Source organism: Dyadobacter chenwenxiniae, assembly GCF_022869785.1.
Lineage (GTDB): Bacteria > Bacteroidota > Bacteroidia > Cytophagales > Spirosomataceae > Dyadobacter > Dyadobacter chenwenxiniae.
Genome location: NZ_CP094997.1, coordinates 5246144 through 5303814, shown reverse-complemented (window position 1 = coordinate 5303814; position 57671 = coordinate 5246144). Strand labels below are relative to the sequence as shown.

The following is a 57671-nucleotide window of genomic DNA, read 5'->3' as shown; positions in this document are numbered from 1 at the left end:
AAGCCGCATTATGTGGTGGACGACACCGGAAACCGACAGGCATACATCCGCGTTGACGACAAATCGATACAGGCCAGCAGGGAAATGAAGGAAATCATGCGCAGGGGAAGAGGCGAGCGCGATATTCGTTTTCAGTATGGCGATAAGGAGCAGAAACTGATGAAGCTTCTGGATGAAAAGGAATCTGTTACCGTTGATCTTTTTGCAACATTCGCGGGCATTCCCCGGAAAATAGCCTCCAATACGCTGGTAGTCATGGTGTTAGCGCGCATTCTTGAAGTGCATCCGCAGGAAATGATCGACAAGTTTACGATGTCGATGGCTTACCAATCCAATTAGAATCCGAATCAATAAAAATTCCCGGCTTGGCGTGTTTTTTTTGCAAAACAAAATCCGTCAAGCCGGGAATTATAATGTTAATTAAAAAGGAAGATCGTCTGACTCGTCCTCGCTGAATGTTGTAACGGGTGGCAATGGCTGGCCTCCGGAGTTAGAACCTGAATTATTGCCGGCTCCTGCTTTGTCCACTTTCCACGCTTTCACTTCAGTATACCAGCGGGAGTTGTATTCGCGGCTTTCCACGTCGATGGAAGCAGTCACCTGATCATTTATTTGCAAATTTGTCTGATCAATTTTGTCTCCCCAAAGCGCAATACAAACCTTTTTTGGATACTGAGAAGGGATTTCAAGAATGAATTCCTGCTTACGCCAAGCTCCGTTCTTTCCCTGGCCTGTTACTTCGGGAAGCAAAGCGATGACCGTTCCTGTTAATTCCATTACAATTATATTTTAGTGCCTGAAAAAAATGTGATGCCAAAAGTAAGGTTTTTGAACTTTGATTGCAAAGCAAACAGAAACCTATCCAATGGCCTGTTGAAGATCTGCAATAAGGTCTTGCACATCCTCAATTCCTACGCTAAGGCGTATTAATGTGTCTTTCAAGCCCGTTTTGAGCCTTTCTTCTTTTGGAATGCTTGCGTGCGTCATGCTTGCGGGATGTGTGCAAAGCGATTCCACACCGCCTAATGATTCGCCCAGAGAAAAAACTTCCAGATTTTCCATGAGGCGCACGGCTTCTTCATAAACATCACCCTTTAATTCAAATGACAACATGCCGCCGTAACCGCGCATTTGTTTGCCTGCCAGTTCGTAAGAAGGGTGAGAAGGCAGTCCAGGATAATAAACCTTGCCAACTTTTGGGTGAGCTTCGAGCCATTCGGCTACTTCCAAAGCATTCTCACAATGTCGTTGCATGCGGATATGCAATGTTTTGATTCCTCTTAAAACCAAAAAGCAATCCTGAGGACCCGGAACCGCGCCGCTTGCATTTTGAATGAATGCTAATTGTTTTGCCAACTCGTCATCATTTGTAACGAGCGCTCCCATAACTGTGTCCGAATGTCCGCCCAGATATTTCGTCACCGAATGCATCACAACATCTGCATCCATATCCAGCGGATTTTGCAAATAAGGCGACGCAAATGTGTTATCAACAATGCTATGAATGCCCTTTTCCTTGCAAATGCTTGTAATGGCCCTGATATCAACAATTTTCAGCAGCGGATTTGTTGGTGTTTCCATCCAGACCATTTTCGTTTTCTCTGTAATAGCCGCCTCTACATTACCCACATCACTCATATCGACAAACTTGAAAACCATTCCGAATGGCTCGTAAATCCGCTTCATAATGCGATATGTGCCTCCGTAAATGTCGTTGGTCGCAATGATTTCGTCACCTGGCCGGTAAAGTTTCAGAACGGCGTCGGTGGCGGCTAATCCAGATGCGTAGCAAATGCCGTATTTGCCGTTTTCCAGTGCGGCCAGTGCATTTTGCAGGGCGGTTCGCGTGGGATTATGGGTGCGGGAATATTCGTAGCCTTTGTGCTTGCCCGGGCTTTCCTGCACGTAGGTGGACGTCTGGTAAATGGGCGTCATGATGGCGCCGGTGGTCGGGTCCGGCTCCACGCCGGCGTGTATGGCTTTTGTTGCGAATTTCATGTTTGGGATTTTATGTAATGCCACGGATGCACCCATGTTCACTAATAGCAATACTATTCGTGAACATTTACGGTCCGCCGCGCGGTGCATCCGTGGCAAGAAGAACAAGGCATAAAGTCAAGATTAGGAAAAACCTTTTAACCAAACAAGTGGTTATCACCATACGCGGAACGAAGCAAAAATTTAAACAGAAAATCATTGGAGACTTCCTCCCCCAAAAAATTATCATTACCCGTTGTCGTAAGCATTTTACTGACTGTGGTTCCGCTTGTTACAACCTCCATTATCACAGCCTGGGCAGTCGGTCACGAAAGCCAGTTACGGAGCTGGCCTTTTGAATGGTGGGTTGTTGTCACGCTGGTATTGACATTGGCATCCTCAGTGGCACTCACACCGCCCACCTTCCTGGCATTGGTTTACGGGTATTTCTTGGGATGGACCGCACTACCATTGCTTTTTGGGTTGAATCTGGGCGCGATCGCTATCATTTACGGTTTGGCCAATTTCCTGCATGCATCTTCCATCCGTAGCTACTTGATCCAGGTTTATCCGCAGGTGAACGTACTGCTGCGCAGATTTTATCAAAATGAGTTAAGACTGATATTTTTCGCCAAACTTTCGCCCGTCCTGCCCTTTGCCATTACCAACTTATTTTTCGCAATGGCGGGTGCACGATTCAAGCAAGTGCTGGCTGGCGGCACTTTGGGAATGATCCCGCGGACGGTTCTGGCCGTTTGGGCGGGACGGGAAGCACGCGACATTCGTTATCTTTTGGAACATCCTAATGAGGGTTTGGCGACTAAAATCGTCTTGATCCTGCTCATCGTCATCTCCACCATCGGCATCGGCTATTTCTTCAAAGACAAGAAGGTAGTAGAATAATCCCATTATCATTTTGTTATCAGACGTCGTTTGATAATATCGTACAATAAAAGGATATGAAACCATATAAATGCAGGGTTTTGATCCTGTTCCTTTGTGGTAAAGTTATAATTGTCCGAAAAGTCTAATGAAATCCTTACCCTTCATCGATCTGGTTATTGTTATTGCCTATCTGGTTGGGATGGTTGGTGTGGGCATTTATTTTTCGAGAAATAACACCAACGCGGATCAGTTTACAAAAGCTTCGGGCAAAATTCCGGGCTGGGCGATCGGGATCTCCATTTACGCCACCTTTTTGAGCAGTAATACATTTCTGGGCGTTCCCGGAAAGGCTTACGGAAGCAATTGGAATTCGTTTGTTTTTAGTTTATCGATGCCATTTGCGGCCTGGGTCGCAACCAAGTTTTTCATTCCCTTTTATAGAAATACCGGAGCCGTTTCTGCTTATACACATTTGGAAGAGCGATTCGGTCCCTGGGCACGGACATATGCGGTTGTTTGCTTTCTGCTTACACAACTGGCCAGAATGGGTTCTATTTTTTTTGGGATTGCATTGAGTCTGCAGGCGCTTACGGGTTACCCGATGTCCACCATTATGATCGTGGTCGGGATCTGCATTGTGTTGTATACGGTAATGGGCGGCATGGAGGCGGTTATCTGGACGGAGGTTGTGCAGGGTGTGATTAAAACGGTGGGCGCATTTGTGATTCTTTACCTTGTGATTTCGGGCATGGAAGGTGGTTTTCCAAAGATCCTGGAAATTGGTAAGGCGAATGACAAATTCAGCTTGGGTAGTTTCGCTCCTGATTTTACGCAAGCGTCGTTTTGGGTGGTGCTTTTATACGGATTTTTTATGAACCTGAACAATTTTGGTATGGACCAGAATTATGTTCAGCGTTATCATACGACCTCTTCGATTAAGGAAGCCGCCAGCTCAGTTTGGCTCTGTGTTTATCTCTATTTGCCAGTTTCGCTGATATTCTTTCTACTAGGATCTTGTCTTTACGCCTATTATCAAAGCAATCCCGAGCTGCTCAACATTGTAAGAATGCAAGTGGCAACAGAAAGATTGCCGAACGGGTCGTCCCAGGCGATTTCGCAATTAGCTTCAACATTAACACCGGCTGATTACGGGGATAAAGTGATGCCGCATTTTATGGTTACCAAAGTTCCTGTGGGCTTGCTAGGGCTTATTATCGCAGCAATTATGTCTGCCGCAATGAGCACGATCAGTTCGGGGATGAATGCGTCGGCGACGGTTTTCTCGGTAGATATTTATCAAAAGTATATCAAATCAAACTTGTCCCAAAAGGAGTCGATGAGGTTGTTGTACATCGCTACGACGGTTTTCGGACTGTTTGGAATGATCACCGGCATTGCAATGATCGGGGTGAAAAGTGTGCTGGATGTGTGGTGGATGCTTTCAGGTATTTTTGCGGGGGGAATGCTTGGCTTGTTCTTACTAGGCATTGTTTCCAGATCAACCAAAAACACGGAAGCGCTAATTGCGACATTGATAGGAATCGTGGTTATTATCTGGATGACGTTTTCTTCGCAACTTCCTGACCAATACGAATATCTGCGCAATCCTCTGCACCAGAATATGATCATGGTCGTAGGCACGCTCACTATATTTTTAACCGGCATGTTATTGACGAGGCTGAAAGGCAAAACGCAGCCGGAAGAAGAAGTTTTAGCAGACAAACACTAACACAATACAATCGACACCAATATGATGAACTACGCAACACCCTCCTCTGACTCATTACCCCAAGGCTTTATCCCGGTCATGCTAACCCCGTTTCTGAAATCAGGTGCGGTGGATTATGTTGGATTAAGAGCATTAACCGACTTTTATCTGGAAGCCGGGGCAACCGGGTTATTTGCCAATTGCCTGTCTAGTGAAATGTTTGAATTATCCGAGCAGGAGCGCCTGGATGTGACGCAGACGGTTGTGGATCAGGTGGCTGGGCGGGTGCCTGTAGTTGCCACAGGGACATTTCCGGGCAGTGTTGCAGAACAAGCTGCATTTACGAAACGTATATATGACACCGGTGTGCAGGCTGTGATTGTTATCACTGGCCTTATGGCTGCTGAAACGGAATCAGATGAAGTTTTTACAAGCCGCGTCCTGGAATTGATCTCGCTTACGAACGACATTCCCCTCGGATTATATGAATGTCCCGTCCCGTACAAAAGGTTAATTAACAGCGAAATTCTGGAAACTTTGATGGAGACCGGCCGCATCGTTTACCATAAAGATACGAGTCTGGACCTGGATGAAGTGAAGCGCCGGATAGCAGTTGCAGATGGTTATAAGTTTGGACTTTACGACGCATATATGGTGAACGCGGTTTCCTCGCTTCGCGCTGGTGCGGCGGGTTTGTCTTGTATTCAGGGCAATATATTTCCAGAGCTTGTGGTCTGGATATGTGATCATTACAATGATCCGGCAATGGAAAGTGAACTTGCGGAAGTACAGCAATTTCTGGAAGATTCCATGGAAATCGTTCATTCGGCTTATCCAACCATTGCCAAATACAGCCTCAAGCAACGCGGTTTCCCGATCTCCATTTACACAAGACGGGAAGTGGACACATTAACGCCTGAATTACAGTCACGAATGGACCAGCTGTTGGAAGACGTTGACCGCATTCAGACAACATTGGGCATTACGAGCATTTTCAAAAAGAATCTGGTCAAGTAAAAAGCCATTTTTACCTTTAAGCTTAGAGCTATGAACTTTCCAAATCAACAAATTCTTTATCAAATCAAACAAGGGGATGAGGCTGCTTTCTCGCAACTTTGCTCATACTTTTATTTTTCTGCGGTAAAATTCTGCGCCGTGCTTTTAAAAGATGAAAAGGAGGCTGAAACGATTACGGAGAGCGTTTTTGCTAAGATCTGGGACGAACGCGTTGACATTGAAACGGAAGATAATTTTCAAGCTTATCTTTTTTTAAACCTGAAAAGCGAAATTTTTGGTCAGATGAACCGATACAGAGATCCCGCGTCTAAGGAAATGTTTTTGAGTAAAATCCATTCATACAGTGATAATCAGCACCTGTAACCCTTTTAACTAGGAGTAACTTTTGATAAACTAAAACGATTACGAGATTTCATATAACTATTTTAAAGTTTTTACTGCAAACGTAGATAGATATTAATACATTTTTCTTTTTAAATTGAATGTTGGCAGCCTGCTGTTGTCGAAAAGATATTTAAAAATGAAACCGCACTTTCACAAAGTTCCGATTGCATCCCGGACTTCTTTTAGTATCCGTCACGACAAAGGCTCCGGCTTCGGCACAGTATGGCATTACCATCCTGAATTGGAGCTGCATTATCTGATCAAAGGCACAGGAGTGCGGTTCATAGGCGATAATATTAGCAATTTTTCGGATGGAGAATTGATTCTGTTAGGCGAAAATCTGCCGCATACCTGGCGCGTTGAGGAAGGCACGAGCAACGCGGCCGTAGAAGTGATCATAATTCATTTTTTGCCCAACTGTCTGGGAAGTGAGTTACTGCTTTTACCAGAAGCATATCAAATCCCCAAACTTTACGAAAAAGCAAGACGTGGCCTTTTGATTAACGGCAAAGCCAAAGAAAGCATTATTCCGTTAATGAAAGCAGCTGTGAATGCTCAAAACCTGGACCGGTTGATCGCATTGCTTTCCATTTTGAAGATCTTAGCAGAAGCAAGCGATTTGGAAACCATCGCCTCGGCGCATGCTTTTTATAAATCCAATGATTCCGAAACGCTGCGGTTGAACAAAATATATGCCTACACGCTCTCAAATTACCGAAACGATATTTCCTTACAGGACGTCGCGTCTATCGCGAATCTGGGTATAACGTCCTTTTGCCGGTATTTCAAGCTGATGACCAAGAAGACTTACAATGATTTCCTCGTGGAAATCCGAATTAGTCAGGCCTGCCGTTTCTTAATTGAAGATAAACTGGCGACGGAGGTGATTTGCTTTGAGTGCGGCTTTAACAATGTTTCCAATTTTTACCGGCATTTCAAAAAGGTGACCGATATGACGCCATTGGAATACAAAAGAAAATATTTGTATAAAACCGCACCCGAGCTGATCTGACAGCTTACCTGTCATGATTTTTCATCCATTCATCCATTGAAAACCGGCCAGATCCGACAACGGCAAAAGTAACAACGAGGATCAATGTGATTATTGAAAGCCAAAGTTCGGAGTTCAGATACGAGAAGCCGGAACGGAAATTGACGAAAAATACTGCGACGAGCAAAATTGGAATCTGAATGATCGCGGATATGCGTGTTAGGCAGCCGAGCGCAATGAGGAATCCACCAAAAATATGTGCGAAGGCTACGTAATGCACGGATGCAACCGTATACAAATGAAGGTCAAGCCCGGTTACCAGCTTCGACAAGCGCGTGGTGTCGCTAATGAAGCTGACGCCCTTCACAAAAAGAAACACTCCCAAGGCAATACGAACGATATCCATCCAGGCCGGATGATGCGCATCGCCCCAATGCTCGATTCGATTTATCATGTTCATAACTTCTAAAAGTTTTGGTTTTCAGAAAGTTACATATTTGAATGGATTATGTCAAGAGATAATTTATCTTTTCCAAGACGCTAATCGATCAGCGAAGTGTGCTTCGTGTCCCGCATTTTGAAATAAATAATGAGGGAAATGAAAATGCAGGCCGTCACATACCAGTAATAGTAATTTTCATGGCCCAGATTCTTGGCCCAAAGCGCGAGATATTCCGCCGTTCCGCCAAAAATCGCGACCGTAATGGAGTAGGGAAGGCCAACGCCGAGCGCCCGAACTTCCACGGGAAAAAGTTCAGCTTTCACAACGGCATTGATGGAAGTGTAGCCGCTAACAATGATGAGCGCCGCCATGAGCAAGCCAAAAGCAGCCCACATGTTCGTAGTATGGCTTAATGTGGTTAAAAGCGGATAAGTAAATATTGTCCCAAGCACACCAAACGCAATGAGCAATGGCCTCCTGCCTACTCTGTCACTGATCGCTCCGAAAACAGGTTGCAGGCAGGCAAAGATCAGCAACGAGCAGAATGTCAGGAGAGTAGACTGATATTTAGTTAAACCCACTGTGTTAACCAGAAACTTCTGCATATAGGTTGTGTATGTATAAAATGCCAGTGTTCCCCCCATCGTCAGCCCGATCACAACCAATATCGCCTGCGGATGTTTCAGGAGTTCTTTCATAGATCCCTCCTTTTTCGCCGCCGAATCTTTGGCTATAAAAGCTTCTGTTTCATTCAAATGCGTTCGCAGATAAAGGGCAACCAATGATAACATTGCCCCGAAAACAAACGGAATCCGCCAACCCCAATCATGCATTTGCTGATCGGTAAGAAAGATATTTTGCAAGATCAGTTGCAATCCCAATGCCAGCAGCTGGCCGCCGATTAATGTTACATATTGAAAGCTGGAATAGAAACCGCGCCTTTCCTTGGTGGCCACTTCGCTCAAATACGTGGCGGATGTGCCATATTCGCCGCCTACGCTGAGGCCTTGTAAAAGTCGCGCAATGAGGAGAAAAATGGGGGCGGCAATGCCGATACTGTTATAGCCGGGCAAAAAAGCAATGAGCAATGAACCGAACGACATTAAGAGCACGGACAATGTCATGGCTTCTTTCCGTCCTTTTGTATCAGCCAGCTTGCCGAAAATATATCCGCCGATCGGGCGCATTAAAAAGCCTACAGCAAATATGCCCGCTGTGTTGAGGAGTTGGACGGTTGGATTGGAATCCGGGAAGAATGTGTTGGCAAAATAGAGCGAGAATGCGGAGTAAGCATACCAGTCATACCATTCAACTAAATTTCCGGCGGAGCCGCCCATAATGGCCCTGAGGCGCCAATTGGTATTATTTTTTGGTAAAACTTGTGGCATAGGACGGGTTGGTTTCCTCAATTTACTTAAATAAAGCACAAATCCATGAGGCGGCCTGCTCGACCAGCTGGGTATGACCACTTTTTAGGACAATGTAATGATTGGCAGGAAGTAATGTTGCAAGCTTCTGAACGGCGGCAGGTTTTAGCAGTTTATCATATTGGCCTACGAACAGATATATGGACACATCATTTGACGACGCCATTTTATAAATAACAGGAATGTCAAAACGCAATTTTCGAAAATTAACCCAGGAATGATAAACGGTTTGTCGTTTTTCAGGTGTGTTCAGGACTTGTTGTACAAACCGATACAAGCTCGCATTGACCAATCCTATTTTTTGGAGAAGACCACAGACGCTGAAAAACGCATTTGGATGCTGCATAGACCAGCCAAAGATGCTCCTCGCAGGCGAAAACCGACTTGCTAATGAATAAAGCGGATGCTCCGAAATCCCGTCCGGCGCTATCAGAAATGCATGATCGATTCTGTCTGGAAATACCTCTAATGTCGCCAATGCAAAGCGCCCGCCCATGCTGAACCCAGCAATGTCGAATCTTTCAATATCATTTGCCGCAAGAAAATCTTGAAGAACGTTTTTCCAAAGTGCCTTTGTGATGATTTGACCTTTTACAAATGCACTTCTTCCATGAAAAGGCAAATCAATGGCATAAATCGTATAAAGCTCTTTCCAATACGCTTCAAAGGGCTTGAAGCAAGTCAGCCCATCCTGTCCAATGCCATGAAAAGCAAGGACCGTTCGCGGGCCATGGCCGAGTTTGTGGTAATGTAGAGTTGCTGTAAATTGCGTTACCAATGAAGTTCAACCGAATAAAGCAGAAAGTTGGAGTCTTTCGAAATAATCACAAAGTGTTCAGTTATTCCTTGTGCAATGATAAGACGATCAAAGGGGTCCTTGTGAAAAAAGTCAAATTCACTTAAAAGCAGGATATGCTTTATAGATATCGGCAAAATATGAATATCTGATTCTACGAGTTCTTCAAGAAAAAGATCGAGGGAGTTTTGAAGAGAGAGTTTACCCAAACTGATTTTAATAGCGATTTCCCAAAGCGAAGCAATGCTAACATATTTCTTATTGTCTTTGTTTTCGATTGCTTCAAGCGCATTTTCGGACAAATTTGCATCGCCTTCAAGAAACCAGATCAGTGCGTGTGTATCTAAAAGTATATTCAAGGCATGTATTCTTTAAAGTCATCCAAAGGCTCATCAAAATCAGGGCTCATTTTAAACGTTCCCTTCATCATCCCAAACTTCAACGGCTTTTTGTTTACACTTTCGCCTGGGAGATATTTGCTGATTAAGAAGTCCACATAGTCGGACACCTCCTCTTTCAAATTCTCAGGAAGAACTGATACCTTTTTCATTAATTCCGTTTCAGTCATAACTTTCAACATTTGACAGTAAGTTATCAAAAATAAAAAAAACCTCCAAGCGAATCCGTTTATTGGGACATTGCCGGGAGGTTTTTTAGATTTCTGAATCTTACGATTCCATCAGATATGCTTTGATGAAATCATTGATTTCACCATTTAAAACGGCATCTGTGTTGGAAGTCTGATGATCTGTTCTGTGGTCTTTGACGCGGCGGTCGTCGAGGACGTAGCTGCGGATCTGAGAGCCCCATTCGATTTTTCGTTTGGAGGCTTCCACTTCTGCCCGGGCCGAATTCCGTTTTTCGAGCTCAATCTGATAAAGCCTTGACTTTAAAAGCCTGATCGCCACTTCCTTATTCATTAACTGCGAACGTTCCTGCTGGCAGGCAATAACAATTCCCGAAGGCTTATGGTGCAAACGCACTGCGGTTTCAACCTTGTTCACATTCTGGCCACCTGCTCCACCGGAACGATAGGTGTCCCAGGTAATGTCTGCCAGGTTGACGTCAATCTCAATGTTGTCGTCAGCCAGCGGATACACGTAAACAGACGTGAACGAAGTATGCCTTCTTGCATTGGAATCAAATGGTGAAATGCGGACAAGCCTGTGAACGCCGTTTTCCGATTTCAAATTTCCGTAAGCATATTCACCGTCAATTTCCAATGTAACCGACTTAACCCCAGCTACATCGCCATCCTGCAAATCCACTTCACGGACTTTGTAACCATTTTTCTCCGCCCACATAATGTACATGCGCATAAGCATGGATGCCCAGTCCTGCGACTCCGTTCCGCCTGCACCTGCATTGATCTCAATAACAGCCGGCAGTTCGTCGCCTTCTTCACCCATCATTTTCCGGAATTCGACTTCTTCCAGCTTGTTGGATAGCTTTAAGCCTTCTTCATCCACTTCTTCTTCCGTTGCTTCATCGGCTTCATAAAACTCCCAGATCGTGTCTAAATCATCACGTAAACGCGATAATTCTTCATATCCGTTTGTCCAGAATTTCAATCCGCGGATTTCCCGCATGGTTTTTTCGGCGCGTCCTGAATCGTTCCAGAACTCCGGTTGAACAGTTTGTTGTTCAAGATCTTCTAGTTGTTTTTTTCGGTTATCGTAGTCAAAGATACCTCCCCAAAGCCTCTACACGGGCCTTCAAGTCTTTCAATTGCTCTGCAGTCATTTGAATTTTTTGAATTTAAGTTGAAAAATAGTCCAGGCTGCTTGTCATCCTGTATGCTTGTTTGTCAGCCTGAGCGGACCGGGCCGCCGGGCGGTCGAAGGCGTGCTACTCGCAAGTAACGCGTCTTCGGCTCCGCTCAGACTGACAATGCCCGGCCGCGGGCAGCAAAGGTATAACAATTCGCAATAACCCTCAGTTTCATAGCAAATAGGAGCTAATGTACATGTAGTCTTTCCGGCAAATCGTCTTAACTTTGCAGGAAATTTTTGTCAACCCATTTCGTACAATAAAAATACCGGAAAATGGCTCAAGCATATGATGTGATAGTAATTGGCAGCGGCCCGGGAGGTTATCCCGCAGCCATTCGTGCTTCCCAATTAGGACTTAAAGTAGCAATTGTTGAAAAGGAAAGTTTAGGTGGAATATGCCTTAACTGGGGGTGCATTCCTACCAAAGCGCTTTTGAAAAGTGCGCAGGTTTTTGAATACATTAAGCATGCAAAAGAATACGGAATTAATGTTGGTGAGTCTGCTGCGGATTTTGGTGCAGTGATCCAGCGTAGCCGCGGCGTTGCAGATACCATGAGCAAAGGCGTGTCTTTCCTGATGAAAAAGAACAAGATCGACGTCCTCATGGGAACCGGCAAGGTTAAAGGCCAGAAGACAGTTGCAGTTACAGACAAAGACGGCAAAACAACGGATTACACAGCGGGTAAAGGTGTTATCATCGCAACCGGCGCGCGTGCACGTGAGTTACCGAATATCAAGATCGACGGTCAGAAAGTTGTTGAATACCGCAAAGCAATGAGCCTTGAAAAGCAGCCGGCATCCATGCTGGTGGTTGGATCGGGTGCGATTGGAATGGAATTCGCTTACGTATATGCTTCTATGGGCACGAAGGTGACAGTGGTTGAATTCCTGCCAAACCTTGTGCCGGTAGAAGACGAGGATATTTCAAAAGAAATTGCCAAGCAATACAAAAAACTGGGCATTGAAACTTATGTAAATTCAACTGTTGAGACCGTAGACACTTCCGGAAACGGTTGTAAAGTTTCTGTGAAAACGCCGGATGGTCAGAAATCATTTGAGGTAGATATAGTGCTTTCTGCTGCTGGAATCGTTGCTAACCTTGAAAACATTGGTCTGGAAGAAACTGGTATCAAAACAGATAAAGGCAAAATCACTGTAAACGAATGGTATGAAACCAGCGTTCCAGGATTTTACGCGATCGGAGACTGCACCCCTGGCCCTGCTTTGGCACACGTTGCTACGGCTGAGGGGATTATTTGTGCAGAGAAAATTGCAGGACATAAAACAGAGGCTTTGGATTACGGAAACATTCCGGGATGTACTTACTGCCAACCTGAAATTGCATCTGTTGGATTTACAGAAAAGAAAGCAAAAGAAGCCGGATATGATATTAAAGTGGGTAAATTCCCCTTCAAAGCGTCAGGAAAGGCAGTTGGCGCTGGTGTTACCGACGGTTTTGTAAAAGTAATCTTTGACGCAAAATACGGTGAGTTCCTGGGAGCCCACATGATTGGTGCAAACGTTACGGAAATGATCGCCGAGGTGGTTGTGGCCCGCAAATTGGAAACGACATCTCACGAGATCATGCGCGCGATCCATCCACACCCAACCATGTCCGAAGCATTAAAAGGTGCAACAGAAGCAGCTTACGGTGAAGCAATCGATCTGTAAGCAGTAAATAAGTTATTGTATGAAATAAGGGTATTCATTTGTTTGAATGCCCTTATTTTTTGCTATTTATGTAAATTTGAATAATTGTCTGACTGACAGTCTCAACCCTATTATCAGCGCATTTAAACTGCTCTTTCTTGAATAAAACTACCTATACTAAGGAGTTCAACGAACTATGGAAAAAAGAGAGTGAGTTGAAGTCGCGGTGGGGCAACATTATATTTTGTGTTGCTTATTTGGTTGGTTACCCGGCTACGTCCATTCTCTATTTTCTGCGTAATGATCCCGGATTTCAGGAAGTTTTAGCCGCAGAACTCGTCCTAAGCGGAATTATTGTCTTTTTGCTTATTCTTCATTTTTACGGCAAGCTCAGCGCCCAGAAAACATCATTCTATACAAACCTGGCATTGGTACCGGTGCATGCATATATCCTGGCCGAAGTGCCGCATGCCTCGTACGACCGCGCCAGCCTGAACATGACGCTGGGTTTAATGTTTGCGTTTTTTGTGCTCCGGTGGCCACTGCATTACAGCATTATCCTGACACTATGCGTCCTGTTCATATTTCCGCCGGCATTATATTATCGTCATCCCGATTATCTGTATCATTTTTTCAGTCAGGGAGGGTTGTTCTTTTTTCTTGGGCAAATTTTGTTTCCCTTCATGATGTATTTTCATGAGAGCCGGAACAAGCACGAATTTTTCTATCTGTTTTCACTGGCCGAGCAAAATGATCTGCTGGAAAAGCAAAAGCAAATTGCGGAAGATGCAACATTGGCAAAGTCAGAATTCCTGTCTACGATGAGCCACGAGATCAGAACGCCGCTCAATGGCATCGTGGGCATTGTACATCTTTTGGAAGAGAATAAATCACGCAGTGAAGAGGAAATGGAGCTGATCGAAACGCTGAAATTCTCTTCAATACATTTAATGGCGGTTGTGAATGACATTTTGGACTTTAATAAAATTAATTCCAACCATGTCAAGCTTCATCCTGTCACGTTCGACATCGAAGATCTTTTCAAAAACCTTTACAACAGTTTCCTGCCAAGAGCGCGGGAAAAAGGGCTTGAACTGGCTGCTGATCTTTCGCCCAATCTTCCACAGCTCCGCGGTGACCAGGTTCGGCTGAGCCAGGTGATCACAAATCTAATTCATAACGCCATTAAATTTACTGATTCCGGCTACGTCCGGTTTTCGGTAAAAGAACTGGAGCGTACCAGCAACGGGATCATTAAGCTGGAATTTGCGGTTTCTGATACGGGAATTGGTATTTCGGAGGATCAGCAGTCCAATGTTTTTGAAATATTTACACAGGTGAGGAGCCTGGTCAAAAGGCAGGATGGCGGAACGGGGCTGGGTTTGGCCATTTCAAGGGAATTGGTCCGGTTGTTTGGTGGCGAACTTACGCTTAACAGCAAGCTTGGGGAAGGATCTGTATTTTCATTTCAAATTGCGCTTCCCTATTCCGCTACCGTACAAAATCCTGTGATGACTGGGAAGATCTTGACGCCAGCTTTAAGCAAAAGCTCCAAAGTGCTGGTCGTGGATGACAATGCTACGAATCTGATTTTTGCGACCAGTCTTTTAAAGAGAAAAAGCATACCCTACGATCTTGCGTCAGATGGGAAGCAAGCCGTAGAAAAATACTTTTCGGATCAGTTTGACCTTATTTTTATGGATTTGCGAATGCCTGTCATGGATGGTTTTGAAGCCACTCGTTTGATCCGCGAGCGCGACCAGCAAATCCCTATTGTGGCACTTACGGCTTCCGCATTTCAGGACGAGCGCGAACGTGCGTTAGCCAGCGGTTTCAGTGATTACCTGGTAAAACCCTTCCTGCCACCTGATTTCTACAAAATTGTGTATGCACACATCGGGATTGAGGACTAGCTGTTCTGTTCCGCGATCATTTCACTTTCTGCCGCCGCTCCATTGCTTCACGCCAGGTGGTAAGGATAATGCCCTCTTTTTCAATGTATTTTTTCAATTCAGGATCTATCATGGCCAGGTAATCTCCTTCACGCGTCGGCCAGGATTCTGAGATGTGCGGAAATACATCGGAATGGATTGTGCAATGCATAATGACCATCGTCAGGCCCGGTTTGAGCACTTTTATGGCATGAATGTATTTTTCTGTTTTATATTTTTGAAGTGCCTTTTCTGATTTGTCGCCATTTTCAGGGCCTTTCCAGCCATAACTTGTATTTTCCAGATCGTCCAGAACCGGAAGCCCGGCATCCCATAGTTGTTTTCCAATGGTTTGCGTCATCTGAAAGCGCTCAGCGCTCATTCTTTCGTCGGCCTGGATTGACGTGTTATGCCCGCCAGGAAACATGACCGGGATTTTTTCCTGCATGCCCACTTTGAGATAACGTTCCAGAAACTCATCTTTTGCGAAGAGCGTTCCCATGTGTGAATCCATATGGGTAGGCTCGAAACCCATTGCGCGTGCCCGATCCAGCTGCGCGCGGACTTCCATTTCTACCTCGTCGGCAGATGCATTTTTAATAACGTCCGCTACACTTCGCCACATAGCACCTTCGGGATCAACGAGCCCCTTTACATTAGGCTTGCCAGCAAGCGGTCCCCAGCGATAATCCTTCCATTCCGATGTCATGGTAAGGTGAAGGCCGGCGTCAAGATCTCTATTTTCCTTCCAATAATTCACAAAACCCGGCACCCACCCGCAAGGCATCATAACGCTCAGCGAATTGGCGACACCATTCCTGATCGCCTTTATTGCACCCTGATTAGACTCATACGACATACCGACATCATCTACATGAATAATCAGCACTTTTTTCCCCTTCGGGTAACCCAGTTTTTCAGCGTATGTTTCAGCAGTTTGCGCCATGGCAACATTGGATAACAAAATGAATAAAAAAAGTAATGTCGTTTTCATATAGGGATGTATGCACATTGTTTTAAGTTAAGGCGAATTGTGACAGTTAATACCCGCTTTTGAGAGAATTGTACCATCCCTGTTCCGTTCCGATCTTCCTGAAAATACAATAGCCTCACTCTTTTCACGTTATTTGCCAAAATCAGCCACCCCGACATTTCCGCATGATCCATTCCCGAAGTCTGCTAACCTGTTCGCTTCTCCTGTTTTTTAGTGCCGTGCAAGCGCAGCATTTCTCGCTAAGCCGCCTTTTTTACCCGAATTTAACATTAAAAGCAGATTACGCCGTTCCTTCCAGCATGAATGGAACCCAGGATTATGGCGTGACAAGAACTGGTTTTTTGGGCATCATTCCCATTCACAGCGAAGTGCAGTTAGGTTACAGTTTGCGAAAAAAGTTCGATTTAAGGGCTGTTCACACAGTTATGCTGGCCCAATACAACCAGATCCAACCCACCGTGGACGGGAAAAACAACCCGGAAAATGGATATAAAACGCTTTCGCTGGGTGTTATACGGCTCCAGGCGAGCATTAAGGACCGGCTTTGGGTCTATGGCGGTGGCTTGGGCATGACCGAAACAAATGAAACGTTTTTTAGTCCGCAGCCTTTCTTTTGGGGTGGCGCGGCGCGGATGCACATTCTCGGTTTGCGGACTCAGATCATGTATGGTTCTGTTTTGGCATATAATCAAAAACTACGTTTTGTGCCTGTTTTTGGGGTTAATAAAGGTTTGGGAAGGCACTGGCGCGTATCCGCATTGCTGCCTTTTATGGCCAATGCAAATTATAAGGCTACCAAATGGTTTAATATTGACTTTCTGGCCGGGCTGAGCGGTTATAGCGGGGGATTCCAAATCCAAATGCCGGAGGAAAAGGTGCTTAGGCGAGAAAATTACCGGCAGATCAAAACAGGGATTTCTGCCAATGCGCATTTGTTTACAGCCATTAATGTGTCCCTGGAAGCTGGCGTAAGCACTTTCAGGCAGATCAAAACATTCAACAGTGCGCGCGAAAATCTCACATCTTACACGCCAGCAACAACGCCTTACATTGGTGCGAGCGTTCGATACATTACCAGCCGATCCAAGCTATCTTCCAAATTCACACGGAGAATGGGTCTAGGACAGTCGGGGATTAACTGGTAATTCAGTGGGTGGATTGCAAATATGAATAATGCAGCAGGTTAGTAAGTTGGTGCGATGACCAGGTTGAGCGCTTCGGTTTTTAACAGCTCTTTATCGATAGGCACTACGCCAACAAGTTCGCAAACCAAACCTCCACCCAGATTGGAAACAGCTGCAATCGTTTTGGGCGGCAAACCCAGTGCCACGCAGCAAGCCGCAATGCTGATCACCGTATCCCCGGCGCCGGAAACATCTGCTATTTGCCTGATATGCGCAGGTAGTTTGTGAACCTCGTCCTGAAAATCAATGATAACCCCACGTTCCGAAAGTGTGATCAAGGCGCCTTTGACATTCAAAGCTTCTTTCAAATGCCGGACTGCGCCGCGAAGTTCTTCGGGGTTATCCACATTGAATTCAATTTTCAAACCCTCCCGCAATTCTTTCAGGTTCGGCTTGAACAATGTCGTGTTATTGTAAGCTAAGAAGTTCCGTTTCTTTGGATCGACAACGGTTGGAACATTGTGTTCATTGGCAAATGCAGTGATCTCAGAGATGGAGTGGGGAGTGAGCACGCCTTTGTCATAATCTTCAAAAATAATCACATTACAGCTAGGGATCAGCTCCTTCGCTTTCGCGATCAGCTGCGCGGTCTCACTTTTTGAAACAGGTTTATCCGTTTCCGTATCAATGCGGACAACTTGCTGAGAACCAGCGATAATTCGTTCCTTAATGGTTGTTATACGGCTTTCGCTGCGGATTAGTCCTTCACAATTTAACCCTTTGTCTTTCAAGCTGTTTTCGAGCAGATCTCCTGAGCTGTCCGTTCCGATAACGGAACATATAATAGCCTCTGCGCCGAGCGATTGTACATTCAAAAGCACATTGCCGGCACCGCCCAGACGATACTCGCGCGTTTGAACATTAACCACCGGGACCGGGGCTTCCGGCGAGATTCTTTCCACTTTTCCCCAGACATATGAGTCCAGCATTACATCCCCGATAACCAGTACACGCAATGTGTCGAACGCTTCAAAAACCTGATTAATATTCATAAACTATTTTCGCTCTTGGTATAATGTTTAGATCAAATCTTAACGAAATCAGATATTAGCAACAAAATGCAAGCTCGCGACCTGGAATCGCTTGTTCAGATATAGCCTGTGCGCATCGGTACGTGCCTCAGATACTCCGGAGTCCAAATGAACCTGCGCGTAATCATTTTTCTTCGCATAGTCCAGTATCCAGTCGATCAGAATGCCTGCCAAGCCTTTGCCGCGTTGTTCTGGTAATGTGGAAAGATCGTCAATATAAATATAACTTCCCCTAAAAAGGTTGTATCCGGTTTCAAAAACTGCAACAGAGGCAGCTTCATCATTTTCTTCGATAAATATAATCTGCCTGTTGTCTGCAAGCGTCTTTTTTACCGCATCCAGATAAAGGTCATCTCCCAACTGAGGACGCAAGGCCTGAACGGCCCGGCGGCATTTCAGCATGTCGCTTTCAGTTTCTACAATTTGAACATTTGTCATCCTTTATTGACGGGCATGGTTAGGTTGCTCAAATTATGACCCATTTTATCTCTTTTGGTCAAAAGATATTTCTCATTATGTGGGTTAGAAGGAATCTCAACAGTCACTGAATCCACGATTTCAAGGCCATAACCAATCAATCCTGCACGTTTTTTAGGGTTATTGGTAATGAGGCGGATCTTCGTCACTTCAAGGTCGCGGAGGATCTGAGCGCCAACGCCATAATCGCGGTCGTCCATCGGGAAACCAAGTTCCAGATTCGCTTCAACGGTATCCCGGCCCATTTCTTGTAACTTATATGCTCTCAGTTTATTCAAAAGGCCAATTCCGCGTCCTTCCTGGTTCATATAAACGATCACGCCTTTGCCTGCCTTGTCCACCATTTCCATCGCAGCATGCAACTGGGGACCACAATCGCAGCGGCATGAGCCGAAAATATCACCGGTAACGCAGGACGAGTGTACGCGAACGAGGATAGGCTCGTCTTTTTCCCACGTTCCTTTCACTAATGCCAGGTGCAAATCACCCGTATTAATCTGACGATAAGCAATCAGGTCGAAATGGCCCCATTTAGTCGGCATATCCACGCCGATTTCGCGCTTTATTAGAGATTCTTTTTGAAGTCTGTATTCGATCAGGTCTTTGATACTAACCAGTTTAAGGTTAAATCGGTTAGCGATTTCACGCAATTGCGGAAGTCTGGCCATCGAGCCGTCTTCATTTAAAATCTCCACCAAAACGCCTGCGGGTGCTAATCCAGCCAATCTCGGAAAATCGATGGCGGCTTCTGTATGGCCCGTTCTTCTCAAAACGCCGCCTTTTTTTGCTTTCAATGGAAAAATGTGACCCGGGCGTCCCAAATCTTCGGGTAGCGTATCCGCGTCAACAAGTGCTTTTATAGTCTTGGAACGGTCGCTCGCCGAAATCCCCGTCGTACAGCCATGACCCAGCAAGTCAACCGAAACGGTGAATGCTGTTTCATGAAGCGCCGTGTTTGTGCCCACCATCATTTCGAGGTTCAGTTCCGAACAGCGTTCTTCGGTGATCGGGACGCAGATCAATCCCCGGCCTTCACGGGCCATAAAATTGACAATTTCCGGGGTAATGAGCTCGGCTGCACATATAAAGTCGCCTTCATTTTCACGATCTTCGTCATCTACGACAATGATCATTTCCCCTCTTTTTATAGCTTCTATGGCCTCATCTATGGAATCCAGAACTATTGGAATGCTATTATTATTCATTAATCAGGATGACGAAAAATAGTTTTAAACAAAAACTCGTTTTTACTCTGCAAAGGTACATGCTTAATGTTGAAAAGTTCTATTTTTGAACCTCCATTGCATCTTAACAAAGCTTTTAGCTTATCCGTTTCAATGATCAGCAGGAACTATCCAGCCCGTCATTTTGAGATAATTTTACTCATCTATGAAGATTAATCTACTGATATTGTTTCTGTTATGCGCATTTTTGTTTGTTGATAGAAATGTTTTCGGACAAAGCTTCTGCGGAAACACCGGCAAATTTCTGGTAACTCCATCCGAAGGCTGTGCACCACTGACAGTGAACATTACCAATCAGATGGTAAATGCGGAAAATGTCACTTATGCCTACGATTTTAATAAAAACAGCACATCGCCGCCAGAAGAGAAAGACCGGTCTTTTGAGCTTTCACATGTTTATGATCTACCCGGAACCTATACCATTTTGCAATATGGGAGTATAAAGGACGTTGCCGGGTTCAGCCTTTGCAAAGATGTTATTGTTAAGGAAAACCGGGCCCCAAAGGCTGAATTGATGACTTGCAACAATGGCCGCGCAAGGCTTACGATTATTAGTGACAGCATATCGCTGGCTTATAATGCAATCGAAATTAACTGGGGCGACGGGTCCAGTCAATCAGTTAGCATTAAAAATAACGGTGCACTTTTTTATGATCATCAATACGCGACGGGCGGGACTTTTCCTGCAATAACGGTTCAGGGCAAATATGCTACCGGCATCTGCACGCAAGGCTTGAAAACCACATTAACCAAAGAAACAGCGCCGCAGTCGCTCGCGAAAATTAGGATACGAAGTGTCGAAATGCTTCCTTCCGGTGACGCAAAAATCCTTTATGATGGAATGGAGGGGAGATTGCAACGGAAATTTGGATTGATAAAGGGGACGGCCAGTTTGTTACAACGGGCAAGGGAGGCCAATCCGATGGCGCTCAGGCAGCGACCATTACGGGCCTTAACCCGCAACAAATTTACCGTTTCAAGTTGTCGTCTAAGAACTTTTGTGAAAATCTGATTGATAGCCCGGTGGTGAGCAGCATGGTTGTTAAGGAGGGTGCTGTATCGCTGGATGAGATTATTTCCGTTTCCTGGGAACATTATCCCAACACAGATAACCTTTTGCAGTATCAATTGAAGCGCGACGGGGTTGTTATTTTTAGCTCATTGGATCAGTTATCATATTTGGATACGGATGTGAAATGCGGGACCACGTATCAATATGAGATCGTCGCGATCATTGAGAACGATGTACGTTCCTACTCTACGCCGTTCAGCATTGCTCCGAAAAGTGCAGCGCCCGAGACGATTACAACTGCCAGCGTGACGGTTAAGGACGAAAAAACCATTACAACCCAGGTTGCTTTAAGCGGAGAAGGTCTAACCAGCAGTTACGACCTGATCGTTGAGCGGGCAACATTGGGAAGTCAGGATTTCCAGCAGATTTCGCAGCCGGATAACCAGAGTTTGCTGTTTGATGATGTGGATGTGAACACTTCCGAAAATGCTTATTGTTATCGCTTTACCTATGAAAATGCGTGTAATCTGAGATCTCCGGCATTTAGTAATCCAGTTTGTTCAATCCTTTTGCAAAATCGGGTTACGGATGTCCATTGGAATGCCGATTCTCCTTTTACGGCTGGTGTTGCTTCCTATAATTTAATTCAAATGAATGATGCTGGAACGGTTCAGGACGAAATTCCCAAGCAGTTAGCAACCAGCCATATGCTCGATATCGAATCGCAGTCGGCATTTTCATTTCAGGTGAAAGCGCAGTCTAACGATGGCAATATGGAGAGTTATTCCAATGTTTTATCCTTACGAAGAAATCCGATTGTCCTCATCCCGGATGCGTTTACGCCCAATGGAGATGCTCATAATGAGCGCTTTGAAGTGAAAGCATATTTTGTTTCAACATTCAGTATGTCGGTTTTCACGCGCTGGGGCGAAGTGGTTTTTCAGACGGAAAACAGTGCGGAGAGTTGGGATGGGAACATTAAAAATGAGAAAGCGCCAGGCGGTTATTATTTGTATAAAATTGAGATAAAAGATGCTACGGGTCAGCAAATTTCCAAAAATGGGAGTTTTTTATTAATCCGATAGGATTTTTCTAATGGCTCGTGGATCAGAATACTAGTTTGAATGCAATCCCGTTTACTAGTTAAGAGCCTTTCTCTTTTAAAATAGATTATTTTTGTAGTCGCTTTACAACCATCAACACTTCATATCGCTCATATTCGTATGAAGTCTCTTAAAAAAGTCATGCTTTAATTTTGCACACTTATGAGATTAACACTACTATCCCTTTTCTCTATTTTAACTTTTTTCAGCAAAACACTTCAAGCGCAGGGACTCTGCGACCGCGGGGGAGGCGGTTTCACAATTGATAAAACAGAAGGTTGTGCGCCTTTTACTGTAAGGGTAACTAATACCGTCCCGAATCCAATTTTGGTGAACTATGATCCCGCTTACGACGGGAAATCTCTCAACATCCAACCCGGACCCGTTTTCACATACTCTCTTCCTGGAATATATACAATTTTGCAGCAAGGTGCGTTGTCCTCAGGGCAATTTTACGCTTGTAAAACTGTCCAGGTGTTTGAGACTCGGGTTATTACGCCCCAGTATTCATCATGCGGTGGCGGAAAGATCTTTCTGAGTTTGACAGACAATGCGATATTAAAAGCCTACGATGAAGCCAAAATTGAGTGGGGAGATGGACAAACCCAGATATGGAAAAAAGGCAGCCCACTGGTCATTGAGCACAGTTATGCGGATGTTACTTCCAGCCCTACGGTGCTTGTAACGGGTTTATATGTGGGAAAAGGATGCGCGGAAGGCCGTGCAACGTCTTTGCCTATCACGTTTCAACAAGCCCAGCTGAATGACATTGCAATAAAATCGATTGAAATGAGGGGCGATGGTACGCTCAGGATCAATTATCAGGGTTTAAGTGGCGTTTATACGGATATTAATTATAGCACCAATAACGGAACCTATGCAACTGCCGGAAGAAGATCGTCGGGTGGATTACAGCCGTTTGACATAAAAAGCCTGGCTACGAACCAAGTATATCAAGTCAAGCTGGCATCCGAAGATTTGTGCTCAGGCAAAAATGACAGTCGGGTTTACAGCAGTATGACGCTATCCGGTAGATCCGAAGACGGACAAAATATCCTTACCTGGAGTAAATATCCGGATGCGACTGATTTTACCTCTTATGATCTTCTGCGTGATGGGACTATTATTAAAACCTTTGCGTCTATTAACGACATTACCTATACAGATGAGGATGTGCAGTGCGGCAGCTTTTCGGAATACCAGGTGGTTGCAAAGATCAAGGACGTAACTTCAACATCTGCTCCGGTTGGTGTAAAGGCTGAAATTGCTTCGCCTAAGCCCATTAAAGATGCAGCAGTTTCTGTTGATGGCGATCGTGCTGTGATTATTAAAGCAAGTGTTCCGGGCGCCGGGCCAAACAGTACATACGACCTTACTATTGAAAAGGCAGAGGCCGGGGCAACATTGTTCAAGAAAATAATTACACTCTTTAACGAGAGTGAGTATTCAGATCCAGACGTCAAGACAAATGAGTTATCTTATTGTTATAGGATCAGTTACACCAATTCTTGCGGTCAGAAAGTCCCGGCATCACAGCCGATTTGCACGATTCTGTTAAAAAAGAATCTGACCACGCTCAATTGGACGACTGAATTGCCAATCCTTGGTGGCGTTTCCAGTTACGATGTTATTCAAGCTGGTTCGAGTACTGCGGAGGTGGAGATTCCGGTCCAAATGAATTCAAATTATACCATTAAGGTAAATGCACAAAGTGATCTGGAATATAACTTTCAGGTTCGGGCGAATTCTGCTCCCGGCGGATTTGTGAGCTTGTCCAATATCATCAACTACAAAAGAAGTGCAGGTGTTTTTGTTCCTCACGCTTTCAGTCCCAATGGCGATGGTTACAATGATATTCTGGAAGCAAAATCGACTCAGCTTCAATCCTTTAACTTCTCGGTAATGAACCGCTGGGGTGAAGTTGTTTTCCATTCCAAAGACATTGCAACAGGCTGGGACGGGACCATAAACGGGGAAAATGCACCGGTTGGATCTTACGTTTACAAAATGACTTTCGTGGACGATATCAATCAAACTGTTGAAAAAAGTGGTACATTTATGCTTTTACGATAGGAACCATTTCCCGTAAATTAGTTTTATAAAGAGCATAACCTAATAAAGACGAATATGTTTGGTAATATGGCAGATATGATGGGGCTCATGGGCAAAATGAAAGACCTTCAGTCTCGCATGAAAGAAGCGCAGGATTCATTGGTCAATATAACTCAGGTGGCTGAGTCAGGTGGTGGAATGGTGAAAGCGACTGTAAACGGACAAAAGGCTTTAATAGGCTTGGATATTGATAAAGACCTTGTCAATCCAGATGACAAGGAAATGTTGCAGGATCTGGTTGTTGCGGCAGTTAACAAAGCATTGGATAACATTGAACCAAAAATAAAAGAGCATTTGCAGAAGGCAACGGATGGTGTACTTCCCAACATTCCGGGGCTTGATTTAAGCGGGTTTATGAAATAACCGCTTCATTAATGGCTCCCACTGTTGCGATTGTCATCCTGAATTATAACGGCAGACACCATCTCGAAAAATTCCTTCCCAATATCTTGAAGTATTCAGATGGCTATGCAGTTTGGATAGCCGACAATGCGTCTACAGACCAGTCTCTCAGTTGGTTAAACTCAGCCTATCCCGAACTTCACACGCTGACAATTTCAGAAAACAAAGGCTATGCAGGCGGCTATAATGATGCATTGAAGCGCATTTCGGCTGATTACTACATTCTGCTGAACTCGGACATTGAGGTTACAGAAAACTGGATTCAACCGGTTATTTCCTTTATGGACTCGGATGAAAAAATTGCAGCATGTCAGCCGAAAATCCGTGCATATGATCTTCCCACGCACTTTGAATATGCAGGAGCGGCTGGTGGTTATATGGACTATCTGGGTTATCCGTTCTGCAGGGGGCGGATATTTGATACGCGGGAAGAGGATTTAGGCCAGTTTGATGACGAGCAGGATGTATTCTGGGCAACCGGCGCATGTTTGTTTGTCCGCGCATCTGCCTTTCACCGAGCTGGGGGTTTCGACGAATCGTTCTTTGCGCATATGGAAGAAATTGACCTTTGCTGGCGGTTGCTTAATATGCAGTACAGGATCACATATTGCGGAAAATCAGTCGTTTACCACGTAGGAGGCGGGACTTTGCATAAGTCCAATCCAAGAAAGACTTTCCTCAATTACCGGAACAATTTAATCATGCTTTTCAAGAATCTTCCCAAAGGGAGGAGGTGGAAAACGGTGTTTATCAGATTGTTATTGGACGGAATTTCGAGCGTACGGTTTATGGCAACAGGTGCCTGGCCCGACGTTGTCGCCATTTTGAGAGCGCATTTTGCGTTTTATAGAATGATCCCTTCACTCATTAAAACCACAAAAAGAACATCATATCGTGCTCCATTATATTATAGGAGCATTGTATGGGAATATTTTGTGCTGGGGAAGCACAGATTTAGTCAGCTGACGGGAATTAATTTTGATAAGGTTACAGTTCCCAAATCGTAGGACTGTTGTGACGGCGCCAATGCTTCTGCAACTCCATCCAGAAAGCTAGCACCAGATAAAGGATAATTGGCGATCCAAAAGTCATGAAGGTGGCATAAATAAAGTACAACCGGACGCTGCTAGCGGGGAAATTGAGCTTTTCGCCCAATTTTGCGCAGACACCAAATATCTGGTCTTCAACGAAATACCGAAATTTGTTCATACCTTTTTCCAATAATTAGTTCATAATTAGGGAATTTTACCCGTATATACAATTCGGTGATCAAATTTTCCTCTAAAACTGGGCGAAACGGCAAAATACCGCTAACTCGTAAATTTTCAAATTCTTTAGTCAAATAAATTGATTTACAAACAATTTTTGTTTCTTTGTGATTAAAGATTTTGTAAGTTGTTCATTATAATCGGGATGTCTTGACTAAAAATTCCAAAGTTTCTTTTACCAATGCGTTGAGCCTCCCTCAATTATTTGGTGAAGCTCATTGGGCTTTTGAATGAAACGCTTGCAAATCTTTTGTATTTTCACCTTATTTCAATTTTTTTATTCAACCATTATGCCAACAGGTACTGTAAAATTTTTCAATGAAGCTAAGGGATACGGCTTCATCGTTGAAGACGACACAAACAGAGACATCTTTGTCCATGTGACAGGATTGGGAGGACTTACTATCCGTGAAAATGACCAAGTAGAATACGAAGTCGTTGAAGGTAAAAAAGGACTAAACGCTGTGCAGGTAAAAAAGATATAATCGTATTTTTTTTGCAGAAAATGAAAAATGCCGCTCGTTCAGGGCGGCATTTTTCATTGATTACCTAGGCGATCCATGCCTTAATATCATCTAAAAGTGGCATTTTCTCTTCAATTTTAAGCTTTTTGCGCATTCCTCCCAGATCATTAAAAATCTTATTTGGATTAGCCGCTTTCAATTGTTCAATCGTAAGAATATTCATTTTTTGCAATGCAGGCACCCAGGCAGCAGGCACCCCGGCATTGATATAGTCCAGTTCCTTTGCAATTTCAACCCGGCGTTCAGGGCGCATTTGCGGGAAGAAAATCACTTCCTGAATGCTCGTATTATTGGTCAGCAACATGGTAAGCCGGTCAATGCCAATCCCGATGCCTGAACTTGGGGGCATGCCGTATTCGAGTGATCTGAGGAAATCGTCGTCCATTTCCATGGCTTCATCATCGCCGCGTTCCTTCAATTTCAACTGATCTTCAAAACGTTCCCGTTGCTCCAAAGGATCATTGAGCTCAGAATAAGCATTGGCAATTTCTCTGCCATTCACAAAAAGCTCAAAGCGCTCCACCATGCCTTTTTTGGTGCGGTGTTTCTTGGTAAGGGGCGACATTTCAACCGGATGGTCGATAATGAATGTAGGCTGAATAATGTTCTCTTCTACTTTTTCACCAAAAATCTCGTCAATCAGCTTGCCTTTGCCCATGCTTTCCGACACCTCCATTCCCCACGCGCGGCATTGTTCGCGGATCGCGTTTTCATCAAGCGTTTCCACATCAAGCCCTGTATATTGCTTAATGGCATCCGTAATGCTTAACCGGGGATATGGGCCAGTAAAATCGAGCTCCGTTTCTCCGAATTTAGCTACTGGCGTTCCGTTCACTGCAATCGCAACCTGTTCGAGCACTTGCTCGGTCATGCGCATCATCCATAGATAATCTTTGTAAGCAACGTATAATTCGACGGTTGTAAATTCAGGGTTGTGCGTCCGGTCCATTCCTTCGTTACGAAACAGTTTTCCGAATTCATAAACGCCTTCAAAACCACCAACTATCAATCGTTTTAAATGCAATTCCGTGGCGATTCTAAGGAAAAGATCCGTGTCCAACGCGTTATGATGTGTTTCAAACGGCCGGGCGGCGGCACCTCCGTGAATGCTCTGCAAAACGGGCGTTTCCACTTCTAGCCATCCATTTGAATCAAAATAAGAGCGCATTGTCGTGATAATCCTGGCTCTTTTGATAAAAATCTCGCGGACTTCAGGATTCACGATCAAATCCACATAGCGCTGACGATAGCGAAGTTCAGGATCGGTAAAACCGTCATGAATGTTGCCCTCTTCGTCGCGTTTCACAACAGGAAGCGGACGAAGCGATTTGTTAAGAATCTTAAATTCCTGAACATGAACGGATATTTCTCCGGTTTGCGTAGTAAACACAAATCCTTGAATTCCAATTATATCGCCAATGTCCAGCAGTTTTTTGAAAACCGTATTGTAAAGCGTCTTGTCTTCGCCCGGGCAAAGATCGTCCCTGCGGAAATATAGTTGCACACGTCCGGTGCTGTCCTGAAACTCGGCAAAAGCAGCGCTTCCCATAATCCGGAAGCCCATCAACCTGCCGGCCATGGTGACGTGTTTATAATCTATTTTATTGTTTTCGTAGTTCTTGACAATGTCTGCAGCGTAAGTATTTACCACAAATTCTTCCGCAGGATAAGGCTCGATGCCCATCCGCATTAATTCCTCGCGCTTTTGTCTGCGCAATATTTCCTGTTCGCTTAATAGCATTTTTGACAGCAATGGTTTGAAAATGGCAACCTCAATGTTCGAAAAGAGTGCGCAAAAGTACTATATTTTGCCGTGAATAACGAGGATGAAACCATTAACCTACATTCGTTCGTTGTAAACGTATATGTGCTGGCACGTTATTAATAATTTTCATGATGGCAGACATTGACTTTGACAATCAACCCTGTCTGGCATAAATTGTGTTAAATCCCTCTTTTCATGTTTGCAAGAATTTTAAAAATCTTTGGAATAATTGCCCTGTGCGCTTTTTTTCTTTTCGGTGCCGTTGAGATATGGGTTTACAGAAACAGGGATAATATTTTCAAAAAGACAAAAGAATTCGTCAACGAGAATTTGAACGGGAATCTGGAAATTGAGGATTTTAAATTCCGGCCTTTCAGCGGATCATTTGGATTAAACTTCACATTAACAAACGTCAAACTTACCGACAGCCTTTACCAGGTTCATCAAAAACCCTTTCTGGAAGCCGAAAAAATGCACATTTCGTTAGATCTTGCGGGTTTTTATAAAGGGAATATGAAGATTAAAAACCTCATTCTGGAAAATGGGACAATGAAATTGTTTGTTCAAAAGGACGGCTATTCCAATTTAAGCATCTTCAAAAACAATTCGAAAGACAAAAAGAAAAAGGATTCCGGAGGGAACGACAATGTCTTAAAAAAGCTGGGTAATATGCGTTTCGTTAACTTTACCGTTAGCTATTCCGATTCTGTAAAGCAAAAATTTTACGGTGCTTTGATGCATGATGTTACCAATATCATCACAACAACCGATTCAACTACAAATGCCAGCCTTAACGGCGCCATTTTGTTTAACCAACTGACATTCAAGCCTAAAAAAGGCGGTTTCCTGATCAACCAGGAGGCGAGGCTAGGACTTGCATTAGCCTATGACGCTGATAATCAACAGCTCAAAATTTACCCGTCCGTATTGGAAACTGCCACCAATGATCAAATTGGCATCAACGGAACATTCGACTTCGCGGACTCTTCAAAACAATTTTCCTTAAATTTCGAGGCTAAAAAAATTGCCATTAAAAATGCGCTTCCGCTATTGAACAGGCGGATTAAGGAGCAAATTGATTCAATTGGTATTCAAACTAAGGTGGATGCAAAGGTGCGTGTGAATGGGCAAATCGCAAGTTTGGTGCAGCCGCACGTTGACGTATATTTCAAGACGGATACGTTTCAGTACAACCTGCCGGTGGGCGTTTTGCGGGATATGTTGGCGGAAGGCAACTTTACCAATCAGGCCGATACAACCGAAGTGCCCGGTCCGCTCAACTCACGCGTGACCGCGCAGGATGTAAAGGGTAAATTCGAGACCATTCCATTCCGACTCGCCATTGCCGTCACCAATTTTCAAAACCCGGTTGCCCGGATCAGCGGAAAAATTGATGCGGATTCCACGAATCTGGATCAGCTTTTGGATCCCAAACGATATCGCTTCAAAAACGGGAGTGCGAAGATCGAGTTCAATTTTGATGGCAGCTTAAAAAACTTCTATGATCCCAGCCGTGACCGCTTCAATGGCAAGTTGAGTGGCAAAGTGTCGATCGATAACATTTCCATGGATTATCTGCCGCGGCAGGTTCATTTGAAAAAAATAAAAGGAGATTTCACTTTCAACGAAAAAGCATTCGTCTTTCCTGATCTGAGCTTATCGGATGGGCAGAACATGCTGTATATCAGGGGTCAGGTGCTTGATTTGATCCCTTATCTGTTTGGTTCTCCCAAGCCGCTCAGGGCGAATGTGGACATTAACATTCCAGTTTGGAAAATGAACTGGCTGGAAACACTGCTCGCTCCACGACAGGTTGTGACAAAAAAAAGAAAGAAGCTGAAACTGGTTGAACTGCTGGACGACGCCATTGACCAAATGCAAATTGTTGCCAAGCTGGATGCTAAGAAGCTCAATTACAAAAATTTTACGGCAAGGGACGTGAAAGGAGAGTTTACGATTAAGAACAACGCTGTTAGCATTGAGTACTTTGTCATGAAAGCATTTGGGAGCGGAAACGTTCGTGTTTCCGGGGAGATGGACAATTCCGGAGCGAGCCAGCTGCCGCACATGGCTATGCGAGGCAAAATTGCGAATGCGGATGTGCACTCCGTGTTTTACTCGTTTGATGATTTTGGACAAAAAACCCTTACACATCAAAATTTAAAGGGAATCCTGAATACAGATTTTAGTTTTGAGTCACGGCTTAATAACAACGTCAGGCTAATTCCCTCGACGATGAAAGGCCTGCTGCGTATTGACCTTACCAATGGTTACATTCTGAACTTTGAGCCTTTTATGAAGATGAAAAAGCTCATTTTCAAACGACGGAATTTTGAGCGTGTAAAATTTGCGCCTATTCGGAGCGATTTTAAGCTGAGCGGCCAGGAGATTGAGATCGCGCCAATGGAGATTGAATCCAATGTAGTGACGCTTTATATTGATGGCATTTACAGTTTTGGCAAGAAAACGGACATTAACATTCAAATTCCGTTGAGTAACCTGAAAAAACGGGACTCGACTTATGTGCTCGATCCGAATAATGAAGAGAAGAAGCAAGGGTCTAAAATTTTCCTGAGAGCCATTGACGAAAATGGTGAGGTAAATATCAAGCTTGCATTCAGGAAAAAGAAAGATAAAGACAAGGATAAGGACAAAAAAGACGAGCCGGAAATCAATCCAGAGCTCATCGAGAAATAGCGTTATTCCTGCTCATTACTGAACATATAGCCCACGCCTTTCAGGGTTTTGATATAACGGTCGCCGAGTTTTTCGCGTAACTTTCTAATGTGGACGTCAACGGTTCTTTCCAGGACATAAATGTCGGCTCCCCAGATTTTTTGCAACAGCTCGTCCCTGTTAAAGACCTTATTAGGCGTTTGAGCAAGAAAAAACAGCAGTTCAAATTCTTTCTTCGGAAGCACGATTGACTTTTCCGAGCCTTGGGTAACCGTGTAATTTTTGCGGTTAATGGTCAGGTCCAGAATGTCGATCTGGTCACCTGATTCTGCTTTTTGCGCTTCCCTGCGGAACAATGCATTAATGCGGCTCATCAGAGCCCGCGGCTTGATCGGCTTCGTAATGTAATCATCCGCGCCTACATCGAAAGCCGCAACCTCAGAATATTCTTCCGATCTGGCTGTTAAGAAAAGAATGTATGTGTTTTTGATTTCCGGGTTACTGCGCAAAATACGGCCTGTTTCGATGCCATCGAGTTGCGGCATCATAATGTCCAGCAGGATCAGATCAGGGATAAATGTCTTGGCGATTTCGATTGCTTTCTTGCCATTGGAAGCGGTAACCACCGAATATCCTTCCTTAATTAAATTATATTCCAGAAGTTCAACAATATCAGAATCGTCGTCAACAACTAGAACTTTTGGGGCTGACGATGCAGATTTAGCGGTGCTCATGTTTTTCTTATTAAAACGCGGTTCGAAATTAGCAGATGTGATGTTCAGATTACATGCTTTACGGCATTGTTAACAGAAACATAATATCATTTATAAGTAATCTGATAAATATCGCCTTGCTCATTGGTTACGAGCATATCGGTATTATTCAAAAACATAAGCGCTTCGTTCTGTTTTTTTACCAGCCGAAAACAGCTCCTGGGCTTACTAAAATCAATGCGGTCATTTTCAATGGCGAAGAGCAGGATCTTACCATAAGTCAGCAATGCAAAAGTCTTACCATCCGGACTCACATCGGCTGCGGTAACCTGTGTATTGATTTGAATGCTGTCAATTGGCATTATAGTGTAATTGCCCGCCTCGGCAGGAACGCGATAAAGTCTTACAAACTTATTTTTCCCCCAGTTTTTTGAGAAGAGATAAAGGTTTTTTTGAAAATAAAAGAGCGATTCGCAATCAAAAGCAGGCTTATTAGAAACGCCCGCAAGTGATTTCTGATCAGTATAGCGAAACGAAATTTTTTCCGTCCCGTTCTGGCTGTTGAACTTGTAGATTTCAAACTGGTTCCTCGGAGCACCGTTATTACCAAAATCACCTATGTAAAAATTTCCGTCCGCATCTTTACCTAAATCTTCCCAGTCCACATTTCTTGCATCAGGGACTGGCTTTGTTGCAGCCAGCTTGCCTGAAAGGTCAAATTCATACAATTCCGGCTTGCCGCCGCTGTCATTGTGAGTGACAAACAAACCAGGCGCCGAGCCGTTCGCCAGGCCCGAACTTTCCGACGCAACAGCCGGAAGCTTACCTATTTTGCTAATTTTGTAATGAGATCGCACCTTCTCAAAATCATTGATCTTATGATCAGGCTGGCAAGTACAGAATATCGTTTTGACAGCAAACCACAGATACATTAATTTATTCATGAATTCTACATTACGTCCTCTTCCAAACAAAGATAGAGAAACCCCACTTTACCTGAAACTGGCAAGCATCCTGGTCGCCCTCATTGCCGCCGTCTATATTCTTTATATTCTTCGGGAAACGATCATCCCCATTGCATTCTCCATTTTGCTGTCCATTCTGCTCCATCCCGTTTGTGTTTGGCTGGAAAAGCACCGTGTTCCGCGGATAGGGTCTATTTTGTTAAGCATCCTTTCACTTGTTGTAGTGATTGTCGTGCTTGTCTATGTGGTTTCGTTGCAAATCGGCGGTTTTGCAGAAGAGCTTCCGAGGATTACAGAAAAGGCAGAAACGATTCTGGATCAAACGCTTACGATGGGCGAGCGTTATCTCAACATTAGCCGGAGCCAGCAAGTCAGCGAAGCAAAAAAATACCTCATTAACGCATTAAGCGAAGGGAGGGCGGTTTTGCTAAACACGCTTGTTACGACCACGGGCGCCATTTCAACATTCATCCTAATCCCGCTTTACATCTTTTTCTTCCTGCTATACCGCGATTTTTTCAGGCGTTTTGTTCACAAAGCCATTACCAATGTTCCTAACGAAGCATTGAATGTGCTTTTGAAAAAAATATACGAGGTGATCCAAAGTTACCTGTCAGGATTGTTCCTAGTCATTCTGATCGTAGGCGTTTTGAACAGCATTGGGTTGCTCATTTTAGGCATCCCACACGCTATTTTCTTCGGCTTTTTGGCAGGGTTCCTGATCCTGATCCCATATATCGGAATTTTGATAGGCTCAGTTTTGCCTGCATTATTGGCTGTCGTTACCATGGATTCGCCCTGGTATGCGGTGGGTGTAATCGGTGTGATGAGCTTTGTACAATTTCTGGAAGGCAATTTTATTACACCGAACATTGTAGGATCCAAAGTAAGTGTGAATCCACTGGCCGCGATTGTCGCATTGTTTCTGGGAGGGCAGTTATGGGGGCTAGCGGGTTTAATCCTCGCATTACCCGTGACGGCTATTCTTAAAGTGATTTTTGATACTATTCCAAGTATGGAGCCTTACGGTTTTCTGTTGGGCGAGCCTGTGCATGAGGTGCAGGAAGACGAAAAAGAAGTAATGATTGAGCAAACCGTTGAAAAGGAATTTAAGAAAAAACCTTACCGCAGATATCGTAATAAGCCGAGGAATCGTCCGGATAGCACTTCTCCTATGCCCAACAAACCGGAAAATTAGAATTATTTAACACCTGTTTTCTCAACACTAATCCCCACACTCATCACGAAAGGAAGCGGATTCTGGCGCATAGATTGCGTCAATGTGAACGTGTAAGTGCCGGATCTGGGGAATTTGTAGTTTTTAACAAACGGGATCTTATGATCAAAAAGATCTCCCAAGCCGTGGCCGTAAGGTTTTCCGGTGGTTTCATTGGAGAGAAAAACTTCTTCCAGTGTATTAGAAATGACCTTTTGATCCGGTCCTGTAAAACTTTTGGTCAAATAAAGGTTGTAATAAGGATACTGGAGCGTGTTACGGAGCAAATAATACATGTTGTAAGTTGCTGTCGTATCCGTTATCTCAACTTTAAAGGTCGGTTTGTTTTTGATATACCAAAGTCCATCATCAATGTCTTCATGTGCTTTGTAAACAACATTTTCGTCGCAGCCCGACATTGCCAGACTGAAAGCAAGAATTGAGACAAACCAAAAAAACTTCATTCCGGACCGTTATCGTTTAATTGACAAAACTAACCATTTTAACTTAAACGCTGGATTTCGCCGAAAAGTAGCGATTGAGCCAGGAGTTTGAAGCCGGCGTTTTCCAATGGTTCATCCATTGCGCTTTTGTCGTCACCTGATTATCAAAAATAATGGTTGATGGCAAAAGGATTTCGTCAGTCACAGCCTGCTTAATGTTAGGCACCGGAACTGTATGGATCTGATTGTCAGCACCGAGGTAAGCAATCGAACGATCAAAGAAGTCAATCCGCATCGAATGGCCAACCGACTGGATCCAATGCACCGACTTGTCGATAGAACATCCGCTGGGCAACTCGTCATTTTCGTCCACCGCAATGACTACAAACCGGTGTTCAAACACTTTCCCGGATGCCGTAAGCGGTTTTCCGTGCGCTTCCCAGCCATCGAGGGACGCTTTCAAAGTTTCAGTAAGAATGCCAACTTCGGTGTCAGTAAGCTGGCGGTCAGCCTGATAAATCCAGACACGGGATTGAAAATCTATATCACTAAACGGAATGTACATGATTCAAAATTTTAAATAAAACCATCCTATTAACGAGGCAGGTGACATTATAACCCCTCGGCCTGCGCGATCAGTTCCGCGAGGTCGTAAACTTTGACGGTGCTTTCCTTTTCCTTATTCTTAACGCCATCCGTCATCATGACCATACAAAACGGGCAGGCAACCGCAATGGTGTCAGCGCCAGTCGCGATGGCTTCTTCAATTCTTTCAATGTTAATATCCTTTTTACCCGGCTCCGGCTCTTTGAACATCTGTCCGCCCCCCGCGCCACAGCACAGTCCTTTGGTGCGGCATCTTTTCATTTCGACCAGATCGGCATCCAATGCTTCCAAAACCTGCCTTGGCGCCTCATAAATGTTGTTTGCACGTCCCAGATAGCAAGAATCGTGAAACGTGATTTTTTTACCTTTAAATGTTTCCCCACCTTCAATCCGCACGCGGCCCTCATCAATAAGCTGTTGCAAAAAAGTAGAATGGTGGATCACCTCATAATTTCCGCCAAGCTCGGGATATTCGTTTTTTAATGTGTTAAAACAATGCGGACAAGCCGTCACGATTTTTTTAATTCCATACATATCCAGCACCTGAATATTGGACATGGCCAGCATTTGAAAGGTAAACTCATTGCCCGCCCGCCGCGCCGGATCGCCTGTACAGCTTTCCTCTGTGCCTAGCACAGCAAATTTCACACCCGCTTTATTCAATATTTTTACAAAAGCAACCGTCACTTTTTTATAACGGTCGTCAAACGAGCCAGCGCAGCCCACCCAGAACAAAACCTCGGGAGCCTCATTATTAGCCGCCATTTCGGCCATTGTCGGCACTTTATATGTCAATTCGCTCATTTTATTCTTTCGGTTCAAGGCCGGCAGCCCAATTAAAACGGTCGCCCGGCGAAAATTTCCACGGTGCCTGATTTGTATCCAGATTTTGGAACATCATATTCCAGCTCGCAGGGGCCTGCGATTCATCCATGATCTTATGCCTGCGCAACTGTAAGATAATGTCCAGCGGATTGATCAGCACCGGACATTCCTGCACGCAAGCATTGCAAGTTGTGCAAGCATTGATTTCCTCTTCCAGTATATAATCGCCGATCAAACTCTTTCCATCCTCGACAAACTTGCCGCCATTGGCCAGCATATTTCTTCCGGCATCTTCCAGCCTGTCACGCGTGTCCATCATTATTTTGCGTGGAGATAGCTTTTTGCCCGTAATGTTGGCGGGACAAGCCGCCGTGCAGCGCCCGCATTCCGTGCAGGAATAGGCATCCATGAGATTTTTCCAAGACAAATCCTGCACATCTTTGGCGCCAAACCGGTCTGGAATTGCCGCCGCTTCACCCGTCTGGGGCGTTTCGATACCCAGCATTGTTTTGACTTCCGCTGTGATTTCAGGCATGTTATTCATCTTTCCTTTGGGTGTTAGCCGCGAGAAATAGGTGTTAGGGAAAGCCAAAACAATGTGCAAATGCTTAGAATAGGTCAGATAAACAGCGAAAACAAAGATTCCGATAATGTGAAACCACCACGCAAACCGCTCATAAATAATGAGCGTGTTTTCATCGAGTCCGGTAAATAATGGTTTAAAGAACTGACTGAAAAAGAAGTCGCCCGTTTGCCGGTAATGCGGACTTCCGAGGTCCTGTAAAACCAGGTCCGCCGCGTTCATGGTCAGGATCGCGATCATCAGCACGATTTCAAAAACCAGGATCAACTTTCCATCCAGTGCAGGCCAGCCGTTCATTTCACGGTGGCGAACAGGCTGCAATCTTTCCACTTTGGTAACGCTCCGCCGCAGCAGAAAAATGATGCAGGCGAGCAAAACGCCAATAGCAAGCAATTCAAAAAAACTGATCAATATAGGGTAAAAACCGCCTAGAAACGGGGCAAAAAGCCGATGTGTGCCTAAAATTCCGTCCAGCACAATTTCCAGAATTTCCACATTGATCAGGATAAAACCAATGTAAACCGCGAAATGCAGCACACCGATCAGCGGCCGGTCAAACATTTTTTTCTGGCCAAACGCGACACGGAGCATTGTCGAAAACCTCTCGCCAGGATGGTCCGTGCGATCTTCCGGCTTCCCGAGCAGGATCGTCGACCGGATCAGGCTCACTCTCCGATAGCCCAGCCATGCGACTGTTCCCAAGACAGCTATGAATAGTATTTGCTGAAATATCGCCATTGTTACAGATCATTTAAAACACGTATTAGTATGCAAGCATACCTTAACAAATATGGTAAAAATGTAAGTTGGTGCAAATGTTTTTGGGATAAATTATGAGAGCAGAAATGTAAAATGAAGATAATCAGCCGGGTAGGTTGTTGGAGTAAACAAATTGCTAAATATTTTCACAAATAATTTGTAAAGCCAAAACAGGTTTCTATTTTTGCACTCCCGAAAGGAACCAATTGAGCCTGGTGATGTAGCTCAGTCGGTAGAGCAAAGGACTGAAAATCCTTGTGTCGGCGGTTCGATTCCGTCCATCACCACAACTTAAAAGCCGTTACGAGCAATCGCAGCGGCTTTTTTGTTGGTAGCGTATCAGTTCTTAGTCAATCAGGATAATTGTCATACATCCGCGGCTTTTAATGTAGTACTGACTTCCAAACTGATCTGCAAATTCATAGTAGATCCAGTTTGACAATGATAATTAGTCAGCTTGGCCACTGATAACGCCGGTAAGCAGCTAGCCTGGGATTATTTGACGGTTTTACAACCCTACTAGCCGATAACTTGTGCTTCGACCACCAGAGTTTTCCTTTTCTAAAATGCCTTGTTCAACCAAATTTTGAATGTCTCTAAGCGCTGTATCTGGTGAAGTTTTCGCGATTTTTGCCCATTTGGATGTGTTAAGCTTTCCTTCAAACCCGTCCAAAAGTTTGTTAAGCAATAATTTCTGACGGTCATTTATATTTTTTTCTGCGAACAGTTTCCAGTATTTCGCCTTGTTGAGCACTGCATTTAGCGTTGTTTCCCTCGCTTCCAAAGCCCCGTCGAGGCAGTATAAAAACCATTCGAGCCATTCTGTGATGTCCAGATTGCCTTTTTGTGTTTTTTCCAAAATGTCATAATAATGTTTGCGTTTCTCCTGGATTTGGGCTGACATGCTATAAAAACGCTGCGCACTTTCATCCGAACGTGCCAATTGCATGTCGGCGATGGACCGGGCGATCCTGCCATTGCCGTCGTCAAACGGGTGGATTGTGACAACCCATAAATGTGCTATGGCAGCCTTAATTACGAGATCCAAATCACTTTTAGCATTGAACCAGCTTATAAATCGGCATTTCCTCAGGCAATCTATCGGAAGCAGGCGCATCAAAATGCACCTTTTCGCGTCCCATTGCGCCGGATACAACTTGCATGGGGCCACTCGCATTGTCTCGCCAATTCCCGATGGTAATTTTGAACATACCACTGCGACCAGTAGGAAACAACGCAGCGTGCCATCCAAATAGCCGCTCTTCCGACAATGCTTCTTGATAATGCTGAGTTGCATCAAGAAGCATTTCAACAACGCCTTCAACATGACGATCGGCTGGCGTTAACATGCCAATGTCCATACCAAGCCTGCGCGCAATGGAAGAGCGCACTTGATCAGCGTTTAGGATCTGGCCTTCAATTTCGTTTGACTTCACGGCATCCAAAGTCAGCGTTTGTAAAACGGCCTCATCCTGCAAGGAGAAGCTCAGACTTTCCATCCGTCCAACTAATTTTCCCTGCTTGTGGCGTACAGATGCCAGTAAAAAAGAAATCATCTGATGATCCCAAGTGAACGCAGGCTAAGATTCTTTTTGATGAATGTACATTGTAATCACCGCATAATGTGCGGTAAATGTAAGAGTTATTCGCCGCAGACCAGATTAATCACCGCATAAAGTGCGGCGATTTCGTGGTTTATTCGCCGCAATTTTTAGAGTTTCTCAAAAACCTCGCTTAGTGAGATATCTAGGCCTTTTGCGATTTGTTGGAGATATAGAAATGATGGGTTAATCTTTCCTGCTTCTAGACGTTGTATTGATTGCTGATCCTTGTCGATTGTGTGCGCGAGCTCTTCCTGCGTGATGTTTTTCATTTTACGCAATTCTTTTATTCTCAGACCGAGCTGTTTTAATTCAATGTCCTTTTCCATATTAATTATAAAGGACACTTTAAACAAAAACATTTTACACAACGAATACGTTGTATTTTATTGAATTTACTTACATTTATCTCATAATAGAGATTGCCTACTTACTAAAACCAATCAGCACACATGAACTTCAAAATCCTAACCCTTCCCAAATCAAAAACCCAAATCTGCCTGCACCGTGATCGGAGCGAAGAAAATCAGGAAATTGTCCGCATTACAACATTTTTAATAGACACAAATGGGCAGGAGTTAATGTTGGAAACAGTTGGGCAGTTTGCGGATGCTGGATCGGCAAGACGTTTTGTATTTGATTATTCGGAAGAATCTGCGAAGAGGTTTTTGGAAGAATGCCTGCAAGAAGATAGGATTTCACTGGTCAGCACCCAATTATAAATTTAATCCAATTTACCCCCGGTCACATATGCCCCTTCGAAATTAAAACTACATTAAAATATCCTGAATTGTCCAACAAAAAAATGGTTCAATTCTATTTTGGCTACGTTCCCGACATCGATTGCATAAAAAAATTTGGCTAAATACTTTGGCATTTCTTGCTAATCACTAACCTTTCTCATGCCAAGCGACGGATTAGAAAAAATGATAATCAATTATTTCTTCGATTATTGATATTTCGGCTCACTTGCATTCATTGCCCATTTTCCCTCAAAAATTTTTTAAGCAACGATATAATCAGGCCATCGTTGCAGCCGGTTTTGAATGTCACTTTTGCATTAATAAATAGAATAATATAAACTGTTATGATGTATGTTTAGAAAACTACAAAGTGCCTCAACCTTAGGGTTAGTGCTCATGTATGGGATGTTATCGGTTAGTAATCAGAACGTTTATGCTGGAAGCCGTCTGCATTTTACAGACAACCGTATGACGTCGGCAGAGGGAGGAAACCGGGGAATTTCTGTTTTGGATATTACGGGAAAAGTGACTGGCGATAATGGCGAAGAGCTGCCTGGCGTAAGCATTTTGTTAAAAGGAACGACGACCGGCGCCACTTCGGATGTCAATGGTTTATACAAGCTGACCATTCCAGCAGGAAATGCGACACTCGTTTTTTCTTATGTGGGTTACGTGAGTCAGGAAATTGAGGTCAACAACCGCTCTGTCATTGATGTTAAGCTGACAACGGATACCAAGGCGCTAGAAGAAATCGTAGTTGTAGGTTACGGAACCATGAAGAAAAGCGACGTGACAGGCGCGATCACTTCCGTAAAAGCGAAGGACATTACAGCCATTCCCACAACCAACGCTTTGCGGTCATTGCAAGGAAAGGTTTCCGGAATTGACATTACGCAAAGTTCTGGGCAGCCTGGCGCGAACATTAACATTGTGTTGCGCGGGAACAGGTCGTTAAAAGCTGATAACAAGCCACTTGTGCTGGTTGATGGCATTCCCTACGGCTCGTTTATCGATATTAACCCTACTGACATTGCCTCCATTGAAGTGTTGAAAGATGTTGCTTCAACGGCCATTTACGGAACGCGGGGCGCAAACGGGGTGATCATTATTACCACCAAAAAGGGATCGGCAGGAAAGTCGACGTTATCCTTTAACTCCTATGTTTCGGTAAACAAAAAAGCGCTTTATCCGCGCATGATGAATGGGGAGGAATATGCGCAGCAGAAACGCGAAGCTTACCGCACGACCAATGGGGACGTTTACAGAAAAGATGAAGATATTTTCCAGGTTACAGAGCTGCAATACATTAAGGATAAGCAGTTTGAAGATTGGCAAAGCTATATTTTCCACAACGGGCTGATGCAGAATTACGAGATCAACCTTACTGGCGGAAGCGAAAAAACTACTTTTTCAACATCTTTTGGTTACCAAAAAGATAAAGGTTTGCTGCTCAATGACGTTTATCGCCGGTTAAACGGAAAAATCGGTGTGGATCACAAACTGAATGATCGTTTCCGGGTGGGATTGAGCGCGATTTATTCATACAAAAACCAGGATATGCGCGACAATCCGCTGAATATGGCCAATAAAATCCTTCCGATTGCAAAGGCTTTTAATGATGACGGCACATTGATCCTGAATCCGGCACCAGGCTACAGCGCGCAGTTTACACCGTTGGCTGATGAACAACCCGGTGTTTTTGAAAACAACATTGTCGATAAGCGCTTGTTCTCATCGGCTTATCTGGATGTGAAAATTACCAAAGATCTGTTTTTAAAATCAACGATTGGTCTGGATTTCAGGGATTACCGCCGGGGTTATTACAAAGGATTTAACACCATTGCCAATGTCGGACGCAACTCGTCTTCCGGTGTGGAGATCAACAATAATTTCAATTATACCTGGGAAAACACATTGAATTACAACAAAACCGTTGGCAATCACCAGATCCAGGGGCTTTTGGGGACGAGTTCACTAGGGACGAGATTTGAAGAATACACTTCATCGGGGAACAACCAGGCATCGCCTATCACATCCTATCACGACCTTAATTCCAATACGATCTCCAAGGCAATCGGCAGTAAAATGAGGGAAACCACCATCGCTTCATTTTTTGGAAGGGTTAATTACAAACTGAGCAATAAATACATCTTCCAGGCATCGTTGCGTGCAGACGGATCATCGGTTCTGGCGGCTGGAAACAAATGGGGTTACTTTCCATCGATCTCGGGAGCATGGCGCGTGATTGAGGAGCCGTTTTTGCAGGATAGCAGGGTTGTAAATGATTTAAAATTGCGTCTGAGCTGGGGGAAATCGGGTAACTCGGCCATTGATCCGTATGCAACATTGGGTGGTTTAGGATTGTCTGCTTATGCTTTTGGGACGAGTGCTGCATTTGGTTACTGGCCAAGCATCATTCCGAATCCGGCCTTAACCTGGGAAACAACAGGCACCTGGAACGCGGGTTTGGATTTCGGTTTACTTGGAAACAGAATTTCCGGAACAATCGACGTTTACCGGTCGCAGACCAAAGATTTGCTCCTGCCAAGCTTGCTGCCCACCCACACAGGTTACAGCGAAATTCTCGAAAACGTAGGTCAGGTTGAAAACAAGGGCATTGAGCTTGCGATCACATCCCAAAATATCAACGGCAAAGCATTCAACTGGTCTACGGACTGGACATTCACATTGAACCGTGAAAAAATCGTGGCCTTGAATAATGGCGTAACGCGCAATGAGGCGAACAAATGGTTTGTGGGTGAGCCTACGAAGGTGTTTTTTGACTATAAAAAGATCGGGATCTGGCAGTTGGGTGAAGAGGAAGCTGCTTTGGACTTTGGTAAAAATAAACCCGGCGACGTGAAAGTGGCGGATATGAACGGAAACGGCGTGGTTGATCCGGGCGATCGTACAACTTTTTCCAATGTGCCGAAATTCTCGTTCGGGGTTAGTAACCATTTTGAATACAAAAACTTCGATCTGAGCGTATTCGTGTATGGCCGCATCGGGCATTACATCAATTACGAATACAATGCGGGCGCCTACAAACCGAGCGCACTGGAAAACTCTTCGAATGTAGACTACTGGACGCCGGAAAATCCGACTAACGCGTTCCCAAGGCCAAACAGCTCTTACTCGACAAACAATTATCTGTATCAGTCGACCCTGGGTTATGTCAAAGGCTCCTTTGTTAAAATCAGGGATGTTTCCCTGGGCTATAACATTCCGTCGGCTTTAACCAAAAAGATTGGCGTAGGGCGCGTGCGCGTGTATGGAACGCTGCAAAACTATTTCACTTTCAGCAAGATCAAGGATTATGACCCTGAGCGTGGCGGAGATCTTAGCTTCCCGCTGGTGAAGCAGATGATCTTTGGTGTAAACATTGATTTTTAATCATTTCGGCTTAAAACAGACATTCTAATGAAACTTAAAATAAAGGCTCTATTCATCGCATTTGCCTTTACCGGCCTCACATCCTGCGAAGATTATCTTGCCGAAACCAACAAGGGCGGCCTCACCGAAGATCCGTTTTACCAAACTGAACTGGGGGTAACCGCAGCCGTGAATGCCTCTTATTCAGGAACCAGGCTTTGGTATGGAAAGGAATTCCCGTCCGCTTTTGCTGAAACCGGCACGGATCTATTTCTGCGCGGCGGCGATAACAAGGCGAACCAAATTTCTGATTACACAGTGGATTTAAATGGTGCGCAAGCGAATTTGAGAGATTACTGGGCGCATTTATACAAAGCATTAAACACTTGTAACACAGCATTAAAGCTTCTTCCGTCGCCTGCCATTAACGAAGCGCTGAATAAGCAGTACGAAGGCGAAGTGCGGTTTTTGCGGGCACATTATCTGTGGCTGATCACCGAAACATGGGGTGATGTGGTGCTTCAAACGGAGCCTACTGCCGGTGCAGTAACCACTGCCAAAAGATCAAGCGTGGAGGAATTTTATAAAGTGATTTTCGCAGATCTGGACATTGCTATCACCAATCTGGCGCCAGCCAAGTCGACGAATGGACGCATTACACAGGATGTTGCCAAAGCGTTTAAAGCCAGAATGGCCCTGACCCGCGCTAGTGCAACCAACAATGCGGAAATGTATGCAACAGCAGCCACATTGGCCAAAGAAGTGATCGCTTCCGGGCGTTATACATTGTTTACGGATTTCAAATCGCTTTGGGATATGAAAAACGCAGAGGGCGGGACCAATTCGGAGGTTGTTTATTATGTCAATTACACCAATGATGACACCATGAACGGCGATTACGACGCCGCAGCCGGAAAAGGCAATAACAGCCATCTGCACTTTGTAATGGTGTACGATAAGCAGCCCGGCATGGAGCGGTCAGTTGCATACGGACGTCCTTATCAGCGTTATGTGCCCACATTGCATTTGCTGGATCTGTTCAATGAAAAGGTCGACCAGCGCTATGCGGGCACTTTTCAAACGGTTTGGCTTGCTAATGTCCCTAATCTGAAAGCTGGAACCGTGAATGGCTATCCAAAAATGGCTTTCGGCGATACATCCATGGTTTTCATGAAATCGGTTGCAACACCCGCACAAGTGGCGAATGCAGCCGGTCGCTATAAAATTTTCGACCGCAACACCATGTATAAAGAAGACGGGTCGCTTCTATTAAGGTCTCAGTTTATTCAAATGAGCAAATTAATGGATCCAACGCGCCTCACCGCCAACCAGGAATGGAGCTCGCGCGATGGTTTCGTGATTCGTATCGCCGAAATGTATCTTATTGCTGCTGAGTCTTTAATGAAAACAAATCCCGCCGAGGCACTTACTTATATCAATGATTTGCGCAAAAAACGTGCAATGCCAGGCAAGGAAGCCGGCATGGTAATAGCTGCAAAAGACCTGAACATTGATTTCATCCTCGACGAACGCGCCCGCGAGCTTGCAGGAGAACTATTCCGCTGGTACGACCTGAAACGGACAGGTAAACTAGTAAGCTACGTCCAAAAATACAATCAGGACGCCAAAGCGAACATCAAAGAAACCCATAATGTCCGCCCAATCCCGCAAGTTCAGCTTGACGCCATTACGAATAAGGAGGAATTTAAACAGAATCCAGGTTATAACTGATCGGGTTTTGAAAGGAGCATAAATCCCGAAGGGATGACATATTGGTAGAAAAAACGGCAATCGACAATTTCAAATCCCGGAGGGATGCAACATCATGCACGATGTTACATCCCTCCGGGATTTGAAAAAAAGGGGTATAACCGTTACTGCCGCACGCCGGCTACCAATATTACATCGCTCCGCGATTTGAATCGGTAGGAAGCCCCCGCGGAATTCCTTTAATATTCGCTAATGCCCCGGAGGGGCTCCCTGTTTCTAGCAAAACGAGGCAACGCATTTCGGATGGCCCCGGCGGGGCCTCCTGTTTCCGGCACATATTCAGGAGGCCCCGCCGGGGCCACATTATTAATCTTGACATCTATGCTAGAAACAGGGGGCCGCTCTGCGGCCTGCATTGGGCCGTTATTAGAAGCCCTTTGTACTAAATGAGCGTGTTCATCCACTCCATGACCCTTCCAAACCATTCTTCGAAAGTCGGATAGGTCAAAAACCCATGCTCGCCTTTTGAATAAATGTGCAGCGCACCAGGGACACCATTATTGTTGAGTGCTTTGTAAAATTCAATGCTATTAGCAGCCGGAACGACCACATCCGCACCGGAATGGACTAAAAATGTTGGCGGCGTCGCCTTAGTAACTTGAAGCTCATTCGAGAACAAACGAATCTTTTCAGCGCCTGCGTTTTTGCCCAATAAATTATCCCGTGAACCAATGTGCCCCGTGGTGTCATTGAAACTCACGACGGGATTGATCAAAATCATAAAATCGGGCCTCAGGCTGGTTTTTCCTCCTTCATCAATGTAGCGGGTTTCGAAATGTGTTCCGGCAGTGGAGGCAAGGTGGCCCCCTGCCGAAAATCCCATGATGCCTATTTTCGTTGGATCAATTCCGAATTCTGTTGCCCGTTCGCGTACGATTTTAATGGCTTGCTGTGCATCCTGGATCGGCCCGATAGACTGATCCTTCATGATCTTAGGGTCTGGTAATCTGTATTTTACTACGAATGCGGCTATGCCGAGTTTGTTGAATGCTCTGGCCACGTCGCTGCCTTCGCGCTTGGTTAGTAATGTTCCATAGCCGCCTCCGGGGCAGATGATAACCGCCGTTCCGGTCGCCTTTTCTTTGGCGGGCAAAAAGATGGTCAGGCCTGGAATGGAAACTTTGGAAGTAAGGGAATCGACCAATGTGTTGGCGGCGTGAACTTCCTGGTCCGGCCCCGAAATGGAATTCGGGACCGTTCCTGGATAGAGGTTTATGTGGGTTTGCGCAATGCTTTTCAGGCCTAAAAACGAAATAAATGCAGTCAGGCAAAACGATTTCACTTTTGGCATATTAAGGCACTTTTGAATCCGTGATCGTCAAAATTCCCTGCATAACCCGCCAATGTCCCGGAAATGAACAGATAAACGGATATTCGCCCGGCTGGCTTGGTGCTTTGAATTCCAGCCTAAAACTTTTCCCGGAGTTAACCAGTGGCGTTGCAAACAAAACATCCGGCGTCGAGGGGACAAAATTCTTTTCAAAACCATCCTTCAGACTCGCCATCGCGTCCGCCGCTTCACCAACTTTTTCAGCCGTGCCGGGCCTCACGATCACAACATTATGCGGCATCAGATCAGGGTTTTCAAAAACCAATGTAACGGCTCTTCCCGCGGGAACGGTGAGTGCTTTTTTATCAAAAGCCATTTTGGCTTCTATCGCTACAAGCTTTATTTCAATCGTCCCCATATTTTCCAGCATCGAAAGCACTTCTTTTCTGTCTTTTTCCGGCACGCTACTGACCATATTTTTCATCGCTGTAATGGCTACGGCGAATGCTTGCGAATTCTGGATGGATTCCGGCGTGCGGTTTAGTGATGCGATCAAATCCTTTGTTGGCTGCGTCTTGGAGGCGCTTTCCATAGTTATTCTCATTAATAAAGGATAGCCAGCCGCCGGGGCATTCGGAGCGGTTTCTTTCACTTTATTATAAAAAGAAGCGCGCAAATCGGCATTGGTCAACATTGAAATGCCTGTCAAATAGGCCGTTGGTTTCTCCTGAATCGCCTTTTGCAAAGTCTGGTCGGATTGGCTCGCCGTAATTATTGCTGCAAAACCGGTCGCCTGCATAACCTGACTTGTATCCACATTGATCAACTTTGTCAATTCAGCCTGATTTTGTTTCAATTCCGAAGGTTCGGAAGCCAGTAAAAGTTTAATGAGCTCCTGTTGCGCTGGATTATATAGGTTTCCTTTCCTGCTTTTTTCTTCCTCCCGGATTGCATTTAGCAGCACATTCACTTTCCCAGTTTTCTGAGTTTTGGCAAGACTGCTCACCGCTTCCTGCTTTTTCCCGGCATTAATATCCGGCCTGGTCAACATGGCAGTAAGCACGTCGGGAGATTGTGGTAATGTAGCTAGTTCCTGCGCATTCGCCAGTTTTAACAAATAACGGTTACCTTGACTTCCTCCGAAACCCCTTCCTTGTTTCATGCCTGCGAGCCAGATCGGTTTTAAAAACCTGAATGTTTCATGCACGGCATAATCCATGTAATAATCAGTCGGATACTTGAAAATGTCCGCGGCAGCAGTGACAGCCTGTTCCGAATTGAAATAACTCAATGCGACAACCGCCTCAATCCGCACGCGTGGCGATTTATCATTGAGCCTGACACGCATCATTTCCAGCGAGCCGGGAATGCGATCGCGCCAGTGGAGGAGTAATTTTGTGGCAGCAGCGCGTGCCTGAGGCTCTTTTGCATGGAGCAATGTTTTTAAAATGTTTGGTTCAACCACATTGAAATCCTGGTAAAGCCACAATCCTTCGAGCAGATTATGTTCGTATTGCGGATCGTTTTTATCCAATGCAGCCACCCATTTTTTCAGTTCCGGCAAAACTTCCCCCGCTTTCTTTTCGCGGATCTGTGCCCGCGAACGATAGCGAAAACGGTCTTCGTAGGCTTTGAGATTATCGAGTAATTCGGGAATGCTTTGCTTTGAAACGTCCGTTACTTTCAGCACGGGCTTGCCTTTGTAAGTGATCCGCCAAACGCGGCCGTGCGATTTGTCCCGGGCCGGATCGCGCGGCGGGTTTTCTCCATGCGAGATCAGCGGATTGTACCAGTCTACAATATATAAGCCGCCGTCCGGGCCAAATTCAATGTCGATCGGGCGGAAATTCGGATCCTGGGATTGCAGGATCGCCTCCACTTCCTTACTGCCGATTCCCGAGCCGCGCGGAATGATCCGGTGCTGCTTCGTGCCCTGGAAACCAATGTTGTTATTGACCAGAAAATCACCCTGAACCTCATCCGGAAACTGTCGGCTGGAAACGATTTCGATGCCCGCCGTGGGCCTTACACGCGTTTCAGTGAACATTTCAATGCGCGGATGCTTGTCCGGATAAGTCACATTTCCGGTCATAGGTGGCGCGAAATAATTGGAACCATCGGATGCATCACCGATCAAATGCATGCCCCATTTATCAAAAACACTTCCCCAGGGATTGTAATAAGGATAGGAAATGTAATGCGTGAGTTTCGCTGTGCGCGGCTCGTAACGATAGGTCGCGCCCGCGTAGGAACGGATCGGGCCGTAAGGCGTTTCCACTTGTGAATTCAGGAATGTGCCTTCATTGAAATACAATGCACCATCCTGCCCGAACGTGAACGCGTGGGTTGCGTGATGGCTGTCTTCGGAGCCGAAACCAGTCAGAACCACTTCCCGCAAATCCGCTTTGTCGTCGCCGTTGGTGTCTTTTAAAAACACAATATCCGGTTCCTGGGACACATAAATGCCGCCATCGCCAAATTCGAAGCCCAACGGCAAGTAAAGATCATCCGCAAAAACGGTGTGCTTATCGGCCTTACCGTCTGCATCTGTATCTTCCAGGATCACAATTTTGTCGTGAACCGGAATGCCGGGAAAATATTGCGGATAAGTGGGCATCGTCGCCACCCAAAGCCTGCCACGCGCATCGAAGTTCATAGCGACCGGTTTTTCAATCGGGAAATTCTTTTCCGACGCAAAAAGATTGATCTCATAACCTTCCGGCAGCTTGAATCCTTCGGTCGTTGCAGGCCACGTTTTTTCATGATGTGCATGGGCGGCTGCTTTGGCAGCCTCGCCCTGCCGCCCCGTCATCGGAATGTCGGGTGTCAGCATCGGGTCAACAGGTTTTCCGCGCCTGTCGACGATTTCAATGGCTTTTTTGTAAGCCTCTGCGTTATTGCTTTTGCCCATTTCCCAGATCACCGAATCCAGCGAAGCCGTCATTTGGTTCAATTTCCTAAGTTCCGGAGGAAATGCGATCACGCCGAACGGCTCTCTTCGCCGGCCATAAATATATTCTCCGTTGACCGCACGCCAGCGGTAAAAGAAGTGATCGTCCTTCATCTTGATCACCGCCAAAAGCTTCTTGCTGTTTTCCGAGTTCAGGTCGGGCATTTTACCAAAACCCAGCGACTGGGCCATCCATTCGGCAGCGAGCTTGTAACCGTTTCCGGTCAGGTGAATGCCATTTATGGTGAGCTTTTCCTGGCCTTTTTGCTTCATTTTTGCAATCGAAGGTGTGAAAAGATCAATGAAATAAATCCCTTTTGCAGACGCCGTTTTTTGCATCGCTTTGGCATATAATTCAAGATTTTTGTTGTGCTCGGCAGGATTTGGGAAATTTATGCCCAGTTCTTCATGTGCAATTGGAGAAACCAGCACCAGCGCAGGAGCTGAACGACCATTGTATTGATTTTTTTGCAGGTTTTGGATGAATACAATGAGGTCTTTTTCAAATTGCGGCAGGCCGGCTGGACCTTTAAATGCTTCATTCATTCCAAAACACAAGAAGATCATGTCCGCTTTCTGATCATAGAGATCCTGGTTGAGGCCTTCGAAATTAAGCGCTACGGGCATAATGATACGCTCACCCTCATGTGTAAAACCTTGAAATTTCACCTCCTTCTGGCCTTCTGTAAGCCTGGTTGTTTTTTCTCCAAACCCCGGAAAATTCAACGGGCGCGGCTGTAAACCTACTTCATCCGCACTCCACCCCATGTTTCGCATGGTTAATTGCTTGCCTGGGAAGTTTTTCTGGAGTAATGTTTCAAAGTAGCCGTAATGTCGCATCCGGTCGGCAAATGTGTTGCCGAGGAGAATGATATGGTCGCCATTTTTAGGCGCAAAACCGGGGTTAGGCGCTTGTGCGTTCGCAAATGTGACCGACAAAAAAACGATGGCCAGAAGGATATGCTGAAATTTGGACTTCATAATCAATGAGGTAAGTCAATAAAAGGGCGGTTGGACTACCAGCCGTTGTTTTGTTCCAGGTTCGGGTTTTTCTCTATCTCGCGCTGCGGAATGGGCATGAAATACATTTTTTCCTGAAAAACATAAGGCACGCCATCCACCGGTTTTGCTTTGTAAGTGTACGTTCCGTTTGCGTTTTTGGTGATGTACATGGCGTTAAACTGCTTGCCGTTCAGCACTTGCGCGGCAATTTTCCAGCGTCTCAGGTCCCAATAGCGCTTGCCTTCAAAAGCCAGTTCAATAAAGCGCTCGTGGCGGATCTTATCACGCATTTGCTTCGCAACTTAAAGCAATGTCTGCTGAATCGTCGGGGCGGTTGTTTAGTATTAACTTCCGCAGTAAAATATTGAAAATATGATACTTTTACTTTCAATATTCTCATTATTAGCCCGAATAGTTATCCTGTACCGTCCTGCTTATTTGAAATAACCACTAACCTTCATTGTTGTTAGCAGCAACATTAACTCCCGAAAACCCGCACATCCGTAATCTTGTGCCGGTGCGTTTCGAGGAATTCACAAAATGTTTTGATCTGCCTCATTTGTGCGGAGAAGTCGATGGAATGGTCGTATTCTTCCTGATATACTTTTTTAAAATCCGTGATCACATATTTCAAGCTCCGGATTCCTTTGCTGCGTAATGCGGGGAGGTAAAAATTTTGGTGGCTGTCTGCGTAACATCCTGGTACATAATTGCTTGTTGTCTTAATGTCAACGGCAACAATCTTTCCCAGCACGTCCACATAGCCGTAAAGCAGCACGTTTTCAATCTGATATTCGCAATAGACCTGAGTTTTCAGCATGGGACGGGGCAAGAGTGCGCGCACGCCGGAAATGATTTCGGGGTCAAATTCTTCTTCGTCGATGCCTTTGATCACGGCTTCCTCAAAGGAAACGCCTTTGCGCTGAGCCTCCGTCTGCGGGACGGGGAGGCGGTTAATGTTATTCAGGAGCTCAGTTTCGCTGATATAACCCTTTTCAAATCGGTCAAAACGATTGAGCAGTGTGGGGTAAAGTTTGTATTTAACAGTGTTTGAGAACATGTTTTGAAGTTCTGCTAATGGGATAAATGGAAACGATAGGCCAATGTTACGGCAATAAAACTGAATTTATCGTTCGGCGTATCACTGTACGACTCACTTTCTTCGGGATTAATCAAGCGCATGCCGGAAGTCGCGTCCAGCTTGTCTGTTCGCACGAAATAGAAGCGATAGTCAATGCCGACCTTCCAATGTTTTAACATTTTGTAGTCCAGAGAAGTGCCTAATGGCAGGAGTCCTTCGCGTGTTTTTCGAATATTAGCCAGGCTTTTTGGTTGCCCCCAGCGCAGAAAATGCGGATTTCGTGCACTTAGTTTGCTGTTGGTAAAACGGAGCAATTGATTGTCATCCATATCGTAAGCATTGGCATTAAAATAAATAATTCCTAACCCTCCATAAATGCTAAAACTGGCGTTACCGGGTTCAAAGTGATTGAATTGTTCGGTTACGTTCCATTTTATTATCGCCTCAACACTATTATAAGCATTCACAAACCAGGAATTGAAAAATGCGGGTTTCTGGCCGCCAAGCTTTCCGGAATAATAGTCCAGATGCAGGGAAATATTTTTATTGAAGGCCCGCCCCATGCTCACACCCGACACGCCACGCATATCCTGGTCGCCAAGCTCTCCAAAAAACTGCGTCAACCCGGCTTTAACGCTCAGGGTAAAAGGCTGATAGTCATTCCTGTCGTAACTTTTTTTGTGGCTTACGCCGTTGGTGGAGGCAATGCGCCGTGTTTGTGCGTTTGCAGTCCATGTGATAATGGTCAGCAAGGCGGCTAGTAAATATTGATGCATGGTTGACAACCCGTTAACTGTTAGTCCTTAGTAGTTTTTCCTTTTAGACGCAGGTTTCCGGTTTTGGTCATCATGGCTTTTTATTTACATGATCCATCTGATCAGAATAACAACATTTATCTGTTAGTTTTGTTTAATTGTTGTATTAACAATAAAGCGAAATGAGTGTAGTTCCATATAAAGATAAAGAAGGCAGCAAAAGAGAGCAGGTCGCTGAAATGTTTGATAATATTTCACCAAAATACGATCTGCTGAACCATCTTTTGAGCGCGGGCGTGGACATTTACTGGCGGAAAAGGGCCATTAAGCTGCTCAAAAAGCAAGCGCCGAAAGTGATCCTGGACATTGCTACGGGCACAGGCGATTTTGCCATAGAAGCGCTTGCATTGAAGCCGGAAAAGATTATTGGCGTTGATATTTCGGAAGGAATGCTCGCCGTTGGCCGCGAAAAAATAGCAAAACTGGGCAAGCAGGACATTATTACCTTACAGAGTGGCGATTCTGAAAACTTGTCTTTCGAGAGCAATTATTTCGATGCGATCATCGTTTCGTTTGGAGTACGCAATTTCCAGAATTTGCTGGCAGGACTGAGCGAGATGAACCGCGTGATGAAGCCAAACGGAACTTGTGTGGTTGTAGAATTTTCAAAGCCGCGCAGCTTCCCATTTAAACAGTTTTACAATTTTTATTTCAAATACATATTGCCATTGATCGGAAGAAGCGTTTCCAAGGACAGTTCGGCTTACACTTATCTGCCCGAGTCTGTTCAGGCGTTTCCCGACGGAGAAGCTTTTCTTGAAATTTATAAAAAAGCAGGTTTTATCAATACCAAATGCATTACACTTACCTTCGGGATTTGTTCGATTTACATAGGGCAAAAATAATTTTGGGCATTCTTGTGCTGCTGATGGCGGCTCAGGAAGTGAAATCGCAGGGCATCGGTTACAGGCGTCGTCACCTGGAATTTTATGATGACAAGCCGATTCATTATGGTATTTTGTTTGGCGTGCCCTTCACGCGCTTCAATATCAAGCACAATAACGATTTTGTTTCCAAAGACTCTGCATTTGTAATCCAATCTCCAACCAATGCGGCATTCCGCATGGGCTTCATCGTGAATGCATTTCTTACGGACCATTTTGATATCCGCACTACGCCTTCCGTTTCTCTTTACGAGCGCCAAGTGAAGTTTAGCTATCCAAACGGCACCGATAAGATCGAAAAGCGTGAATCGACGTGGATTGAGATTCCATTATTATTGAAATACAAGTCATTACGACGTGTGAATTCGCGTATGTACATGCTTGCAGGGTTTACGTTAGGCTTGGAGACCAATGTGAAGAGGAGCAGGGGCGGTGGTCAGCTGGACACAAAATCGAGTGATTTCTCGGTTGATTATGGTGTTGGTTATGAACAGTTCTTCGAATTTTTCAAATTTGCGCCCGAATTGCGATTTTCGCATGGGTTAGGCAATGTTTTCCGGCCATCGAAAAGTTCGGCCGGTGTGGGGATCAGCAAACTGACCACGCATACGGTGACATTGTATTTAAATTTTGAATAAAATGTGCCTTGATCTTCAATGAATTGCAATTTTTTTAATTTTTTTTCATCAAAAAAGTTGCAGAGAAGAATTTAGTCCTACATATTTGCACTCCCAAACGACGGGGAAAAGGGAGTTTAGCTCAGTTGGTTCAGAGCATCTGCCTTACAAGCAGAGGGTCGGGGGTTCGAATCCCTCAACTCCCACAAAAAAAGAGCATTGAGAAATCGGTGCTCTTTTTTCATTTATAATTGCCCGCGCGGCGTCCGCTTACAAGCAGAGGGTCGGGGACGGTCCGCCGCGCGGTTCGAATCCCTCAACTCCCACAAAAAAAGAGCATTGAGAAATCGGTGCTCTCTTTTTTATATAGCATCAGGTTTACAAGTAGAGGGTCGGCTACGATTCAATTCTTTACAAATATCTTACTCGTCACACCTACTTTCATAACATACAAGCCGGGCTGCAGGGAGCTGACGTCAACAGGTAAATGATTACCGGAATTTGAAACCGTCATTAAAGTGACACCAATCATATTTACAACTTCGACTTTTCCCAAAAATTTTGACGATTTGATATTCACTATATCGCTGGACGGATTAGGGTAAATGCTGAAATCTTCTTGAATGGCGGATTCTACTGCGGCCATTTTACTGTAGGCAAATTTCCCGTCATGATCCAATTGCTTCAGGCGGTAATAATTGATGCCGGAAAATGGAGTTGCGTCGACATAATGGTAGTTTTTGAGTGAAGCTGCATCATCCATGGCTGCGACATGTCCGATTTTACTGAATTTCTTGCCATCTGCACTTCTTTCAACGTCAAATCCTTTGTTGTTGGCTTCATATGATGTCGTCCATGATAGGACTGTGTGATTTTCTTGCATTACAGCGTTAAATGAGCTAAGAGTCACTGGTAGAAGAATCTCATTATCCGTGATAGTGCCGTAAATTCTCGGGTCACCGGAACGGTAATCTTCCCAAAATATAAGAGCTTCCCCACTACCATTACTTACCAGTGTTGCCAGTTGTTGATGACTGGGAGCATTAGAGATAATTGCACCTTTTGGGTGCCACTGAACTAAGCCGGAGCCTGTCACTTTTTGCGCGAGAATATCAGCGGTTGAGTTAATTGCCGATGCAATGATAGCGCCATCTTTTCCGTCGGTTGTAAGCTGATAGCGATGAAATCCTCCAGCGGATTGCATCAGAGGTAATCCGTTAACGGGCCATAGCCGCTGGCCTGAGCTATTAATTCGTTGTCCCCAAAGCGTTTTGCCATCTTCGGCAGAAACATGTTGCCAGATTAGAACGGCACCACCATTGTTATCACTAATCATTTTAGGTATTGGACGTTTTTTCGGTCCATCATAAACACTGATAGTATTTCCAGCCCAAACCGGTAGTCCGGATGAAGTAATGCGCTGTGCAACGATCTTTTGTTTTTTGTCCACAGTAGATTCATACCAGGATAAAATTGCTCCGCCGGCGCCGTCACTTACTATTTCCGGACTTATATAATAATCATTGTTGGCAAGAGTAACAACTTTCAGTCCGCCATCTTGTAATTGAGGTGTACCAGAGGCGGAAAGACTTTGGACTTTATAGAATCTATTACCATTATCAAACATTTGCTGCCAGAATATTAAGGCTCCTCCGTTTTCGTCGTTAACCAGCACAGGTAATGTATTGGAAGTATTTTCGTCTTTACTGATCGGCTGTCCGTTCATTAACCACTGAGTTACACCATTGTGGTCTATATGTTGTGCGTAAATACCTGTTTGCACGCTGCGCTGATCATCCCAAACAATGAATGCTCCTCCATTGCCGTCTTCAATTACATTGTAATTCTGCTGAAGGCCTGGGGCATCACAAATAACATTACCATCTGTTTCCCATTGTATCTCCCCGGCTGCATTGATTCGTTGTGCATATATATTAGCTTGATATCCAATAGCTTGATCCCAATTCCGTTCGTCTGCCCAAACGATAATGATGCCCCCTTCGCCATCATGCACCGGTTTAATGCTCCGAATGGAATGTGAAGTGATCGTTGGTTTAGTAAAAATCGGCACCCCGCCTTCGGCCCATTTCTTGTTTCCCTGGGCATCTATATGCTGAGCGTACAAATGAGGAGCCTGATTTCGCAAATCCTTCCAAAATACGATTACTCCGCCCGCGTTATCACTGATGAGTGCCTGGTCATATTGACGACTATCAACATCACACACCTGTGTATTAACCGAAGGATCGATGCTCCATTGAGCGAAGACAGAAAATGAGAAAAATACCAGATATGCCAGTGTGAATAAGTGTTTCATACTCTATTAGTTAATGTTTCATAAAGATTTGATTCCAAGAAATAGTTTTAACGACATACATGCCGACAGGTAAATTTGCGATGTCGACGTAGGTCCGAGTACCGGTTGGAGGTGTGTTAAATACTGCACGCCCGATCATATCAGTGACTTGTATGTTTCCATTTTCATACGGAGTTTCGACATAAATTGCCTTAGAGGCAGGATTAGGGAACACGAGGAATTTACTGCCGTTTTTAAAATCTAGGCGCACCATTTTGCTATAAGCAAATTTTCCGTCATGATCCAGTTGTTTGAGGCGATAGTAATTGATTCCTGAGAGTGGGGCGCGGTCAGTATATTGATAGTGTTTTTGGGCAGTCAAATCAGACGAAGCTGCAACTTCACCGATTTTTTCAAATTTTCGGCCGTCCTTGCTTCTTTCAATTTTGAAATGGTCATTATTTATTTCCGTGGCCGTCGTCCATAGCAACTGAATTTGGCTTTGCTCTGCAACAGCATCAAACGCAACTAGTGTCACTGGCAAAAGAATCTCATTGTTTGTAATGTTGCCGTATATTTTGGGTGGTTCGGTCCTGAGATCAACCCAGAAGATAAGAGCCTCGTGATTTCCATTGCTAACCATTCTGATTCTACCTTGATTGTTATCTGCATTGCAAATTGCGGCACCCTTAATGTGCCATTGAAGAACACCCGCGCCAGTAATTCGCTGTGCACGGATATCGGTTGTCGCATCTGTCCATGCAATAATAGCCCCGTCTGCTCCGTCAGTTACAAGTTGATAGTCATATACCTTGGTATTTCTATTTATAACAGGTAATCCTGTTGTTGGCCATAGCAATTGACCAGCAGCGTTTACTCGCTGGCCGTGGATAGCATTGGGTTGCAAAGTTGGCCCATGTCCCCAAATAACTATTGCACCTCCATTATTATCAGTCACCATCTCCGGAATCGCGCGTCCGAGAATATTTTTACATATATCAATGGCTCTGCCTGGCCACATTGCTAAACCAGTTGAATTGATGCGCTGGGCGAGGATTTGGTGACTATCTCCAAGGTGTTCATACCAAGAAACAATTGCTCCGCCTTCACCGTCAGCTATAATTTCTGGCTTTATAAAGGGGTCAGCGTAGCCAAGCGTGATAACCTGAAGTCCGCCATCTGACCATTGCTGCGCGCCCGTTTTGCTAAGACGTTGGGCTTTAAAATAGCGGTCGTAGGGCGATGTAGTTTGATGCCAAAATACCATTACCCCCTCATTCCCATCGGCAACCAATTGCGGACGGATATTCGGATTTACATTGTCTTTACTAACAGGCATACCATTAGCTGTCCATTCAGCCTTGCCGGAATGATTGATGTGTTGTGCGTAAATATTTGGGTTAACGTCGCGGTTATCCTCCCATACAATGAATATGCCGCCGGAACCATCTTCCATTACATCTATGCTGAATTGAAGACCTGAAGCATCACATACAGTTTCCCCATTGAAAGTCCATTGAACCTCACCATTAGCATTTATTCTTTGTGCATAAATATCAGCATTGAATTCATAAGGAGCTTCATTTCGTGCGTCTGCCCAAGCGATGATAACACCACCATCTCCATCCGCAACAAGCTTAAAATCCAGCAAATATTCATCGCTTTCCGTCGCAGTGGCTATTGGCACACCTTCACCTGGCCATTTCTTAAATCCTTCCGAATCAATGTGTTGAGCATATAGATGGAGAGCTCCCGAACGTAAATCTTTCCATGCTATAAATGTTCCACCTGCATTGTCAGTAGCAAGCTCCTGATCATCTTGGAAGGCTTCAGAATCGCAAATCCTTGTGTTAATTGACGGGTTGTCACTCCATTGCGCGAAGGCATAACACGGAAATACAAGGAGAGAAAATAGAGTGAATAAATGTTTCATATCGAATTAATAGCTTGATTAGCAAACCTATGACACCTATTGCTTCACAAAAACCTGACTTAAAGCACCTCCCTTGATGATATACATTCCAGGTGATAAATCCTTAACATTAATATGTGTCCTGGGCTTAACTACGCGCTTGTCAAGAACAGTGCGACCAAGCATATCTATGACTTGTAGGCGTCCACTAACGTGCTCTGTTTCAACGAAAAGATCACCAATCGTAGGATTTGGATAGACGGATATCTGGAAAGTCCTGAGATGGTTAACATGAACCATCTTGCTGTAAGCAAACTTTCCGTCGTGATCGAGCTGTTTCAGGCGGTAGTAGTTTGAGCCTGCCAGGGGGCTTGTGTCCAAAAACTGATAGTTTTGCGTTGTATCTGAGCCACTGCTATATGGGTTGATAAACCCAATCTTTTCAAAATGCTTTCCATCGGCACTGCGTTCGATTT

The 57671-nt window shown here is 44.8% G+C and carries 52 protein-coding genes, 2 tRNA genes and 1 pseudogene (3 of these 55 only partly in view); 25 read left to right on the top strand and 30 right to left on the bottom strand.

Annotated features, from left to right (window positions below; genetic code table 11):
- On the top strand, nt 1–2 hold a 2-nt sliver of the coding sequence (locus MUK70_RS31010; RefSeq protein ID WP_310590016.1) for an AlbA family DNA-binding domain-containing protein. 316 nt of this gene lie to the left of the window's left edge; just 2 of its 318 coding nucleotides fall inside the window; its start codon lies beyond the left edge, outside the window; only part of the stop codon is in view: it crosses the left edge, with 2 bases visible at nt 1–2.
- Nucleotides 1–339, top strand: the 3' portion of a protein-coding gene (locus tag MUK70_RS31005) for a hypothetical protein (protein WP_310590015.1). 33 nt of this gene lie to the left of the window's left edge; 339 of the gene's 372 nt are visible here — the last part of the coding sequence; its start codon lies off the left edge, out of view; its stop codon occupies nt 337–339. Before MUK70_RS31010 ends, MUK70_RS31005 begins: the two co-directional genes overlap by 35 nt.
- A gap of 81 nt (nt 340–420) precedes the next feature.
- Here MUK70_RS31005 and MUK70_RS22650 read toward each other — a convergent pair whose 3' ends face one another.
- Nucleotides 421–777, bottom strand: a complete 357-nt coding sequence (locus MUK70_RS22650) for a DUF3127 domain-containing protein (protein WP_234655254.1) — start codon at nt 775–777, stop codon at nt 421–423.
- Between the two features lie 81 nt (nt 778–858).
- A complete protein-coding gene (locus MUK70_RS22645; RefSeq protein ID WP_234655253.1) occupies nt 859–1998 on the bottom strand; it encodes a cystathionine gamma-synthase in 1140 nt (379 codons plus the stop codon).
- 198 nt (nt 1999–2196) lie between these two features.
- On the opposite strand from MUK70_RS22645, the gene MUK70_RS22640 reads away from it, so the two are divergent.
- The 5 genes from MUK70_RS22640 (at nt 2197) to MUK70_RS22620 (ending at nt 6983) form a co-directional block, all read left to right on the top strand.
- Nucleotides 2197–2880, top strand: a complete 684-nt coding sequence (locus MUK70_RS22640) for a TVP38/TMEM64 family protein (RefSeq protein ID WP_234655252.1) — start codon at nt 2197–2199, stop codon at nt 2878–2880.
- Nucleotides 2881–3007: 127 nt separating this feature from the next.
- Nucleotides 3008–4591, top strand: coding sequence for a sodium:solute symporter family protein (locus MUK70_RS22635; protein WP_234655251.1), 1584 nt, complete (start codon nt 3008–3010; stop codon nt 4589–4591).
- A 24-nt stretch (nt 4592–4615) separates the two neighbouring features.
- A complete protein-coding gene (locus tag MUK70_RS22630) occupies nt 4616–5587 on the top strand; it encodes a dihydrodipicolinate synthase family protein (RefSeq protein ID WP_234655388.1) in 972 nt (323 codons plus the stop codon).
- Between the two features lie 138 nt (nt 5588–5725).
- Nucleotides 5726–5950, top strand: a complete 225-nt coding sequence (locus MUK70_RS22625) for a sigma-70 family RNA polymerase sigma factor (protein WP_234655250.1) — start codon at nt 5726–5728, stop codon at nt 5948–5950.
- A gap of 157 nt (nt 5951–6107) precedes the next feature.
- Nucleotides 6108–6983 carry an AraC family transcriptional regulator gene (locus tag MUK70_RS22620; protein ID WP_234603312.1) on the top strand — a complete coding sequence of 292 codons (876 nt, stop codon included), beginning with the start codon at nt 6108–6110 and terminating at the stop codon, nt 6981–6983.
- Between the two features lie 4 nt (nt 6984–6987).
- On the opposite strand, the gene MUK70_RS22615 is transcribed toward MUK70_RS22620, so the two are convergent.
- From MUK70_RS22615 to prfB, 6 genes are all read right to left on the bottom strand, one after another.
- Nucleotides 6988–7422 (bottom strand): DoxX family protein, encoded by a 435-nt coding sequence (locus tag MUK70_RS22615; protein ID WP_234655249.1) that lies wholly within the window; start codon nt 7420–7422, stop codon nt 6988–6990.
- Between the two features lie 80 nt (nt 7423–7502).
- Nucleotides 7503–8792, bottom strand: coding sequence for an MFS transporter (locus MUK70_RS22610; protein ID WP_234655248.1), 1290 nt, complete (start codon nt 8790–8792; stop codon nt 7503–7505).
- Nucleotides 8793–8814: 22 nt separating this feature from the next.
- Nucleotides 8815–9609, bottom strand: coding sequence for an alpha/beta hydrolase (locus tag MUK70_RS22605; RefSeq protein WP_234655247.1), 795 nt, complete (start codon nt 9607–9609; stop codon nt 8815–8817).
- Nucleotides 9603–9986, bottom strand: coding sequence for a type II toxin-antitoxin system VapC family toxin (locus MUK70_RS22600; RefSeq protein ID WP_234655246.1), 384 nt, complete (start codon nt 9984–9986; stop codon nt 9603–9605). The genes MUK70_RS22605 and MUK70_RS22600 overlap by 7 nt, the downstream gene beginning before the upstream one ends.
- On the bottom strand, nt 9983–10177 hold the full coding sequence (gene vapB, locus MUK70_RS22595) for a type II toxin-antitoxin system VapB family antitoxin (RefSeq protein ID WP_234655245.1): 195 nt from the start codon (nt 10175–10177) through the stop codon (nt 9983–9985). Before vapB ends, MUK70_RS22600 begins: the two co-directional genes overlap by 4 nt.
- A gap of 118 nt (nt 10178–10295) precedes the next feature.
- Nucleotides 10296–11370, bottom strand: a protein-coding gene (gene prfB / locus MUK70_RS22590; protein ID WP_234603305.1) for a peptide chain release factor 2 whose coding sequence is annotated in 2 segments (ribosomal slippage) — nt 10296–11309 and nt 11311–11370 — 1074 coding nt in all. Because the reading frame shifts where the segments join, the coding sequence is not laid out codon by codon here.
- 302 nt (nt 11371–11672) lie between these two features.
- Between prfB and lpdA the strand changes: the two genes are divergently transcribed.
- Entirely contained in the window at nt 11673–13070 is a 1398-nt protein-coding gene (gene lpdA, locus MUK70_RS22585) for a dihydrolipoyl dehydrogenase (RefSeq protein WP_234655244.1), read from the top strand.
- A 137-nt stretch (nt 13071–13207) separates the two neighbouring features.
- Nucleotides 13208–14962 (top strand): response regulator, encoded by a 1755-nt coding sequence (locus MUK70_RS22580; protein ID WP_234655243.1) that lies wholly within the window; start codon nt 13208–13210, stop codon nt 14960–14962.
- Between the two features lie 16 nt (nt 14963–14978).
- On the opposite strand, the gene MUK70_RS22575 is transcribed toward MUK70_RS22580, so the two are convergent.
- Nucleotides 14979–15974 (bottom strand): polysaccharide deacetylase family protein, encoded by a 996-nt coding sequence (locus MUK70_RS22575; protein ID WP_234655242.1) that lies wholly within the window; start codon nt 15972–15974, stop codon nt 14979–14981.
- A 164-nt stretch (nt 15975–16138) separates the two neighbouring features.
- Here MUK70_RS22575 and MUK70_RS22570 point away from each other — a divergent pair, with 164 nt between their 5' ends.
- Nucleotides 16139–17119 (top strand): hypothetical protein, encoded by a 981-nt coding sequence (locus tag MUK70_RS22570; RefSeq protein WP_234655241.1) that lies wholly within the window; start codon nt 16139–16141, stop codon nt 17117–17119.
- A 38-nt stretch (nt 17120–17157) separates the two neighbouring features.
- Here the strand turns inward: MUK70_RS22570 and MUK70_RS22565 are convergent, their stop codons facing one another.
- Genes MUK70_RS22565 through MUK70_RS22555 form a run of 3 tightly spaced genes read right to left on the bottom strand, consistent with a single transcriptional unit; the run spans nt 17158 to nt 19871 of the window.
- A complete protein-coding gene (locus tag MUK70_RS22565; protein WP_234655240.1) occupies nt 17158–18150 on the bottom strand; it encodes a bifunctional heptose 7-phosphate kinase/heptose 1-phosphate adenyltransferase in 993 nt (330 codons plus the stop codon).
- 48 nt (nt 18151–18198) lie between these two features.
- Nucleotides 18199–18627, bottom strand: a complete 429-nt coding sequence (locus MUK70_RS22560; protein ID WP_234603297.1) for a GNAT family N-acetyltransferase — start codon at nt 18625–18627, stop codon at nt 18199–18201.
- Nucleotides 18624–19871 carry a bifunctional 3,4-dihydroxy-2-butanone-4-phosphate synthase/GTP cyclohydrolase II gene (locus MUK70_RS22555; RefSeq protein ID WP_234655239.1) on the bottom strand — a complete coding sequence of 416 codons (1248 nt, stop codon included), beginning with the start codon at nt 19869–19871 and terminating at the stop codon, nt 18624–18626. The genes MUK70_RS22560 and MUK70_RS22555 overlap by 4 nt, the downstream gene beginning before the upstream one ends.
- A 184-nt stretch (nt 19872–20055) precedes the next feature.
- On the opposite strand from MUK70_RS22555, the gene MUK70_RS22550 reads away from it, so the two are divergent.
- From MUK70_RS22550 to MUK70_RS22530, 5 genes are all read left to right on the top strand, one after another.
- Entirely contained in the window at nt 20056–20922 is an 867-nt protein-coding gene (locus MUK70_RS22550; RefSeq protein WP_244784499.1) for a PKD domain-containing protein, read from the top strand.
- Complete coding sequence (locus MUK70_RS22545; RefSeq protein WP_244784497.1) at nt 20892–22007, top strand: T9SS type B sorting domain-containing protein; 1116 nt, start codon at nt 20892–20894, stop codon at nt 22005–22007. Before MUK70_RS22550 ends, MUK70_RS22545 begins: the two co-directional genes overlap by 31 nt.
- 180 nt (nt 22008–22187) lie before the next feature.
- Nucleotides 22188–24098 carry a T9SS type B sorting domain-containing protein gene (locus MUK70_RS22540; RefSeq protein ID WP_234655237.1) on the top strand — a complete coding sequence of 637 codons (1911 nt, stop codon included), beginning with the start codon at nt 22188–22190 and terminating at the stop codon, nt 24096–24098.
- Between the two features lie 54 nt (nt 24099–24152).
- Entirely contained in the window at nt 24153–24500 is a 348-nt protein-coding gene (locus MUK70_RS22535; RefSeq protein WP_234603290.1) for a YbaB/EbfC family nucleoid-associated protein, read from the top strand.
- 11 nt (nt 24501–24511) lie between these two features.
- Complete coding sequence (locus MUK70_RS22530) at nt 24512–25546, top strand: glycosyltransferase family 2 protein (RefSeq protein ID WP_234655236.1); 1035 nt, start codon at nt 24512–24514, stop codon at nt 25544–25546.
- Here the strand turns inward: MUK70_RS22530 and MUK70_RS22525 are convergent.
- On the bottom strand, nt 25527–25748 hold the full coding sequence (locus MUK70_RS22525) for a PspC domain-containing protein (RefSeq protein ID WP_234603285.1): 222 nt from the start codon (nt 25746–25748) through the stop codon (nt 25527–25529). The genes MUK70_RS22530 and MUK70_RS22525 overlap by 20 nt on opposite strands.
- A gap of 349 nt (nt 25749–26097) precedes the next feature.
- On the opposite strand from MUK70_RS22525, the gene MUK70_RS22520 reads away from it, so the two are divergent.
- On the top strand, nt 26098–26292 hold the full coding sequence (locus MUK70_RS22520; RefSeq protein WP_026629450.1) for a cold-shock protein: 195 nt from the start codon (nt 26098–26100) through the stop codon (nt 26290–26292).
- 64 nt (nt 26293–26356) lie between these two features.
- Here MUK70_RS22520 and lysS read toward each other — a convergent pair whose 3' ends face one another.
- Complete coding sequence (gene lysS / locus MUK70_RS22515; protein ID WP_234655235.1) at nt 26357–28072, bottom strand: lysine--tRNA ligase; 1716 nt, start codon at nt 28070–28072, stop codon at nt 26357–26359.
- A gap of 219 nt (nt 28073–28291) precedes the next feature.
- On the opposite strand from lysS, the gene MUK70_RS22510 reads away from it, so the two are divergent.
- Nucleotides 28292–30793 (top strand): AsmA family protein, encoded by a 2502-nt coding sequence (locus MUK70_RS22510; RefSeq protein ID WP_234655234.1) that lies wholly within the window; start codon nt 28292–28294, stop codon nt 30791–30793.
- 2 nt (nt 30794–30795) lie between these two features.
- Here the strand turns inward: MUK70_RS22510 and MUK70_RS22505 are convergent, their stop codons facing one another.
- Entirely contained in the window at nt 30796–31506 is a 711-nt protein-coding gene (locus MUK70_RS22505; protein WP_234603282.1) for a response regulator transcription factor, read from the bottom strand.
- Between the two features lie 86 nt (nt 31507–31592).
- Nucleotides 31593–32429: an SdiA-regulated/phytase-like domain-containing protein gene (locus MUK70_RS22500; protein ID WP_234655233.1), complete on the bottom strand. Its 837-nt coding sequence runs from the start codon at nt 32427–32429 to the stop codon at nt 31593–31595.
- On the opposite strand from MUK70_RS22500, the gene MUK70_RS22495 reads away from it, so the two are divergent.
- Nucleotides 32428–33648 (top strand): AI-2E family transporter, encoded by a 1221-nt coding sequence (locus tag MUK70_RS22495; RefSeq protein WP_234655232.1) that lies wholly within the window; start codon nt 32428–32430, stop codon nt 33646–33648. The genes MUK70_RS22500 and MUK70_RS22495 overlap by 2 nt on opposite strands.
- A 2-nt stretch (nt 33649–33650) precedes the next feature.
- Here MUK70_RS22495 and MUK70_RS22490 read toward each other — a convergent pair whose 3' ends face one another.
- The 4 genes from MUK70_RS22490 to MUK70_RS22475 are packed head-to-tail and all read right to left on the bottom strand — an operon-like array spanning nt 33651 to nt 36861.
- Nucleotides 33651–34130 carry a gliding motility lipoprotein GldH gene (locus MUK70_RS22490; RefSeq protein ID WP_234655231.1) on the bottom strand — a complete coding sequence of 160 codons (480 nt, stop codon included), beginning with the start codon at nt 34128–34130 and terminating at the stop codon, nt 33651–33653.
- A 43-nt stretch (nt 34131–34173) separates the two neighbouring features.
- Nucleotides 34174–34674 (bottom strand): hypothetical protein, encoded by a 501-nt coding sequence (locus MUK70_RS22485; protein WP_234655230.1) that lies wholly within the window; start codon nt 34672–34674, stop codon nt 34174–34176.
- Between the two features lie 47 nt (nt 34675–34721).
- Nucleotides 34722–35519: a (Fe-S)-binding protein gene (locus MUK70_RS22480; RefSeq protein ID WP_234655229.1), complete on the bottom strand. Its 798-nt coding sequence runs from the start codon at nt 35517–35519 to the stop codon at nt 34722–34724.
- Between the two features lies 1 nt (nt 35520).
- Nucleotides 35521–36861, bottom strand: coding sequence for a 4Fe-4S dicluster domain-containing protein (locus MUK70_RS22475; protein WP_234655228.1), 1341 nt, complete (start codon nt 36859–36861; stop codon nt 35521–35523).
- A gap of 235 nt (nt 36862–37096) precedes the next feature.
- Between MUK70_RS22475 and MUK70_RS22470 the strand changes: the two genes are divergently transcribed.
- Nucleotides 37097–37169: transfer RNA gene (locus tag MUK70_RS22470), tRNA-Phe, on the top strand.
- Nucleotides 37170–37390: 221 nt separating this feature from the next.
- Here the strand turns inward: MUK70_RS22470 and MUK70_RS31295 are convergent.
- Both MUK70_RS31295 and MUK70_RS22460 read right to left on the bottom strand, forming a co-directional pair.
- A pseudogene (locus MUK70_RS31295) lies at nt 37391–38438 on the bottom strand (Fic family protein).
- Between the two features lie 155 nt (nt 38439–38593).
- Nucleotides 38594–38812 (bottom strand): helix-turn-helix domain-containing protein, encoded by a 219-nt coding sequence (locus tag MUK70_RS22460; RefSeq protein WP_234655227.1) that lies wholly within the window; start codon nt 38810–38812, stop codon nt 38594–38596.
- A gap of 123 nt (nt 38813–38935) precedes the next feature.
- On the opposite strand from MUK70_RS22460, the gene MUK70_RS22455 reads away from it, so the two are divergent.
- The 3 genes from MUK70_RS22455 (at nt 38936) to MUK70_RS22445 (ending at nt 44329) form a co-directional block, all read left to right on the top strand.
- Entirely contained in the window at nt 38936–39205 is a 270-nt protein-coding gene (locus MUK70_RS22455; protein WP_234655226.1) for a hypothetical protein, read from the top strand.
- 372 nt (nt 39206–39577) lie between these two features.
- Nucleotides 39578–42619, top strand: coding sequence for a SusC/RagA family TonB-linked outer membrane protein (locus MUK70_RS22450; RefSeq protein ID WP_234655225.1), 3042 nt, complete (start codon nt 39578–39580; stop codon nt 42617–42619).
- A gap of 27 nt (nt 42620–42646) precedes the next feature.
- On the top strand, nt 42647–44329 hold the full coding sequence (locus MUK70_RS22445; protein WP_234655224.1) for a RagB/SusD family nutrient uptake outer membrane protein: 1683 nt from the start codon (nt 42647–42649) through the stop codon (nt 44327–44329).
- A gap of 421 nt (nt 44330–44750) precedes the next feature.
- Here MUK70_RS22445 and MUK70_RS22440 read toward each other — a convergent pair whose 3' ends face one another.
- The 5 genes from MUK70_RS22440 to MUK70_RS22420 form a co-directional block, all read right to left on the bottom strand.
- Nucleotides 44751–45659, bottom strand: coding sequence for an alpha/beta hydrolase (locus MUK70_RS22440; protein ID WP_234655223.1), 909 nt, complete (start codon nt 45657–45659; stop codon nt 44751–44753).
- A gap of 1 nt (nt 45660) precedes the next feature.
- Nucleotides 45661–49569, bottom strand: coding sequence for a PVC-type heme-binding CxxCH protein (locus MUK70_RS22435; RefSeq protein ID WP_234655222.1), 3909 nt, complete (start codon nt 49567–49569; stop codon nt 45661–45663).
- 35 nt (nt 49570–49604) lie between these two features.
- Nucleotides 49605–49880, bottom strand: coding sequence for a RagB/SusD family nutrient uptake outer membrane protein (locus tag MUK70_RS22430; RefSeq protein ID WP_234655221.1), 276 nt, complete (start codon nt 49878–49880; stop codon nt 49605–49607).
- Between the two features lie 188 nt (nt 49881–50068).
- Nucleotides 50069–50650, bottom strand: a complete 582-nt coding sequence (locus tag MUK70_RS22425; RefSeq protein ID WP_234655220.1) for a hypothetical protein — start codon at nt 50648–50650, stop codon at nt 50069–50071.
- 14 nt (nt 50651–50664) lie between these two features.
- Entirely contained in the window at nt 50665–51447 is a 783-nt protein-coding gene (locus tag MUK70_RS22420) for a hypothetical protein (RefSeq protein WP_234655219.1), read from the bottom strand.
- Between the two features lie 161 nt (nt 51448–51608).
- Between MUK70_RS22420 and ubiE the strand changes: the two genes are divergently transcribed.
- The 3 genes from ubiE (at nt 51609) to MUK70_RS22405 (ending at nt 53193) form a co-directional block, all read left to right on the top strand.
- Nucleotides 51609–52331, top strand: a complete 723-nt coding sequence (gene ubiE, locus MUK70_RS22415; protein ID WP_234603169.1) for a bifunctional demethylmenaquinone methyltransferase/2-methoxy-6-polyprenyl-1,4-benzoquinol methylase UbiE — start codon at nt 51609–51611, stop codon at nt 52329–52331.
- Nucleotides 52280–53008: a type IX secretion/gliding motility protein PorT/SprT gene (gene porT, locus MUK70_RS22410; RefSeq protein ID WP_445438776.1), complete on the top strand. Its 729-nt coding sequence runs from the start codon at nt 52280–52282 to the stop codon at nt 53006–53008. Before ubiE ends, porT begins: the two co-directional genes overlap by 52 nt.
- 110 nt (nt 53009–53118) lie before the next feature.
- A tRNA-Val gene (locus MUK70_RS22405) sits at nt 53119–53193 on the top strand.
- Nucleotides 53194–53390: 197 nt separating this feature from the next.
- Here the strand turns inward: MUK70_RS22405 and MUK70_RS22400 are convergent.
- The 3 genes in view from MUK70_RS22400 to MUK70_RS22390 are tightly spaced (at most 36 nt apart) and all read right to left on the bottom strand, a layout consistent with a single transcriptional unit that may run on beyond the window.
- Nucleotides 53391–55304: a T9SS type A sorting domain-containing protein gene (locus MUK70_RS22400; RefSeq protein ID WP_234655218.1), complete on the bottom strand. Its 1914-nt coding sequence runs from the start codon at nt 55302–55304 to the stop codon at nt 53391–53393.
- 10 nt (nt 55305–55314) lie between these two features.
- Nucleotides 55315–57216, bottom strand: coding sequence for a T9SS type A sorting domain-containing protein (locus tag MUK70_RS22395; RefSeq protein WP_234655217.1), 1902 nt, complete (start codon nt 57214–57216; stop codon nt 55315–55317).
- 36 nt (nt 57217–57252) lie between these two features.
- Nucleotides 57253–57671 carry the 3' portion of a T9SS type A sorting domain-containing protein gene (locus MUK70_RS22390; protein ID WP_234655216.1) on the bottom strand. 1510 nt of this gene lie beyond the right edge of the window, so the window shows 419 of its 1929 coding nt (coding positions 1511–1929); its start codon lies beyond the right edge, outside the window; its stop codon occupies nt 57253–57255.

Coding starts and splice junctions, on each gene's coding strand:
- MUK70_RS22650 (WP_234655254.1), bottom strand. CDS start 777: ATGGAATTAACAGGAACGGTCATCGCTTTGCTTCCCGAAGTAACAGGC.
- MUK70_RS22645 (WP_234655253.1), bottom strand. CDS start 1,998: ATGAAATTCGCAACAAAAGCCATACACGCCGGCGTGGAGCCGGACCCG.
- MUK70_RS22635 (WP_234655251.1), top strand. CDS start 3,008: ATGAAATCCTTACCCTTCATCGATCTGGTTATTGTTATTGCCTATCTG.
- MUK70_RS22630 (WP_234655388.1), top strand. CDS start 4,616: ATGAACTACGCAACACCCTCCTCTGACTCATTACCCCAAGGCTTTATC.
- MUK70_RS22620 (WP_234603312.1), top strand. CDS start 6,108: ATGAAACCGCACTTTCACAAAGTTCCGATTGCATCCCGGACTTCTTTT.
- MUK70_RS22615 (WP_234655249.1), bottom strand. CDS start 7,422: ATGAACATGATAAATCGAATCGAGCATTGGGGCGATGCGCATCATCCG.
- MUK70_RS22610 (WP_234655248.1), bottom strand. CDS start 8,792: ATGCCACAAGTTTTACCAAAAAATAATACCAATTGGCGCCTCAGGGCC.
- vapB (WP_234655245.1), bottom strand. CDS start 10,177: ATGAAAAAGGTATCAGTTCTTCCTGAGAATTTGAAAGAGGAGGTGTCC.
- lpdA (WP_234655244.1), top strand. CDS start 11,673: ATGGCTCAAGCATATGATGTGATAGTAATTGGCAGCGGCCCGGGAGGT.
- MUK70_RS22575 (WP_234655242.1), bottom strand. CDS start 15,974: ATGAAAACGACATTACTTTTTTTATTCATTTTGTTATCCAATGTTGCC.
- MUK70_RS22570 (WP_234655241.1), top strand. CDS start 16,139: ATGATCCATTCCCGAAGTCTGCTAACCTGTTCGCTTCTCCTGTTTTTT.
- MUK70_RS22565 (WP_234655240.1), bottom strand. CDS start 18,150: ATGAATATTAATCAGGTTTTTGAAGCGTTCGACACATTGCGTGTACTG.
- MUK70_RS22560 (WP_234603297.1), bottom strand. CDS start 18,627: ATGACAAATGTTCAAATTGTAGAAACTGAAAGCGACATGCTGAAATGC.
- MUK70_RS22555 (WP_234655239.1), bottom strand. CDS start 19,871: ATGAATAATAATAGCATTCCAATAGTTCTGGATTCCATAGATGAGGCC.
- MUK70_RS22550 (WP_244784499.1), top strand. CDS start 20,056: ATGAAGATTAATCTACTGATATTGTTTCTGTTATGCGCATTTTTGTTT.
- MUK70_RS22540 (WP_234655237.1), top strand. CDS start 22,188: ATGAGATTAACACTACTATCCCTTTTCTCTATTTTAACTTTTTTCAGC.
- MUK70_RS22535 (WP_234603290.1), top strand. CDS start 24,153: ATGTTTGGTAATATGGCAGATATGATGGGGCTCATGGGCAAAATGAAA.
- MUK70_RS22530 (WP_234655236.1), top strand. CDS start 24,512: ATGGCTCCCACTGTTGCGATTGTCATCCTGAATTATAACGGCAGACAC.
- MUK70_RS22525 (WP_234603285.1), bottom strand. CDS start 25,748: ATGAACAAATTTCGGTATTTCGTTGAAGACCAGATATTTGGTGTCTGC.
- MUK70_RS22520 (WP_026629450.1), top strand. CDS start 26,098: ATGCCAACAGGTACTGTAAAATTTTTCAATGAAGCTAAGGGATACGGC.
- lysS (WP_234655235.1), bottom strand. CDS start 28,072: ATGCTATTAAGCGAACAGGAAATATTGCGCAGACAAAAGCGCGAGGAA.
- MUK70_RS22510 (WP_234655234.1), top strand. CDS start 28,292: ATGTTTGCAAGAATTTTAAAAATCTTTGGAATAATTGCCCTGTGCGCT.
- MUK70_RS22505 (WP_234603282.1), bottom strand. CDS start 31,506: ATGAGCACCGCTAAATCTGCATCGTCAGCCCCAAAAGTTCTAGTTGTT.
- MUK70_RS22495 (WP_234655232.1), top strand. CDS start 32,428: ATGAATTCTACATTACGTCCTCTTCCAAACAAAGATAGAGAAACCCCA.
- MUK70_RS22500 (WP_234655233.1), bottom strand. CDS start 32,429: ATGAATAAATTAATGTATCTGTGGTTTGCTGTCAAAACGATATTCTGT.
- MUK70_RS22490 (WP_234655231.1), bottom strand. CDS start 34,130: ATGAAGTTTTTTTGGTTTGTCTCAATTCTTGCTTTCAGTCTGGCAATG.
- MUK70_RS22485 (WP_234655230.1), bottom strand. CDS start 34,674: ATGTACATTCCGTTTAGTGATATAGATTTTCAATCCCGTGTCTGGATT.
- MUK70_RS22480 (WP_234655229.1), bottom strand. CDS start 35,519: ATGAGCGAATTGACATATAAAGTGCCGACAATGGCCGAAATGGCGGCT.
- MUK70_RS22475 (WP_234655228.1), bottom strand. CDS start 36,861: ATGGCGATATTTCAGCAAATACTATTCATAGCTGTCTTGGGAACAGTC.
- MUK70_RS22460 (WP_234655227.1), bottom strand. CDS start 38,812: ATGGAAAAGGACATTGAATTAAAACAGCTCGGTCTGAGAATAAAAGAA.
- MUK70_RS22455 (WP_234655226.1), top strand. CDS start 38,936: ATGAACTTCAAAATCCTAACCCTTCCCAAATCAAAAACCCAAATCTGC.
- MUK70_RS22450 (WP_234655225.1), top strand. CDS start 39,578: ATGTTTAGAAAACTACAAAGTGCCTCAACCTTAGGGTTAGTGCTCATG.
- MUK70_RS22445 (WP_234655224.1), top strand. CDS start 42,647: ATGAAACTTAAAATAAAGGCTCTATTCATCGCATTTGCCTTTACCGGC.
- MUK70_RS22440 (WP_234655223.1), bottom strand. CDS start 45,659: ATGCCAAAAGTGAAATCGTTTTGCCTGACTGCATTTATTTCGTTTTTA.
- MUK70_RS22435 (WP_234655222.1), bottom strand. CDS start 49,569: ATGAAGTCCAAATTTCAGCATATCCTTCTGGCCATCGTTTTTTTGTCG.
- MUK70_RS22430 (WP_234655221.1), bottom strand. CDS start 49,880: ATGCGTGATAAGATCCGCCACGAGCGCTTTATTGAACTGGCTTTTGAA.
- MUK70_RS22425 (WP_234655220.1), bottom strand. CDS start 50,650: ATGTTCTCAAACACTGTTAAATACAAACTTTACCCCACACTGCTCAAT.
- MUK70_RS22420 (WP_234655219.1), bottom strand. CDS start 51,447: ATGCATCAATATTTACTAGCCGCCTTGCTGACCATTATCACATGGACT.
- ubiE (WP_234603169.1), top strand. CDS start 51,609: ATGAGTGTAGTTCCATATAAAGATAAAGAAGGCAGCAAAAGAGAGCAG.
- porT (WP_445438776.1), top strand. CDS start 52,280: ATGCATTACACTTACCTTCGGGATTTGTTCGATTTACATAGGGCAAAA.
- MUK70_RS22400 (WP_234655218.1), bottom strand. CDS start 55,304: ATGAAACACTTATTCACACTGGCATATCTGGTATTTTTCTCATTTTCT.
- MUK70_RS22395 (WP_234655217.1), bottom strand. CDS start 57,216: ATGAAACATTTATTCACTCTATTTTCTCTCCTTGTATTTCCGTGTTAT.